Annotated in this window: 64 protein-coding genes and 1 pseudogene; 47 read left to right on the top strand and 18 right to left on the bottom strand. The window is 70.4% G+C overall.

The annotated features are described in order from the left end of the window. The first annotated feature begins 1,154 nt into the window (after nucleotides 1-1,154). From ACWDD7_RS33555 to ACWDD7_RS33535, 5 genes are all read left to right on the top strand, one after another. Nucleotides 1,155-1,859, top strand: coding sequence for a hypothetical protein (locus ACWDD7_RS33555; RefSeq protein ID WP_075694070.1), 705 nt, complete (start codon nucleotides 1,155-1,157; stop codon nucleotides 1,857-1,859). Next, nucleotides 1,856-2,302, top strand: coding sequence for a helix-turn-helix domain-containing protein (locus ACWDD7_RS33550; protein WP_450460164.1), 447 nt, complete (start codon nucleotides 1,856-1,858; stop codon nucleotides 2,300-2,302). The genes ACWDD7_RS33555 and ACWDD7_RS33550 overlap by 4 nt, the downstream gene beginning before the upstream one ends. Nucleotides 2,303-2,535: 233 nt before the next feature. Then, nucleotides 2,536-3,015: a hypothetical protein gene (locus ACWDD7_RS33545; protein WP_450460163.1), complete on the top strand. Its 480-nt coding sequence runs from the start codon at nucleotides 2,536-2,538 to the stop codon at nucleotides 3,013-3,015. Between the two features lie 110 nt (nucleotides 3,016-3,125). Continuing rightward, nucleotides 3,126-3,473, top strand: a complete 348-nt coding sequence (locus ACWDD7_RS33540) for a hypothetical protein (protein WP_450460162.1) — start codon at nucleotides 3,126-3,128, stop codon at nucleotides 3,471-3,473. 46 nt (nucleotides 3,474-3,519) lie between these two features. Continuing rightward, nucleotides 3,520-3,897, top strand: coding sequence for a hypothetical protein (locus ACWDD7_RS33535; RefSeq protein WP_450460161.1), 378 nt, complete (start codon nucleotides 3,520-3,522; stop codon nucleotides 3,895-3,897). Nucleotides 3,898-4,132: 235 nt separating this feature from the next. Here ACWDD7_RS33535 and ACWDD7_RS33530 read toward each other — a convergent pair whose 3' ends face one another. Next, on the bottom strand, nucleotides 4,133-4,390 hold the full coding sequence (locus ACWDD7_RS33530; protein ID WP_450460160.1) for a hypothetical protein: 258 nt from the start codon (nucleotides 4,388-4,390) through the stop codon (nucleotides 4,133-4,135). Next, a complete protein-coding gene (locus ACWDD7_RS33525) occupies nucleotides 4,380-4,616 on the bottom strand; it encodes a hypothetical protein (protein WP_450460159.1) in 237 nt (78 codons plus the stop codon). The genes ACWDD7_RS33530 and ACWDD7_RS33525 overlap by 11 nt, the downstream gene beginning before the upstream one ends. 213 nt (nucleotides 4,617-4,829) lie before the next feature. Here ACWDD7_RS33525 and ACWDD7_RS33520 point away from each other — a divergent pair, with 213 nt between their 5' ends. Beyond that, nucleotides 4,830-5,246 carry a hypothetical protein gene (locus ACWDD7_RS33520; protein ID WP_450460158.1) on the top strand — a complete coding sequence of 139 codons (417 nt, stop codon included), beginning with the start codon at nucleotides 4,830-4,832 and terminating at the stop codon, nucleotides 5,244-5,246. A 440-nt stretch (nucleotides 5,247-5,686) separates the two neighbouring features. Here the strand turns inward: ACWDD7_RS33520 and ACWDD7_RS33515 are convergent, their stop codons facing one another. The 3 genes from ACWDD7_RS33515 to tpg (ACWDD7_RS33505) form a co-directional block, all read right to left on the bottom strand. Continuing rightward, entirely contained in the window at nucleotides 5,687-5,953 is a 267-nt protein-coding gene (locus ACWDD7_RS33515; protein WP_450460157.1) for a hypothetical protein, read from the bottom strand. Continuing rightward, the gene (locus ACWDD7_RS33510; protein WP_450460156.1) at nucleotides 5,950-6,741 is read right to left on the bottom strand and encodes a hypothetical protein; all 792 of its coding nucleotides are present in this window, start codon (nucleotides 6,739-6,741) and stop codon (nucleotides 5,950-5,952) included. The genes ACWDD7_RS33515 and ACWDD7_RS33510 overlap by 4 nt, the downstream gene beginning before the upstream one ends. A gap of 104 nt (nucleotides 6,742-6,845) precedes the next feature. After that, on the bottom strand, nucleotides 6,846-7,439 hold the full coding sequence (tpg, locus tag ACWDD7_RS33505) for a telomere-protecting terminal protein Tpg (protein WP_450460155.1): 594 nt from the start codon (nucleotides 7,437-7,439) through the stop codon (nucleotides 6,846-6,848). A gap of 133 nt (nucleotides 7,440-7,572) precedes the next feature. Between tpg (ACWDD7_RS33505) and ACWDD7_RS33500 the strand changes: the two genes are divergently transcribed. From ACWDD7_RS33500 to ACWDD7_RS33485, 4 genes are all read left to right on the top strand, one after another. Further along, a complete protein-coding gene (locus tag ACWDD7_RS33500; protein ID WP_450460154.1) occupies nucleotides 7,573-7,881 on the top strand; it encodes a DUF6300 family protein in 309 nt (102 codons plus the stop codon). 199 nt (nucleotides 7,882-8,080) lie between these two features. Continuing rightward, on the top strand, nucleotides 8,081-8,905 hold the full coding sequence (locus ACWDD7_RS33495) for a hypothetical protein (protein WP_450460153.1): 825 nt from the start codon (nucleotides 8,081-8,083) through the stop codon (nucleotides 8,903-8,905). 231 nt (nucleotides 8,906-9,136) lie between these two features. After that, entirely contained in the window at nucleotides 9,137-9,736 is a 600-nt protein-coding gene (locus ACWDD7_RS33490) for a hypothetical protein (protein ID WP_450460152.1), read from the top strand. A gap of 79 nt (nucleotides 9,737-9,815) precedes the next feature. Further along, nucleotides 9,816-10,169, top strand: coding sequence for a hypothetical protein (locus tag ACWDD7_RS33485; RefSeq protein WP_450460151.1), 354 nt, complete (start codon nucleotides 9,816-9,818; stop codon nucleotides 10,167-10,169). Nucleotides 10,170-10,286: 117 nt separating this feature from the next. Here the strand turns inward: ACWDD7_RS33485 and tpg (ACWDD7_RS33480) are convergent, their stop codons facing one another. After that, nucleotides 10,287-10,844 (bottom strand): telomere-protecting terminal protein Tpg, encoded by a 558-nt coding sequence (tpg, locus tag ACWDD7_RS33480; protein ID WP_450460150.1) that lies wholly within the window; start codon nucleotides 10,842-10,844, stop codon nucleotides 10,287-10,289. A 3-nt stretch (nucleotides 10,845-10,847) separates the two neighbouring features. Then, nucleotides 10,848-13,049 (bottom strand): telomere-associated protein Tap, encoded by a 2,202-nt coding sequence (gene tap / locus ACWDD7_RS33475; RefSeq protein ID WP_450460149.1) that lies wholly within the window; start codon nucleotides 13,047-13,049, stop codon nucleotides 10,848-10,850. Nucleotides 13,050-13,487: 438 nt separating this feature from the next. Between tap and ACWDD7_RS33470 the strand changes: the two genes are divergently transcribed. Both ACWDD7_RS33470 and ACWDD7_RS33465 read left to right on the top strand, forming a co-directional pair. Beyond that, nucleotides 13,488-13,733, top strand: coding sequence for a hypothetical protein (locus tag ACWDD7_RS33470; protein ID WP_450460148.1), 246 nt, complete (start codon nucleotides 13,488-13,490; stop codon nucleotides 13,731-13,733). Next, entirely contained in the window at nucleotides 13,726-14,802 is a 1,077-nt protein-coding gene (locus ACWDD7_RS33465) for a response regulator (protein ID WP_450460147.1), read from the top strand. The genes ACWDD7_RS33470 and ACWDD7_RS33465 overlap by 8 nt, the downstream gene beginning before the upstream one ends. A 153-nt stretch (nucleotides 14,803-14,955) precedes the next feature. Here the strand turns inward: ACWDD7_RS33465 and ACWDD7_RS33460 are convergent, their stop codons facing one another. Next, nucleotides 14,956-15,624, bottom strand: coding sequence for a hypothetical protein (locus tag ACWDD7_RS33460; protein ID WP_450460146.1), 669 nt, complete (start codon nucleotides 15,622-15,624; stop codon nucleotides 14,956-14,958). A 362-nt stretch (nucleotides 15,625-15,986) separates the two neighbouring features. On the opposite strand from ACWDD7_RS33460, the gene ACWDD7_RS33455 reads away from it, so the two are divergent. The 3 genes from ACWDD7_RS33455 (at nucleotide 15,987) to ACWDD7_RS33445 (ending at nucleotide 19,370) form a co-directional block, all read left to right on the top strand. Continuing rightward, nucleotides 15,987-17,825, top strand: coding sequence for a hypothetical protein (locus ACWDD7_RS33455; RefSeq protein WP_450460145.1), 1,839 nt, complete (start codon nucleotides 15,987-15,989; stop codon nucleotides 17,823-17,825). A 304-nt stretch (nucleotides 17,826-18,129) separates the two neighbouring features. Beyond that, complete coding sequence (locus ACWDD7_RS33450) at nucleotides 18,130-18,921, top strand: DUF4231 domain-containing protein (RefSeq protein WP_450460144.1); 792 nt, start codon at nucleotides 18,130-18,132, stop codon at nucleotides 18,919-18,921. Next, on the top strand, nucleotides 18,918-19,370 hold the full coding sequence (locus tag ACWDD7_RS33445; protein ID WP_450460143.1) for a hypothetical protein: 453 nt from the start codon (nucleotides 18,918-18,920) through the stop codon (nucleotides 19,368-19,370). The genes ACWDD7_RS33450 and ACWDD7_RS33445 overlap by 4 nt, the downstream gene beginning before the upstream one ends. A 101-nt stretch (nucleotides 19,371-19,471) precedes the next feature. Here ACWDD7_RS33445 and ACWDD7_RS33440 read toward each other — a convergent pair whose 3' ends face one another. The 5 genes and pseudogenes from ACWDD7_RS33440 to ACWDD7_RS33420 form a co-directional block, all read right to left on the bottom strand. Continuing rightward, a complete protein-coding gene (locus ACWDD7_RS33440; RefSeq protein ID WP_450460142.1) occupies nucleotides 19,472-22,111 on the bottom strand; it encodes a trypsin-like peptidase domain-containing protein in 2,640 nt (879 codons plus the stop codon). 13 nt (nucleotides 22,112-22,124) lie between these two features. Then, on the bottom strand, nucleotides 22,125-22,454 hold the full coding sequence (locus ACWDD7_RS33435) for a trypco2 family protein (RefSeq protein ID WP_450460141.1): 330 nt from the start codon (nucleotides 22,452-22,454) through the stop codon (nucleotides 22,125-22,127). A 553-nt stretch (nucleotides 22,455-23,007) separates the two neighbouring features. After that, nucleotides 23,008-23,265: pseudogene (locus ACWDD7_RS33430) on the bottom strand (DUF721 domain-containing protein); the annotation flags it as partial. 152 nt (nucleotides 23,266-23,417) lie between these two features. After that, nucleotides 23,418-25,172, bottom strand: a complete 1,755-nt coding sequence (locus ACWDD7_RS33425) for a hypothetical protein (RefSeq protein ID WP_450460140.1) — start codon at nucleotides 25,170-25,172, stop codon at nucleotides 23,418-23,420. A gap of 867 nt (nucleotides 25,173-26,039) precedes the next feature. After that, entirely contained in the window at nucleotides 26,040-26,306 is a 267-nt protein-coding gene (locus tag ACWDD7_RS33420) for a helix-turn-helix transcriptional regulator (protein WP_450460139.1), read from the bottom strand. 93 nt (nucleotides 26,307-26,399) lie between these two features. On the opposite strand from ACWDD7_RS33420, the gene ACWDD7_RS33415 reads away from it, so the two are divergent. Further along, on the top strand, nucleotides 26,400-27,047 hold the full coding sequence (locus tag ACWDD7_RS33415; protein WP_450460138.1) for an HAD family hydrolase: 648 nt from the start codon (nucleotides 26,400-26,402) through the stop codon (nucleotides 27,045-27,047). A gap of 4 nt (nucleotides 27,048-27,051) precedes the next feature. Next, nucleotides 27,052-27,888, top strand: a complete 837-nt coding sequence (locus ACWDD7_RS33410; protein WP_450460137.1) for a DUF1932 domain-containing protein — start codon at nucleotides 27,052-27,054, stop codon at nucleotides 27,886-27,888. 7 nt (nucleotides 27,889-27,895) lie between these two features. Here the strand turns inward: ACWDD7_RS33410 and ACWDD7_RS33405 are convergent, their stop codons facing one another. The 3 genes from ACWDD7_RS33405 to ACWDD7_RS33395 form a co-directional block, all read right to left on the bottom strand. Continuing rightward, entirely contained in the window at nucleotides 27,896-28,465 is a 570-nt protein-coding gene (locus ACWDD7_RS33405; RefSeq protein WP_450460136.1) for a phosphotransferase-like protein, read from the bottom strand. Continuing rightward, nucleotides 28,462-29,499, bottom strand: coding sequence for an AAA family ATPase (locus tag ACWDD7_RS33400; protein ID WP_450460135.1), 1,038 nt, complete (start codon nucleotides 29,497-29,499; stop codon nucleotides 28,462-28,464). Before ACWDD7_RS33400 ends, ACWDD7_RS33405 begins: the two co-directional genes overlap by 4 nt. A gap of 182 nt (nucleotides 29,500-29,681) precedes the next feature. Further along, nucleotides 29,682-30,434, bottom strand: a complete 753-nt coding sequence (locus ACWDD7_RS33395) for a GntR family transcriptional regulator (protein WP_450460134.1) — start codon at nucleotides 30,432-30,434, stop codon at nucleotides 29,682-29,684. A gap of 264 nt (nucleotides 30,435-30,698) precedes the next feature. Here ACWDD7_RS33395 and ACWDD7_RS33390 point away from each other — a divergent pair, with 264 nt between their 5' ends. The 20 genes from ACWDD7_RS33390 (at nucleotide 30,699) to ACWDD7_RS33295 (ending at nucleotide 47,917) form a co-directional block, all read left to right on the top strand. Continuing rightward, nucleotides 30,699-31,046 carry a hypothetical protein gene (locus ACWDD7_RS33390; RefSeq protein WP_450460133.1) on the top strand — a complete coding sequence of 116 codons (348 nt, stop codon included), beginning with the start codon at nucleotides 30,699-30,701 and terminating at the stop codon, nucleotides 31,044-31,046. Nucleotides 31,047-31,372: 326 nt separating this feature from the next. Further along, nucleotides 31,373-31,972 carry a hypothetical protein gene (locus ACWDD7_RS33385; protein ID WP_450460132.1) on the top strand — a complete coding sequence of 200 codons (600 nt, stop codon included), beginning with the start codon at nucleotides 31,373-31,375 and terminating at the stop codon, nucleotides 31,970-31,972. Nucleotides 31,973-32,150: 178 nt separating this feature from the next. Continuing rightward, nucleotides 32,151-32,462 (top strand): WhiB family transcriptional regulator, encoded by a 312-nt coding sequence (locus tag ACWDD7_RS33380; protein WP_450460131.1) that lies wholly within the window; start codon nucleotides 32,151-32,153, stop codon nucleotides 32,460-32,462. 150 nt (nucleotides 32,463-32,612) lie between these two features. Continuing rightward, entirely contained in the window at nucleotides 32,613-32,963 is a 351-nt protein-coding gene (locus tag ACWDD7_RS33375; RefSeq protein ID WP_450460130.1) for a hypothetical protein, read from the top strand. Between the two features lie 406 nt (nucleotides 32,964-33,369). Beyond that, on the top strand, nucleotides 33,370-33,624 hold the full coding sequence (locus tag ACWDD7_RS33370; RefSeq protein WP_450460129.1) for a DUF5999 family protein: 255 nt from the start codon (nucleotides 33,370-33,372) through the stop codon (nucleotides 33,622-33,624). A 230-nt stretch (nucleotides 33,625-33,854) separates the two neighbouring features. Next, nucleotides 33,855-34,571: a hypothetical protein gene (locus ACWDD7_RS33365; protein WP_450460128.1), complete on the top strand. Its 717-nt coding sequence runs from the start codon at nucleotides 33,855-33,857 to the stop codon at nucleotides 34,569-34,571. A 244-nt stretch (nucleotides 34,572-34,815) separates the two neighbouring features. After that, nucleotides 34,816-36,855: a hypothetical protein gene (locus tag ACWDD7_RS33360; RefSeq protein ID WP_450460127.1), complete on the top strand. Its 2,040-nt coding sequence runs from the start codon at nucleotides 34,816-34,818 to the stop codon at nucleotides 36,853-36,855. A gap of 206 nt (nucleotides 36,856-37,061) precedes the next feature. Next, nucleotides 37,062-37,565, top strand: a complete 504-nt coding sequence (locus tag ACWDD7_RS33355; RefSeq protein ID WP_450460126.1) for a hypothetical protein — start codon at nucleotides 37,062-37,064, stop codon at nucleotides 37,563-37,565. Then, nucleotides 37,562-37,798 (top strand): hypothetical protein, encoded by a 237-nt coding sequence (locus tag ACWDD7_RS33350; protein WP_450460125.1) that lies wholly within the window; start codon nucleotides 37,562-37,564, stop codon nucleotides 37,796-37,798. The genes ACWDD7_RS33355 and ACWDD7_RS33350 overlap by 4 nt, the downstream gene beginning before the upstream one ends. 151 nt (nucleotides 37,799-37,949) lie before the next feature. After that, nucleotides 37,950-40,106: an ATP/GTP-binding protein gene (locus ACWDD7_RS33345; RefSeq protein ID WP_450460124.1), complete on the top strand. Its 2,157-nt coding sequence runs from the start codon at nucleotides 37,950-37,952 to the stop codon at nucleotides 40,104-40,106. Nucleotides 40,107-40,127: 21 nt separating this feature from the next. Then, complete coding sequence (locus ACWDD7_RS33340; RefSeq protein WP_450460123.1) at nucleotides 40,128-40,544, top strand: conjugal transfer protein TraB; 417 nt, start codon at nucleotides 40,128-40,130, stop codon at nucleotides 40,542-40,544. 85 nt (nucleotides 40,545-40,629) lie between these two features. Continuing rightward, nucleotides 40,630-42,744 (top strand): chromosome segregation protein ParM, encoded by a 2,115-nt coding sequence (locus tag ACWDD7_RS33335; RefSeq protein ID WP_450460122.1) that lies wholly within the window; start codon nucleotides 40,630-40,632, stop codon nucleotides 42,742-42,744. 81 nt (nucleotides 42,745-42,825) lie between these two features. Beyond that, the gene (locus ACWDD7_RS33330; protein ID WP_450460121.1) at nucleotides 42,826-43,014 is read left to right on the top strand and encodes a hypothetical protein; all 189 of its coding nucleotides are present in this window, start codon (nucleotides 42,826-42,828) and stop codon (nucleotides 43,012-43,014) included. Between the two features lie 68 nt (nucleotides 43,015-43,082). Then, nucleotides 43,083-43,628, top strand: coding sequence for a DUF6197 family protein (locus ACWDD7_RS33325; RefSeq protein ID WP_450460120.1), 546 nt, complete (start codon nucleotides 43,083-43,085; stop codon nucleotides 43,626-43,628). 118 nt (nucleotides 43,629-43,746) lie between these two features. Then, nucleotides 43,747-44,562, top strand: a complete 816-nt coding sequence (locus tag ACWDD7_RS33320) for a hypothetical protein (protein WP_450460119.1) — start codon at nucleotides 43,747-43,749, stop codon at nucleotides 44,560-44,562. 110 nt (nucleotides 44,563-44,672) lie between these two features. Then, the gene (locus ACWDD7_RS33315; protein WP_450460118.1) at nucleotides 44,673-44,912 is read left to right on the top strand and encodes a hypothetical protein; all 240 of its coding nucleotides are present in this window, start codon (nucleotides 44,673-44,675) and stop codon (nucleotides 44,910-44,912) included. A gap of 193 nt (nucleotides 44,913-45,105) precedes the next feature. After that, on the top strand, nucleotides 45,106-45,570 hold the full coding sequence (locus ACWDD7_RS33310; protein ID WP_450460117.1) for an RRQRL motif-containing zinc-binding protein: 465 nt from the start codon (nucleotides 45,106-45,108) through the stop codon (nucleotides 45,568-45,570). Nucleotides 45,571-45,688: 118 nt separating this feature from the next. Continuing rightward, a complete protein-coding gene (locus ACWDD7_RS33305; protein WP_450460116.1) occupies nucleotides 45,689-46,198 on the top strand; it encodes a hypothetical protein in 510 nt (169 codons plus the stop codon). Nucleotides 46,199-46,289: 91 nt separating this feature from the next. Beyond that, complete coding sequence (locus tag ACWDD7_RS33300; protein WP_450460115.1) at nucleotides 46,290-47,069, top strand: hypothetical protein; 780 nt, start codon at nucleotides 46,290-46,292, stop codon at nucleotides 47,067-47,069. 77 nt (nucleotides 47,070-47,146) lie between these two features. Next, nucleotides 47,147-47,917 carry a hypothetical protein gene (locus ACWDD7_RS33295; RefSeq protein ID WP_450460114.1) on the top strand — a complete coding sequence of 257 codons (771 nt, stop codon included), beginning with the start codon at nucleotides 47,147-47,149 and terminating at the stop codon, nucleotides 47,915-47,917. Nucleotides 47,918-48,147: 230 nt separating this feature from the next. Here ACWDD7_RS33295 and ACWDD7_RS33290 read toward each other — a convergent pair whose 3' ends face one another. Beyond that, complete coding sequence (locus ACWDD7_RS33290; protein ID WP_450460113.1) at nucleotides 48,148-48,477, bottom strand: deoxyxylulose-5-phosphate synthase; 330 nt, start codon at nucleotides 48,475-48,477, stop codon at nucleotides 48,148-48,150. A 120-nt stretch (nucleotides 48,478-48,597) separates the two neighbouring features. Between ACWDD7_RS33290 and ACWDD7_RS33285 the strand changes: the two genes are divergently transcribed. The 10 genes from ACWDD7_RS33285 (at nucleotide 48,598) to ACWDD7_RS33240 (ending at nucleotide 53,225) form a co-directional block, all read left to right on the top strand. Beyond that, nucleotides 48,598-48,834 carry a hypothetical protein gene (locus ACWDD7_RS33285; RefSeq protein ID WP_450460112.1) on the top strand — a complete coding sequence of 79 codons (237 nt, stop codon included), beginning with the start codon at nucleotides 48,598-48,600 and terminating at the stop codon, nucleotides 48,832-48,834. A gap of 91 nt (nucleotides 48,835-48,925) precedes the next feature. Then, a complete protein-coding gene (locus ACWDD7_RS33280; protein WP_450460111.1) occupies nucleotides 48,926-49,603 on the top strand; it encodes a GGDEF domain-containing protein in 678 nt (225 codons plus the stop codon). Then, nucleotides 49,600-50,052 carry a hypothetical protein gene (locus ACWDD7_RS33275; RefSeq protein WP_450460110.1) on the top strand — a complete coding sequence of 151 codons (453 nt, stop codon included), beginning with the start codon at nucleotides 49,600-49,602 and terminating at the stop codon, nucleotides 50,050-50,052. The genes ACWDD7_RS33280 and ACWDD7_RS33275 overlap by 4 nt, the downstream gene beginning before the upstream one ends. Next, entirely contained in the window at nucleotides 50,049-50,306 is a 258-nt protein-coding gene (locus tag ACWDD7_RS33270) for a hypothetical protein (protein WP_450460109.1), read from the top strand. Before ACWDD7_RS33275 ends, ACWDD7_RS33270 begins: the two co-directional genes overlap by 4 nt. A 25-nt stretch (nucleotides 50,307-50,331) precedes the next feature. After that, nucleotides 50,332-50,502 carry a hypothetical protein gene (locus ACWDD7_RS33265; RefSeq protein ID WP_450460108.1) on the top strand — a complete coding sequence of 57 codons (171 nt, stop codon included), beginning with the start codon at nucleotides 50,332-50,334 and terminating at the stop codon, nucleotides 50,500-50,502. 11 nt (nucleotides 50,503-50,513) lie between these two features. After that, nucleotides 50,514-51,365, top strand: a complete 852-nt coding sequence (locus tag ACWDD7_RS33260; protein WP_450460107.1) for an Lsr2 family DNA-binding protein — start codon at nucleotides 50,514-50,516, stop codon at nucleotides 51,363-51,365. Next, on the top strand, nucleotides 51,365-51,835 hold the full coding sequence (locus ACWDD7_RS33255) for a hypothetical protein (protein WP_450460106.1): 471 nt from the start codon (nucleotides 51,365-51,367) through the stop codon (nucleotides 51,833-51,835). Before ACWDD7_RS33260 ends, ACWDD7_RS33255 begins: the two co-directional genes overlap by 1 nt. After that, complete coding sequence (locus tag ACWDD7_RS33250) at nucleotides 51,835-52,014, top strand: hypothetical protein (protein WP_450460105.1); 180 nt, start codon at nucleotides 51,835-51,837, stop codon at nucleotides 52,012-52,014. Before ACWDD7_RS33255 ends, ACWDD7_RS33250 begins: the two co-directional genes overlap by 1 nt. A 90-nt stretch (nucleotides 52,015-52,104) precedes the next feature. Continuing rightward, nucleotides 52,105-52,542 (top strand): RapZ C-terminal domain-containing protein, encoded by a 438-nt coding sequence (locus ACWDD7_RS33245; protein ID WP_450460104.1) that lies wholly within the window; start codon nucleotides 52,105-52,107, stop codon nucleotides 52,540-52,542. Continuing rightward, complete coding sequence (locus ACWDD7_RS33240) at nucleotides 52,539-53,225, top strand: hypothetical protein (protein ID WP_450460103.1); 687 nt, start codon at nucleotides 52,539-52,541, stop codon at nucleotides 53,223-53,225. Before ACWDD7_RS33245 ends, ACWDD7_RS33240 begins: the two co-directional genes overlap by 4 nt. Before the next feature lie 210 nt (nucleotides 53,226-53,435). Here the strand turns inward: ACWDD7_RS33240 and ACWDD7_RS33235 are convergent, their stop codons facing one another. Then, on the bottom strand, nucleotides 53,436-53,621 hold the full coding sequence (locus ACWDD7_RS33235; protein WP_450460102.1) for a DUF1737 domain-containing protein: 186 nt from the start codon (nucleotides 53,619-53,621) through the stop codon (nucleotides 53,436-53,438). Between the last annotated feature and the right edge of the window lie 115 nt (nucleotides 53,622-53,736).

The following is a 53,736-nucleotide window of genomic DNA, read 5'->3' as shown; positions in this document are numbered from 1 at the left end:
CCACCCCCCGCCCTCCCCACCCCCCGAACACGCGCGCGGGGGCGCTGCGCGCCCCGGCCGCTCCCGCTCCGCGTGAGCGGATGCGGCTCGCTCCGCTCACCGCCAGGCGGCACGCGCTCCGCGCGCCCCGCCAACTGCAGGGCATCCGGCCCGCGTTGCGGACCGGGGCCGGCCTCCGGCCGACCCGTGGCCTCCGCTGCGCTCCAGCCACACAGGGCGCGCCCCCAACTTCCGTGCGGGCAAGGCGTGCCACGCTCCGCGCGGCCCACCCACCGGGCTCACGCCACAAGCAGCAGCAAGAGGGAGGCGTGTGACGGGTAGTCGGAACGCGGGGGCCGGTCGCCCGGACAAGACAGGGGGCGATGAAGGGTCCCCCCTTCGGGTGATGTGGGGGGTGGTACGCGTGCTTCACTTTTTGATGCTAGATAGAGTCTGGAATGGACAGAGCCCACCACTACGTCCAAAAAACTCCGCACGATATCGTTCTTGCATTTCACTGAAAGCAGCATGGATAGAGGTTGCTGAATCCACGTCCTGCGCATTCACCTTAGCCACAGAACGGAACCTCAGAAGTGGGGAACTTGAAATTCAGCGTGCGGAGGCACCGGGAGCCGGACGGCCCCCCGGGCCGGGCGGCGGACCCCCAGATGGCACCCGCCACGCCCTTGCTGGTGCTTGCCCGTCACGGTCGGCACCACCCGAGACTCAGAGCCGTTGATGCCGCCTACGGTCTGTGCGGGCCCACGGGCCCGCACGCGAAGCCGCCCCAGCCACAGAGGGCCCGGCCGGCGACCGCGGGAAGACCTCAACCACTTGATACTTACCGAGATCAAGAATCCGCAGGTCAGCGCGTTGCGGATTGCGCGATATGTACCGGGTGACGGGACATATCGCGGTCGATCTGTCTCGACTGAGGGTGCACATCGGCCGATCAATGTCAACTAGAGGCGACACGTGCCGAGCGTCTATGTCAAGTACAGGCAATATCTGGGGCGGATGCGTCTGGCGGGCCGACCGCTGGGCGGGCAGGGGGGAGATCTGTCCCCCCTGGGGGGACACAACTTGCGCGGCATGTCGTGTCGGAGCGACATCGGTTTCAAGCAGAGCTGACATACTGCTGCGCGTCCGGAGATCAACAACGTGGGAGCAGCTTCGTGTCGAGTGAGCCGCAGCGCCGCCGTCCGAGCGCCAAGGGGGCGCCGCAGCCGAAGTTGCCGCTGGACGATCCCTCCGAGGCCTGGAACCGGCCCCTTCGGCCCGTCAAGGACCTGGACGACGTCGCACGGCAGTACCCGGGCCGGAAGCTCTCGCTGGGCGAGCAGCGCAAGCCGATGGAGTTCTACGGGACGCCGGAGCAGCCGAACGCGTTCTCCATGGACAGCCTGGAGTTCTTCCTGGTCATCGCGCAGTTCTTCCGTGAGGCGTTGCCGCTGCGGCTGATCCTGTTGATGATCGCCTGCCAGAAGGCCGGCGGGCGGATCCCCCTGACGCAGGACGAGATGGCGACCGTCCTGGACGTGGCGCGCACGAAGGTGACCGAGGCGCTGGGCGAGATCATGTCGCACGGCATCGTCTTCCGGGTGAAGCGCGGGGTCTACCAGTTCAACCCGCCCTACAGCTACCGCGTAGCGGAGTTCATCCCGGGCACCGAGACCATGGAGCCCGAGTACATCAAGGTCGACCAGCACGTCACTCTCAAGGAGATCCGTGCGGACCAGAGCCTGCCCGAGTTGGTGCGCTTCCCTTCACTGGAGAAGATGAGGCAGGAGATCGAGCGGCTGCGTAAGGAACGGGCAGACGAGCGAGCTCGCCGGCGCCGGGAGCGGGCGCAGCTGAAGGAGAAGGGGGCCGAACAGTGAGCGGTCTGCATTTCGCCGCCGTCAACGCGGAAGGCATCGTTGCCGATCTCGATCTGCTGCCCGCGGCCTACCGCGTGCTGCTGAAGCTGCGCGCCCACAGCGAGCCGGGCGGTCGTATCGAGATCGACCAGGGCACCATCGCCCAGATGCTGGGCCTGAGCCGGACGGCCGTCAACGCGGCCCTGCGCGACCTGGACCTGGCGCTGCTGGTGAAGAAGCAGCGCGCTGGCGTCTACCAGCTCAACGCCATGCTCGCTGCCTACGCCTCTCCCGAGGACGCCATTGCGGCCGTCAAGGCGATGCCGAAGGACGAGCGTCTCAACTCCACCGACTTCGTGGATCGCTACCGCAGGGCTGTCGCCGCCTACCAGGACCAGCTCGCTGAGAAGCGCCGGCGCAGGGACGACGCCAAGCGCCGCCAGAACCTCAAAGCCGTCTCCTGACCCGGCCCGGCCGGGCTGGCACTACGGCGCTGCACTCCACGGTGCAGCGCCGTTCGTGTGTCTGATGTCGGTGTCGACACCAAAGATCCCTGCCAGGAGGGACAAAGGTCCCCGCGCGCAGGGACAACCTGCTGCTCGGGAGCGGGCGCAAAGAATCATGGGCGGTCCCCTTTCCCGCCCTGTATGGATTCCAATACAGTATGGGAATCCATACAGCTAGGGGAGGACCCGCCGTGTTACCCACCCTCGTCACCGCCGCCCTCGCCATCGTCGCCACGCTGCTGGGCGCGATCGTCAGCGGGCGCTTCCAGGAGCGCGCCGCCGAACGGTCCGTCCGCGCCAGCCACGGCGAGGCGATCCGCCGCGACCGCCTGGAGGCCGTCACTGCCCTCGCCTGCGCCATCAGCGACCACCGCCGGGCGATGTGGATGCGCGGCGACGCCATCCTCAAGCAGGCGGGCACCGAGCGGATCGAGGCCCTGCGCGGCGAGAGCCACATGACCCGGTCCGCCGTCACCCGCCCGCTGGTCGCGCTGCGGGTGCTCATCGAGGACCAGGCGGTGCGCGCCGCGGCTGACGAGATGATCACCCTGACCTACGCGATGCGTGACGCGTACGCCACCGGTGAGCAGCTGACCGCCGCCCGCGAGGCCGCGAAGGTCGCCCACGACCAGTTCGTCGACGCCGCCGGCTACCTCGCCCGGACCGCCTGACCGCGCCGCACCCCGGGTGCCGTCGGGGCCGTCGACTCGGAATGTCATCGCTCTCCGGCAGTCACGGTCACCACGGTCTCCCCCCATCCACGTACCAGATCGGAGTCCCCATGGAGCAGCAGTCGAAGGCCCTCGCCCGGATCAGCGGTGTCGAGACGTCAGCCGAACGGACCGCCGGCACTTCCGGCGGCGAGGACCTGGCCGTGCTCGCCCCGGCCGCGGCCGCCGCGCTCAACCTGCTCGCCGACGCCGTCCGGCGCGGCGGCGCCGACCACGACGACATCGTCCAGGCCCTCAAGGCCGCCGGTGTCCACGAGGCGTTCGCCAGCGTCTTCGACGCCGCCTCCGAGCGCGTCATGGATGCCACCGAGGACCCGTATGACCTCGACGAGCGGCTGCACGCCGACAACCTCGCCGGGGCCGCGGGTGATGTCCGGCGCGCCTTCCACTGGCTCTAGTACCCGCCCCCGCACCCATCCCCGCCCGCCCTTGGGAAGGCCACCGATGACCACCGAGCACACCGACTCCGTCCCCGACCTGACGATCCCGCTGTCCACCGCCGACGCCCAGGCCCTGGGCGACGACGTCGGGCAGATGGCCATGCGGCTCGGTGCCGTACTGCACGGCCTCGCGCAGCTGCGCGCCGGCGGGGCGAGCACCGAAGACCTTGCGACGACCATCCTGATGTCCAACGGCCTGCTGAACCGGCTGGAGGGCATCCGGGACGCCGCAGTGCGCCAACACGCCGCACAGGGCGGCTCGTACGGCGCGCTGGCGAGTTCCATGGGCGTCACCCGGGCCACCGCGCAGTACCGCCGCGACGTCCTGGTGAAGAAGGACCCGAGCGAGATGGAGAAGTGGGCCACCGGCAGCAGCAGCTGACCCTCTTGCAGCGGCGCCGTGCAGCAGACCGACGACAGGTCGCTGCACGGCGCCGCCGCGTTGCAGCATGAGGTCTGCTGCACGAGCAGGACCCGTGTGCCGCCTGGGCGCCGGCCTCGCAGTCGACCACCGTGCAGCGCCGCCCACCGCCCTCGCGCTGCACCGCCCAGCGGGATGCAGCAGCGCCCCGGACCATCAGCTGGTCCTGGGCGCTGCACGGGTGCTCTTGAGGCTCCTACGCCTCAACGTAGGCGACGATCGTGATCTGTCGAAGGGCCGTGACGTAGTAGATGACGCGGACCCCGTCGATGTCGTCGACGTAGTCGCGCAGCAGGGTGTCGGGCACCGGGGTGCCCAGCTCGGGGTTGACGCTGATCGCGACGATCGCGCGGTCTAGGCGGTGCGTCTCGCTCGCCGTGAGCTTCGCCAGCTGGCTCAGCGCGGGCTCCACCAGGACGACCTGGGAGCGGCGCGGTGCGTGCTCAGGCGACACGGGGCTGCTCACCGGCAAGGCGTTCCAGGTGGGCGTCGCGGGCGTCCTCCCACAGCACGCCCGCCTCCGGGGACGGGTAGCCGTGGGCGGCAATGTCCTCCAGCACCGAGGCGAGGACGTCGACCTTCGCGCGCTGGTCGGCCGCGTACGCGCGGACGGACGCGGCGGCGTGCTCATCGAGGGGCTGACGGTCGGGCACGGGCGCGGGGGCCGGCTGCTCGCTCATCCGGGGCTCCTGGGCTGTCATCTGGCGTGTGTCACCACGGTATCGCCGGGGCGGGGCGCTCCGGGACGGTACGGGCGAAACCCCGATGACACAGCTGAACAGTGACACAGATGGTCACGACGACCTGGGGAAACGGGGGGTCGATGACACAGATCGGACTGTTCACGGCTGGCTGTTCAGGCGCCGGGACACGGCCGGGAGCACGCTGGAAGTATGCGCACCAAGGACGTCCGAGTGGGGCAGACGTACCGCTGCGAGGTGCCGTTCGCGCTGCCGTACCGGCGGTATCGGCCGGAGACGATGGGCGACTCCTGGTGGGCCCTGACCTGGCTGCGCGGGACGTACTTCCCGCTGTCCGTCACGGACGTCGACACCGAGGCCCGGACCGCCCAGGGCCTGCGGATGGTCTCCACGACCCACGTCACGGTGGAGCTCACCGAGGACCAGGTGGAGGCCGTCGGCCTCCCGCCCGGTCACAGCTACCAGGTCACCGGCATGCTGCTCGATGCCGAGGGCGAGCCTGTGGAACTCCCCCGGGTCGGCACGCTCACCGTTCCGCTCCGCTGGCTGCACCCCATGGACACGCCCGTCTCCAGCGGCCACCACGACGCCTCACTCCGGGGCCTCTGACCTGCCGAGCGCTGGTCGGACTTCGGTGAGACAGACCCCAGGTGGGAGCGGAGCGTGATGACCCGCGCCCGCCCTCACAGCCTCACTGTCACGCGTCACGCTGTCACGCAGAACCGGCCTGGAAAGGGGTGCAGGCCCGATCCACGCCCCAAGAAACGGACATCAGCGGGCATTCTTGCGACTGCTGACACGCTCCAACCGGTGGGCCTGCCATCGCGGCTGGGGGTGCGTGACAACGCGCACCGTTACCTTCGGTGAGCGTGACAGGGTGCCGGGCGCTGGCACCTCACAGGCTCACAGGTCGCCTGCCGAAAACCCGTCCACCTGGGGTTTCGTGGGATCGACGTCACAGGCAAAAAGGGCGTACCAGTATATTCAGGCTCACAGGCTCCCAGTCATGTCACAGGTTGCCTGGGAGCCTGTGAGGTCGCCCTCGGTGATCAGGTCCGGAGCAGCGGCCAGACGTGCGGACCGGTGCACTGCCCGCAGGCGGCGCAGCCGACGCACTCCATACAGAACTGCTTCGGGACGCGCGGGCACCCGCAGATCGGGTTGTAGTCGGGGTCGTCGTCGCCCTCGAACCAGGGCTCCCCGAGCGGCGGCGTGTAGTCGACGTGGACCTGGCCGTCGGCCGTCAGCTCTTCGTACCGGGTGCCGCAGCCCGTCGACTGCACCCACGTGGCGACCACGGGGCCGTGGGCGCTCACCGGGTACTCCGGCCGCGGGCCTCGATCCACGCGGCGAGCGCGAGGACGGCGTCCGGGTCGGCCTGCGCCAGGCCCACCGCGTGGCCCACGTCGAAGCCCTCCAGCGTCCCGGCCCGCGCCATCGCCCGCAGCAGCGCGCTGTGCGCCCGCACCGACGCCGGGACGGCGTCCGGGTCCCTCGGAGGCGCCATGCCGTAGCCCTCCAGGATGCAGAACATCTCGTAGAACTCGCCGTACTCGTTCAGGTAGTCGAGAGCGTGGTAGTCCTCGGGATCGTGCAGCACGAGCGGGCCTGCGGCGCCGTAGCGCGCGCCGGTCGTCCCAAGCAGGCCGGCCTTCTCCAGGGCAATCAGCATGTGGGCGCGTTCGGGCAGCCCGTTGGAGTGCAGCCGCTCCTGCCGCTCCCGCTCCATCTCCAGGTCCCGGAGTTCGTCTTCGGCTTCGGTGGCCGCCGCGGCTTCGGCGGCGAGCTCGTCCTGGACGACTGCGTCGGCCTTCGGGTCGTACGTCCCGCCGGTGGTGGCGAGCAGCTGCGCGATGCGTTCCCACTCCGCGACTTCGGCGGGGCCGCGTTCGTCGTCGGCCAGGTCCTCGCGGTCGCGGTCGATGTGCTGCTGCAGCCGGGCGTCCTCGAGCGCGGCTGCGGCCTCGGTGGCGGTCATGCCGGTGGCGCGCCGGCGGACCCAGCTGCGGCCGATCTTCGCGCGGTCGACGGGCTGGCGGGGCGCGGCCGCGCCGGGCTCGGGAACACGGGGACGGCGGCGGGAGCGGGGGAGGGGGGTGCTCACACGGGCCTCTCAATCGTCACGGAGAAAGGAACGGGACATGGGGCCGCCGTACATAGGGAGCGGCGGTCACAGACAGGTTTATCGCAGTCGTGAATTCGGTGCTGCTAAAACCGGATGTTGAGCCATTCCACGTTCGCGAATTTCACCTCCAGGCCCGCACGGCCGCCACCGCCTTGACGGAAATAGGCGTCCGCGATGGCCTCTGCGACGGCGTCATGCAGATCGCTCTCCGTCGCACCTCCTTCCTGTGCGGCGAGGATGGCGGCCGCGTGGGAGGGGGTGACGGCGACGGTGATGTCCCGTACCCGGCCCGCGTCCGAGGTGCCCTCCGGGCCGAGGCCGAAGTACGCCCGGCAGGAGATGACCAGCCCGCCCGAGGACGCCGCGCGCTGCCTGGCCTGTGCCCTGACCTGCGGTTGCCACTCCGCCTCGGTCTCCTGCATCAGCGCCTCCTGGAGGCGCTTGTTCGGCTTGGTGGAGTCACCCGAGAGGTAGCGCTGCACAGTCTTGCGGGAAACTCCCAGGCGCTCCGCCAACCTCTTGGTGGAGCCCTTCTCCCGCGTGCGAAGGAATTTCATCTGGGCTCGCGGCGATTTCGGCGCGGGGCGGGTGAACAGGGCACGCTCCGCGCGGGCGAGGCCCTCCCTGAGCTTGGAGCGTGTCCGGGCCGCCTGCTGTGCCTTCTCCTCTTCAGTCATACGAACACCCCATCGGACCGGGCCTGTGGACAGAGGCCGGCGATCAGACGAGTTCACTTGCCCGTCGAAGGGTTGACGGCGCAGGTCAGCGCGTCTTGGGTGGAGGGTCACGTGCAGAGCAAGGGGGCTGGCCATGGAGCTGCTCAGGTTGTCCGACCGGCTGCCGCAGTGTTCGCGCTGCGGGGGCGATCTCATCATGAGCGGGGTGGCACCGCAGGACGACGAGCACGGGCGGCCGATCCACCTGGAGCTGTGCCCGGCGTGCGACGCCGGAGACGTGAACCGGCCTGCGGCGGGGCTGTTCGTGCAGTTCTTCGCCGACCGCGGCGGCCATGACGAGAGCCGCATGCAGGAAGCCGCCCACCTGCTGATGGAGTGGACGAAGGAGTGCATGGCCGCTCACGGCTGGTACTTGAAAGATTCCCCGCCCGAGCAGCCCTGAGCGCCGCCAGGCGGCCCGGTGGCTTCTCCACGCCGCGTAGGGCCGCGGTCGGCTGCCGTGCGCTGCGCGGCCGGAAACTGCCCGGTCAGGTGCCCGGCGCCGCTAGAAAGGAGGCTGACACAGTGTCGGCCGACCGGGGTGACGCCGTCTGCTGAGGCAGGGGTGGGCTCACGACGGCCTGCGAGGGAGGGAAGACCGCATGGCAGAGACCGCACTGGCCGGCGCGCTGCAGAACGCCATCGGCCACTACATGACAGCTGTCGCCGAGAAGCTGCTGGCCGAGGGGACGCCCGTCAGCTCTGTCAGTGCTTGGGGCCGGTACGACGATGACGAGGACCGGGAGAAGCACCGCAACGACGTGGAGGGCAACGTCAACCTCAACGAGAGCTTCGTTCGTCGGTTCCTTCCGGACGCTGAGGCTGGGCTGCACTGGTCTGGGACGTCTGGCTGGTGTCTGTACATCATGCCCAAGGGCCGGGTGGGCGCCGGCGGCTCCTTCTACGACGGTGCACGGTGGCTGGGCGCCGGCTTGATGCCTGAGCCCGACCGCGTGGCGGCCTTCCTCTCCTCCTTGCAGCTCGACCCGCACTCCGCGGGCAGCGGCGACCGCCCCTTCTACCGTCAGCCGCTCGAGGATCTCTCCGACCTGTGCGAACGGCTGCGGGTGCACAGGCGCGTCGACTACGGCAACCCAAGCTACGAGCTGCGCTTCGACAACGCCCGCTGCGGGGCCTACTACGACCGCACCGCCCAGGCGTTGACCTCCGGTGCCGACGACATCGTCAACGTGCCCGTACGCAGGAGCGAGCTGGAGGCGCTGCTGCACCTGCTGGAGTTCGCCGAGGGCAGCAGTCACAAGCCCGTGCGTCTGTTCGCCGACTACCTGGCCGGGGACATCGCCCAGCGCAGCGGTGTTGGCGGCAGCGTCAACGAACACCGCAGGGCGCTGGCGTACGCGATCGAGGCCAAGGAGCGTAAGGAGCAGGCGAAACGCCGGCAGCAGAAGGACAACGACGGGGAGTAGGAAAGCCGGGCCGTGACCCTTGGCAGGACGGCAACGTTGGACACGGCAGCGCGTGCATGAACATCCGACCCCCCGCGGATACGCGTGTGAGGCCCCGCACCGGCGCAGCAGCGCAGGGCGGGGCCTTGTGGGGTTCGGGCCGGGGCACCGGGGGCAACAGGCGCGTACGCGTTGTGCGTCAGGTGCGCAACGGGCCGGGCGCCGGGCCCGTTGCCCGGCCAGCCTGAGGGGATGGACAAGTTGATCGAGTTGGCCAGCACGCTCGTCTCGGGGGCGGTCATCGCCGTCCTGGCGTCGTGGCTGACCAACCGCGCCCGCAACCGCCAGGAGCAGCAGGCTGAGATCGGGGCCCTGCGGGTGCAGGCGGATGCGATGGCGGTGGTGGTGGCGGAACTGCAGGGCGCGGCCGCCGCCAACCGGCTGCTGTGGGAAGGGCCGGCCGAGCGCGGCCGGACGTTCCTGCTGACGGTGCTCGCCTTCGCCGGCGGTGCCGCCCGCGCCCGGATCGCTGGCGGAACGGACGCGCAGAGCGGCCTGGTGGGCTTCGGGCGCGCGGCTGAGCTGCTGAGCCGGGAGCGGGTGGCGAGCAAGCAGAGCGTGGCCTCCCTGCGGGAGCCGCTCACCCGGGCCGCCACTGCCGCCGCCCCGCTCATGCGCTGCTCCGACCCGGCCGTCGTCACTGCCACGGAGCAGTTGCTGAACGCCCTGGGCAACGTGGAGGACAGCGTGCGCCTGGAGGCCGCCCTGGGGGCGTTCGGCCGGGCCGTCAACGCCGCTACCGCGCCGCCGCTGTCCTGGTGGGCACGTCGCCGTGCCGCACGCACGACCTGACGCAGGAGTTCGTCGAGGGTGAGCGTGCGAGCGGGCGCTTGACCGCTGTGTGTCAGTGGTGCTCGATAGCCTCTGCAACATGGGAACTTACGATGACAAGTCGCGTGACTACGACCGTCGCGCCGGCCAGGCGCTGGTCGCCTTCTACAACCTGGCCAAGGCTGGTGGCGGGCATGCCGGGGAAGCGGTCGCGCCTGCGTACCGCGATCTGCTGGATGCGGCTGAGTCCACGTTCCGAGCGGGTGTCGAGGCGGGTGACCTGGAGCAGACCAAGGCCGGCTGGAACGAGCTCGTTGACGTGGCTGCACACATCGCGCACGCCAACGCCCGAGTTGGGACGGTGCTGCTGGCGACGGCGGTGAATCATCTGGAGGAGACTCCGGAGGAGCTCATCGCCAAGGTCATGGTGGAAGTGGAGAAGAACAGTTCCTGACCCCCCGAGGTGACAGAAACCGTCAGCCATGACTGTGGATCTGCCCTCGGAGATGTCTAAACGCCTCGTCCCCGGCAACTGCGGTGCCGGGGACGAGGCGTTTACGTGGGGCTGGAGCTACAGCTCGATCTCGATCTGCTCGATGTCGGTGAACTCCACGCCCAGGCCGTGCGCCCGGGAGTTGTTGGCACGGAAGTACATCCGGGCGAGGCCGTCGGCGGCGATCTGCTGGAGCTGTTGCTCGGTGGCGCCCTGCTCGCGGGCGGTGAACAGCTGGTCGGCGTACTCGGGCGGCAGGGCCTGGGTGATGTCGCGGATCCGGGCGTCGTCGGTGGTGCCCGGCGCCGCGGTGAACCCGAACCTCGCGCGCGTGCTGACGACCAGGCCGTCGGTGGAGGACGCCTTCTTCCTCGCCTTGGCCCGCACCTGCGGCTGCCACCGCTTCTTGACCTCACGCTCTATGCGGCCGCGCAGGTCCTGGCGGGGCCGCTTGAGCTTGCCCGAGACGTACCGCTCCACGGTGCGCTGGGAGATTCCGAGCGCCTGTGCGGTGGCCTTGGTGCCCTTGAGCTGCTTGACCAGGTACTTCATCTGCGCCTGGGCGCTTTGCGGGATGCGGCGGGTGAACGCCCCCTCCAGCGCGCGGTCCAGGCTGTCCCCGAGCGAGTCCACCACGGCCTACTCCCCTTCTCCGGCGCTCTGGTCGGTCTTGATGAGGTTGGCGATGTTGAAGACGCCGCCGCGTTCCTCGAACTGGGATTCCGCCCACAGGACGGTCTGGGTGCCCTGGTGCTTCACCATCCCGGGCGAGACCCCGAGCCGGAAACCGCCGGGCACCGGCTTGCCCTCGGGCGTGTACGGCAGGACGTCCAGCGGGGACGGGCCGGGCGAGGGGTAGACGATGGCGTCGGTGCCGATCGCGACCGGGTACAGGTCGGCGGCGGCCGCCGTCTTCATCAGCTTGCGGTGCAGGCCGACGCGCTGGGCCGCGAGCACGGCGGCCCGGATGTCGGGGCGCCACGTCTCCCGGTTCAGCGCCGGGTAGGGCTCGTAGTACGGCACCTGGCCCCGGCTGCGCTGGCGCAGCTTGCCGATCGCGCCCTTCGCGGTCGCCTTGATCGCGGTCTCCAGCAGCGCCATCGTGGGGTCGACCTGCTTGCGCCGCGCCATCGCCTCGAGGAACTCCTGGCCGGTGAGGTCGGTGGTGACACCCATGTCGGCCATCGTGGCCACGTACGCGTCGCGCAGCCGCTTGTACCAGGGGTCCAGGTAGCGGCCGGTCTGGGTGCGCACGTACGCCTCGATCGGCGCGACGTCGAAGCCGAGCTCCACCGCGTAGGCCACGGTGGGCGTGGCGTACCAGGCCGGGCCCTCGGGCCTCTCGCCCTTCGGCGTGAATGGGCTCGGGAGCCGGTCTGCGTCGACGGTGCGGCCGCCGACCTGGACGCGGGACAGGTCGACGTGGGACAGGTCGACCAGCCACGAGCCGGGCAGCGCCGGATCGAAGGCCGGGTTGCCGGTCAGGTGGGTGGGTCCGTTCAGCCCGACGGTGAGACCGTTCGCGGCGGCGGCAAACGACATGTTGAGGTCGACGACGACCAGGAACTGGTTGGCGCACTCCTCATCGGTCAGCGGCCGGCACCAGTCGTAGGGCTCCTCCATCAGCATCTCGGCAGGGGTGCGCATGTGGTGCCGGGCGAACTTGCCCTTGAGGATCGGGTGTTCGTCAGGGACCTCGCACTCCACCACGGGGTAGAGCTGGGTGAGCGCGTCGTCGTTGAAGGCCCGCTTGAACTCGCCGGTGTCCGGGTCCTTCTCCGCGCGGGTCGGCGGGCGCAGCGCGGTCATCAGCTCCAGGCCGGTCGTCGCGGTGCTGCCGCGCGGCGTCGTCACCCGGGCCGCGTACAGGCCGAGGTAGCGGGCGAGGTCGGCCGGGTGCATCGTCGGCAGCTGCGGGTCGACCTTCTTGTCCCACTCCCTCGCGTCCAGTGCGTTCCAGGGCAGGATGCACAGCTGGACGCAGCGCCGCCTCGAGCCCTCCGGGTCGCGGTAGACCCGGGCCCACGGCCCGAACCCGCGCTGGGTGAGCTGGAGTCCGGCCCGCTCGATCTGCTTGACCACCTTGTGGCCGGCCGCCAGTCGTCCCGCGCGCTGTTCCTCCTGCGACAGGGCGGCGGGCAGGCCGTAGCGCTCCAGCGCGGACGCGGTGAGGACGAGGATCGGGTCGGCGTCGCGGCCGTTGCGGTGCAGCCGGGCCTGACCGAGGCGGGCCTCGGCCAGCGTCCAGTCGACCAGCGCCGGGATGCTCTTGGCGGGCACGTCCAGGACCAGGCCGCCGACGCAGTACGCCGACACCTGCCCGTCCTCGCAGTCGATGACCGCCAGGGGGCCGTTCTCGAAGCGGGGGTCGACGGCGGCCGCCGCCGTGGTCTTCTTCGGCGCCGCCTTCTTCGCGCCCGGGCGCCGGGACGACGTGGCGGGCTTCGCGGCGAGCGCCGGGCGTGCGGCAGCAGCCGGGGCGTGGGGCGCCGGCGCTTCGGCCGCGGGGGCGGGAACGGAGGCGGGGCCGGTGAACGCCTCCGGGACCACCGCCGCCGGAGCCGGGGCGGGCGCGTCGGCGGCCGGGGCGGGGAAGCGGGCGGCGAGGCCCTCCAGCAGGCGGGCGTACGCGGCGCGCTTCGGCGGCCGCGGCTCGGTCTTGCCGGTCTCCCAGTTCCCCACCGCCTCCCGGCGGGCGTTCAGCGCCGTGGCGATCTGCGCCTGGCTCAGGCCCGCCACCTCACGCAGACGCCTGCGCTCCGCAGGGGGCGGAAGGTCATCCTGCGCGACTTGCTCCAGCAGCGCATCGACAGCGCTGAACAACTCGTTCTCAGCGGACACAGAAGCCACCTCCAATAAAGCATCGTACCCTAGATCGCGCATTGAATCGCACGCTCAATCGCACGTGAATCGCACTACGATCGGGAGTGCAACCCTGGCGAGTAAGCGGTGCACCGCCTGTCGTGACTCCTCGCAGCCGAGGGCCGAGTTGTCAGGCCCCCGCCCCCTTCCCCGCGGCCCGCGGACCTGAGCTGCTCCCCGGTGCCAGACGTTGCTGAAGATCGAGAACGTTGCAGAGCAACGCCCTGGCAACGGCCAATGCCGCCAAGCCCGTGACCTGCCGTGAAGGGTGACGGAACCTGCGCAACAGGGGGCCCGGCTGTGCCCCGCTCGCTGATCGTGGGCTGCAACGCCCTCGGCTTCGTCCATCCTGGTTGTCCCCCATCCGCAATCAGCGGATAGGCGACAAGTCCCGCTGCATCGCGGCGGGTTGGACGAATGGAGATCATGGTGGACCGTCCGCTGCTGTCACCGAGGGCAGCTCTGATATTTCTGTTCGCCCTGCTCACCGGCGCAGCGGCAAGCGGGCTGACGGCCGGCGCGGGCGAGGGCGTCGCGCACAGCGTGCTGGCAGGACTCGCCGCTACGGGTCTTGCCGTTCCGTTCTTCAACCGTCTTATCGCCGTGGAGGACAGCACTGCTCAACCCCGGACCAGCACGGTCGAGGAGGAGAGCAATGGGTGAACTGCGTCCTCTGGGAGACGACCTCAACGATGCTTCCCGGGCGTTGGCCGAAGCGCTGCGCGAGCTGTTCGAAAGCCTTCAGGTGTCCGTGCGTCGGTATGCGGCGCGGCGCCGACTCGATCCTGGCACGGTCTCGCGCTACCTGAACGGAACCCGGTTACCTCCGTGGCACGTGGTCAACGATCTCTTCACGGATGTCGCCGAACACCACGGGACCGCAGTCACCGCCGAGGCCATCGAGTTGGTGCGGAAGCTGTACGGATCTGCCGTACACGCCGCCTCGTCGCCCAAGCACGCGGTGGAGATCCTGGAGCAGCAGCTGGCCGACGCCGATCACGTGTCCCGGCGATCCAGTGTCCGCGGTGACGTCCTGGGGGATGCGCTGCTGGACCGGACGCAACGCATCGCCGACCTGGAGACACGGCTGAACCAGTTGGAGGCGGACCGCATTGCGGAGCAGAAGCGGGCGGACGAGCTCGCGGATGCATCTCCGGATGTCTACGGCCTCCTCAGGGAGCGTGACGCGCTCCAGACGGAGGTCGAGCGGCTCAGAGCAGACCTTCGGGAGGCGCAGGCTCAGCGTGCTGCGGCGGAGGGCCGCTGCGATCTACTCGAACGCCAGCTGGACGCTGTCGAGCAGTCCACGGCGGCTGCTCTGCCGCCGGGACGCCGGAGCATGCCCAAGATCCTCATCGTCGATGACCAGCCGGACAACCTGCTGGCGATGACCGCGGTGCTGGCGACCCTCGAACAGGAGCTCTTCACCGTCTCCTCCGGCCGAGAGGCCCTCAAGGCCCTGCTGGACCACGACGACTTCGCCGTCATCATCATGGATGTCCAGATGCCGGAGATGGACGGCTACGAGACCTGCGCCCACATCAAACGCCGCTCAAGGACCCGGGACATCCCCATCATCTTCCTGACCGCGATGGGCACCGGGCCCGAACACTCCGCCCGCGGCTACGCGGCCGGCGCCGTCGACTACATCAGCAAGCCCTTCGACCCATGGGCCTTGCGTGCCAAGGTCGCCGTGTTCACCTCCATCTACCTGGAGCGACAAGGGCAGTAGATCCTGGGCAAGCACAGCACTGCCTGGTCGTACAGAAAGAAGAGACGAAGCGGTGCTGTGCCTGCCGATACCGCCCGCGCAGGGCCAGCTGCCGGCGATCCGAGAACCGGTATCAGTCCACGGAGTACGCCCACTGCTCCGCTGCCAGGAATGTCAGGTGAGACGGAGTCGGCTGAGCGCGGTGGTCCAGTCTGTGACGATGGCCCGCTGCGCGGCCCGAAGGGTTAGCTTCCCGGAGCAGACGGCGGTGTGCAGCTTCGTCTCCACCGGGTCCTTCCTGTTGTTGACCCCGGAGCCCGGCTTGTGCCCGGGGTCCGGGGGCTCGACCCACAGGTTGCGGGCGTCGTTCGGGTCACCGCCGAGCTCGAGGGAGACCAGGTGGTCGTACTCGGCGTCGCCGAGACGGCCGGTGTAGCCGTAGGAGGCGGCATTCGCGCGCTTCTCCTGGCCGGTCACAGTCTCCGGGGGCCGGATGCCCTTGCTGTACCCGCCGCTGCGGCAGATCGTCGACGCCAGCGTCGCCTGCGTCACCGCCGGCGAAGTAGCGCCCGGCGTGCACGCGGGGTCCTCGAGGGGCTCGCCCTTCTCGTACCGGTAGCGGCAGCCGCCCGCGGCCGGCTGCCGCTGCACCGTGTACGTCTTCTGCGGCCCCGCCCCCACCGGAATCTCCGCCGCTCCCGTAGCAGTGGTCCCGGAAGGTCCTGCCGCCGGTGTCCCGTTCTTTCCCGGGGTGTCCGACCCGGGTTGGGGAGCGGACGAACAGCCAGCCAGTAGTAGGCCGGACAGCAGTACCGGCGGCACCGCTCGGCGGACGAAACCCATGACGACCCCTCAAGGACGAGCAGCAGCTGGCGACATGCTCCCCCAGCCGGGGGCCCCTCTACCGTTCATGGTCGGGCGCACAGGTGTGCGTAGGGTCCACCCGCTCAAGGCCGGCCAGGACGCGCTCGCCTGAATCGAGAAGTCCCGAGACATCGCCCCGGCGCAGACGAGGTCTTTGATCCCTCCGTGGGCCGCGGCGCGGCACGTTGCGCGTTCATCCGCCGCTCCGCCTCCTGGCACGTGCGGGGGCCGGCCGTACGGCACGGACATCCCTTGGCATCTGAAGAGGGGCCCCTGGGCGTCACTCATTCGGCCGATGGTCGTTTCAGATGTGGATCAACACCTGATACGGAGGAGGCCTGGTGGGTCTGTCGTTTGTGATCGAGAAGCTGGAGTTCCAGCGCGGAGACGTGTGGCAAGTCCGGTACATCAAAGGCCTGGTGGCCTTCCTCGTGGGCGGCAGCGGGACGGGCAAGTCCACCGCGCTGGAAGCACTGCTCTACCCGCTGGGCCTGACCACGGCAACGATCATGCCGGAGGTCGGTGCCTGCCAGCAGATCCGTCTGACCTTCCGCGCCGCCGGCACACGGTGGCAGGTCACCCGCAGCGGCTCCAACCCGCGTGCCCGGGTGTCGGTGAAGAATCTCGACGACGACACCGAGCCCGAGCGCTTGCTACCTGTGAAGAACGCGAAGGCCGGCGAGGTGACAGCTGGCGCCTTCATCCAGGATCTCCTGGGCCTCCCGCAGGCGGCCCGAGGTGCTACCCGCCTGGACCTGGATGACTACTACAACACCGTCCTGGCCCTGCGTCAGCACACGATCGCCTCCGCCTTCCTGGGCGGCGCCAAGGACGAGGTGCGCATCCTCGTCCTGGAGGCGATCCTCGGGCTGTGGGACGCGGACATCGCCGGCCTGGAGAAGAACGCAGCCGAGACCGCTTCCCGCTTCAACAAGGCCAAGGCAGACCTGGCGGCGTTCAAGAAACTGCGGGACAAGGGCGGCCTCGCCGACCCCGATCGAGTCCGCTCCGAGTACGAGCAGAAGCAGCGCGAGCATGTCGCGGCGGCGAGCGCATGGCAGAAGGCCGACGAGGTATTGAAGGGCGCGGTCGGAGAACACGGTCGGCTCATCGCGCTGCACAAGGCAGCCGACGCCGACCGCAGGAAGACCGCCAAGCAGGCCACCCTCGCGCACGAGAAGCTGCAGGGCGCGACCGCCGAGCATGCCCGCGCCGAAGGCGCCCTCGGCGAACTGCTCACCCCGCCGCCTGAGGACTGCACCCGCTGCGGGCAGCCCCTTCCCGAACGGGAGCCGAGCCTGTGCCGGCAGTGCGGGCAGGCGTGCCCGGACGCGGCCGATCAGCGCGAGCGGAAGATCGCCGCCGCCCGCGCGAGGGTGGAGCGCCTCCGGATGAAACTGCGGTCCCTGCAGCAGGCCTTGGACGCGGCCCTCGCGGCAGCGGAGAAGGCCGAGGACACGGCAGCGGCCGCGCTCAAGGCTCGCGACACCTATGACCAGCACGACCTTCAGCCGGCCCGCGCTGCCGCCCAGCGAGCCGAAAAAACGGCTCACGGTCTGAGCCGAGACGTCGCCCGACTCAAGGAGTGGCTGGACTCCTCCGACTACATCAACACCCAGCAGCAGGTCATCGACGCCGCCAAGGCCGACATGGAGAAGGCCAAAGTCGCCCGGGACGCCGCCCTCACCGCCCATGAGGTGCGCCGCAAAGAGGTCATCGCTCGCTGGACCGAGCTCTTCCTGGTCCGGCTCCAGCAGATCAACCCCGACGTCGAGACCGCCTACATCGACCCCACCGACTTCACCACCCGCGTCAAGGAACGTGACAACCCTGAGAAGACGTTCGCCGAAAGCTCCGTCGCCGGCAGCCCCAAGGTCGTCACCAACGTCGCAATGCTGCTATCCCTGCGCGACCTGGGCCGTATCGACCCCGCCGTCCGCGTACCCCCTTTGGTGATCATCGACTCCCCGCTCGCCGACCTCGGAGCCGTGGACCAGGCCACCGGCCTCCGCCTGATCGACACCCTCATCGACATCGCCGGCGACCCCTCCTCCGACGGATACGCCTGCCAGGTCATCGCCGCCATCAACGACCCGCTCCCCCACCCCTACACAGGAGTCCGCGAAATCCCCGTCGACACCGACAACCGGTTCTTCGACCACGCACCCCGCAGCGCCTGAACACCACGCTCACCTGCCTGCCCCGCCTGTCCGCCAGCACGGCCAGGCGGGGCTGCTGCGCTGGAACCACCCTCAGCCGCCCACCTCGGCAGTCCGTCCCGCAGAGCCCGGACATGCCAGCTGTAAATCCACTAGGTCTTTCGGTGCTGCTGTAGAACGGCCTCCGCTCGACCCTTACGAAACCTCATAAATTACTTGCGTAACTCAAGTCGCAAGAATCACACCCACCACAATGCACCATTGCAACCTCTTCGCCGCGCCGAGTACCTTCAGAGGTTCATTGACCCGGGGGGGGGGATATTTGATGCCTGATCCGCATGAGGACTACAGGGAAAAGTTTGCCGAATTCAGTCTAAGAGAATCGGAGCTGAGGGCAGCTAAGGCGCTCCAGAGACTCGGCTGGCTGATCTTGTTAGGGTCGCTGACCTTGACGGTCATGCTCGGCTACACCGTCATTGTCGGCCTATGGAAGGCAAATGATGGGGTAACCCGTTGGCTTACCTTGATTATCTTCAACGTCTTATGGATTGCGTGCGCATTTTGGCTGTACAAAAACCATCAAACCCTTGCCAAAAAGACGACTGCTTTCCGTGAGGCGTTACAGGAACGTCAGACGGCGGCCGCTCAGCTTCCTCTCGACACGACCTCGGGCCTGCGTGTCTATCGGGAGGCCTCGCTCGATGTCATCGCCTCCTATCGGGCGCAGGCGAGCCGCAACAGGCGCGTGCACAACTCGTTCCAGCTGCTCATCATCACCGGGTCGATCGTGGTATCCACCCTCACGGCGATGAATGAAGGATCCAATTCGGCCCTATCAATTGCCACCTCGTCCTTGAGTGCACTGGTCGGTATCTCCGCCGGAGTCACCGGATACTTCAAGTTCCGAGAGCGTGGCACCACCTCGCAGTCGACAGCAGACGACATCGAGAAGAATTACAACGCCAGCGGGTTCCAGCTCGGTGACTATGCAGGTTTGGAGGAGACCCCTCGGCTCATTCGCTATGCCGGGACGGTCGAAAAGATCAAAGAAGAACAGCGAAAACGCGAGATCCAACTGGAGCAGAGCACGTCACGCGACGAGCGCTCGGCGCAATGAGCGGCGGTCAAGAAAGCTCCGAGCGTTCCCGGGAGCGGGCCGTACCGCTGACGACGGTCCGCTGGTTACTGGCCCCGCGCTGGCAGTGGCGTACCCGTCGGCTGCGAGCCGCCCACGGATCCACTCTGGCCTACGAAGCTGCCTGGTGCCTGGTCGCGCTCGCCGACGACGTGGACAACCTGCCCTACGTGCGGCGCCGTACCCGCCCTGTGCCGAGCGTGCCGCCGGGCGTGATGGTCGATGTGTGGGCGCAGCTTGACCCGGTGGAACAGCAACGGCGCCGGGCCTGGCTGACTCGTCACAGCCGAACCCCGCTCCACATGCTGGGAGTCCCGGAGGAACTGATCGAGCTGGCGGGACTGCACGTCACCGAATGGGCTCTCCCGCCAGACGTGCCATCGATCTCGCTGGTGGTCCAGCAACGGCCCTGGCCGAGGAGAACCGACTGATCGGGAGAGGTGATGGATACGGCCCGACGCGTCGTTGTCCGCCTCGGGCTGCTGAGTGATGCGAACGTCCGCAACCTGGGCGATCATCCCGTGCACGGTCTTCATCCCGGCGGGTCTTCGAGAGTGGCGGGCCGTCGGGCTTGCCACTGACCGAACCAGATCCGCCAGGCATAGGTCAGGGCTGCAAGGCCGGGGGCGAAGAGGACCGGCCACACGAGCCAGGGCGGGGGCCAGCCTGGTAGCCAGTGTTGATCGAGCATGAGGCCGGACAGGGTCGTCATCCCGATCGTGAAGAGCGGAACGATCCATGAGAGTGGAATGGTGCCGAGCTGGCGGCCTCCGAATGCTCTCGCGACGGTCAGGTGCATGAACACGTTGATGGCGACGAAGAACCACAAGGCCCAGTCGTCGTTCCCGATGGTGGTGGTGAGAGCGACGCCGGAGGGGACGGCCGCGACCAGGAGCAGGTGGCAGAGCGCTAGGAAGGTTATGGCGGTCCGGGTGAGCCGGCCCACCCGTGGTTTCACCAGGACAAAGGGGGAGTCGACGTCGGGGGCATCTGCGCTGGTCTCCGGCTGTTCCGGGTCGTCGACCTCCTGGGTGAGGGGCGCGCCGATCAGGTCCTCCAGGTCGTGCCTGTCGGTGGCTGTCCGCTCCTGGGCTTCGCTGATGAGGCTGCTGGCCCACTCGTAGGTTTCGGGGTCGGCATCCGGGTGCGTGGCGCGGTCGGCGACGGCGCGTTCGAGGCCGGTGAGCCACTGGCGGGCGTGATCGATGCCGAGTTCAGCGGTGACGGTCTGGGCTGCGAGCGGCAGCAGGCGCTCGGGGTCGGCGGCGACGGCCCGTTGGGCGCCGACGGCGAGGGCGGGCTGGTCCTGGGCGGTGCGGGCGACGGTGCTGAGGGTCTGGTGGCGCTGCTCGGTGGCGAGGGAGTCGTGCTGCAGGAAGGTTTCGATGAACTCCTCGCCACTCTCGTTCTCGACTTCGGCAAGCCAGGCGGTGGCTAGCGGTTCGCCGACAGCGCCCCAGTGGGCTCCGTCGGTGGCCGGGTAGGCGGTGGTCAGGACGTCGTCGAGCGCGGCCAGCTGGCGCGCGTCGGGAGGGGCGGTGATTCCGTAGCCGCGGTGATGGGCGTCGAAGCCGGCCCGGACGGCGGCCCGGCCGTCCTGTGCGGTGCGTGCGCCGGCAAGGAACTGGGCGGTGATCAGGGTGCGGAGCAGTTCGTCGTCGGCGGTGCCTTGGGGCAGACGGGCTTCGGCGACGCGCCGTACGTACTCCACTTCATTGGCGAGCAGGACTTCCATGGGGTGGTCGTTCAGGGCGAACTCGGGGTTGGCGTGGGACAGGACATCGGCGAGCGCGGCGATGTGGTGGTAGATCACCGGTTGGTGTGCGGCGTGCTCGATGCCAGCGCCGTAGAGGCGCGGCGCGTCGGCGACGACACGGTCCGGCCAGGTGTCGTCGCCGTGTCCGGCCTGCTGGAGCAGCCGTATGCGGCGGGCGAAGGCCACCTTCGCCTCTACGTAGATGTCCTCCGGGTTGTGGCCGTTCAGCGCGTCGTCGGGCGTGAGGGTGAAGGTGTGCCCGAGCGGGCCGACGTTGCGGGTTTGCAGGTGGCGGCGCAGCGACAGCCACCAGGTGCCGTGGCCGCGGGCCAGGAGCAGGACGCGTACTGCGGAGCCGTCGTGGGAGCTGGCCAGGGCTGCCATGAGGTCGCGGATCTGCGGGACGCGGGTTTCTGCGAGGTCGACGGCCAGGAGCAGCGGGTAGCTGGCGGTGGCGAGGACCTGGTAGTCGGTGTGGCTGGGGTTGTCGGCGAGGAAGCCCCCGCTCCACGGCCTCTGGTTACCCAAGGGCGTGGTGAGGCGGTGCAGGACCTCGGTGACGAGGCGGGACTTGCCCGTGCCGCCCAGGCCGGTCACGGCGGCGACGTCGAGGCGGTCGGTGCCTTTGCACCACTGCTCGATTCGCTCGACGAGTTCGCTCACGCCGGTGAACTCGGTGACCTGGGAGCGCGGATCGAGCAGGTAGGTGGAGGACAGCTTCGGGTCGGGTGGGTTGTCCATCAACGGCCGAAGGTCGGCGGGCTCGAGGCGTGGGGACATGCCGGTGTGGGCGGCCACCGCCCCGGTGAAGCCGCTGGCGGCCAGCAGATGCGAGAGCGGCAGCACCATGAGGATCCGGTCCCACTGGCGGTCGACCAGGCGGGCAAGGCCGATCAGCATGCCGTTGCAGAAGACCCCGGCCCCGGACAGCCCCTGCCAGTTCCTCACGTCGGTCGGCACGGCGCCGTCGACTTCGAGCGCGTACAGCCTTGAGCGGGATCCGGTGTGCGGGGCGATGGTCCCCTCTACCGTCTTCAGGTCGTCGACGTACTGCTCGGAATGGGCTAAGGCCCGGCGTCGCATCGCCTTGGGGAAGCCCGTCATCGAGCACACGGGGCGGCGGTCCGGGTAGTCACAGACCAGTTCGCCCCAGCGCACGACGCTCATGCTGGCTCCGACCAAAGAGCGGTCGGCCTTCAGCAGCACCGCGTCCAGCTCGGTGCTTTCCCATACCACCGCAGCCTCGGTGAATTCGGCGCTCGCGGTGTCCCGGACGGTGACGATGCTGTCTCCTCCCGGCAGGGCCACGTGATGGGCGGTGAGTACCAGGCCGGGCGCGATCAGGCAGCCGGTCCCGTACGAGCTCTTGTGCTGGTTGCTTACTTCGACGGTCCGCAGGACCGCTCTCCCCGCCATCGAGCCGCCCCCTCTACCGCAAGCCGTCCACCGGACCGCCGCGGCCTCCGCCGGAGTCGCCGATCAGCAGATCGCTGCCTTCGCCGTCCGGCGCCACCGCCAGGGTGACCGTCATGCGGTGCGTGGCCGTCTTCGCCCGCTCACCCTTCGCGTCCGCGGAGACCACGAACGCTTTCACTCCGCCGCTGGCCGACGCGGTGTGCCGCAGCTCGATCCCCAGGTCCAGCACGATTTCCTTGACCGTGAACCGAAGGGGTGACCCGTCCCCGTCCTGCTGCGCGGCCGCCAGTCCCCCGCGCACCGCTTTGATCGCCTCGGACAGTTCGGTGGGCTCTAATTCCATGGTTTCCCCTTGATCGCTTCTGTGCAGAGAGCCAGTCTGCCGGGCAGTACCCGGCGGCGGAAGGACACGGTCGGCCTGCCCAGAGCTGGCCTATGAGGCGGTCGGCTCGGTGCGCTGGAACGGCGCGATGGGTACCAGCGGCGGCATCGGCGTTCGGAGCCCGAACGGGCCTGGGACGTTGAGCTCGCGCGCCAGCGCGCTCGGCTCGGGCCCGCCGCAGGGCGGCAGCCTCGGTAGCCACGGCCTGGCGGCGGCACTGGGCGCGGGCAGCCTCCATCGCTGTCGGCGCATCGTCCGGAACACGCTCGGTGTCGGGGAAGGCACGGTGGCTGAGCTCGCGCATCGCATTGTTCTGCCGCTCCACCGCTTCCGCGATGGCCGGGTCGACGCGGCTGACCGGGTGGGCCTGCTGATGCGCGGCGAGCGCGCGACGGTAACCCTCGCTCGCCAACTCCCGGGTCTTCATCGGGCCCAGTGGCGCGGCCGCGGACTCTGGGCCGACGTCGGCCGGCTCGGACACGGGCACCGACCCGGGCGCGAGGATCCGCAGCCCGCGTACGACCGTGCGGCCCACAGACTCGTTCGCCGCTTCGACAACCCGGGCCTGCTCCAGGCGCAGCTTCGTCGCCCAGGCCACCGACTCCGGGCACACGGTGAGCCGGCCGGAGTCGGCGTCGTACCCAACCGCGACGACGTGCCCGGCGAGCTCGGGGGCGATGGCCGCCCAGCGTTCCCGCAGCGTCGCGCCGGCGGCCGGGAGCTCCCAGGCCCGCTCGGTCACCAGCGCGCCGATCGCGGCACCGAGCCCCATCGGCTCGCGCCCGCCGCGCCGGACCACCGACGCCGTGTGCGGCTTCGCCTTCGACGTCGCCGTGCGACCGCCGTTCGTCTGCGCCGCCACCTTGGCAGCGCGCAGTGCGACGCGGGCCAGGTCGACGCCACTGAGCTGCGGGTTCTCGGTCATCAGGCGACCTCCCCGGCCAGCTCCTGGACGCGGTGGACACCGCAGACGCTGCGCGACGGCAGAGGCTTCCGACCGCACGGCGCGTCTCCGTCCCGCCCGGAACAGGTCTCCTGCTTGGCCGATGCGGTCGGCGCGGGTACGGCGGCGGTGCCCAGCACGGCGGCCTCTTCCCGGCAGAGCTTGCACAGGCCGTCCTCGAGGGCGCGGCCGATCACGACGATCCGGGCGCCGCAGTCCCCGCAGGAACCGCGCGGCGGACCCTCCACCTCGCGCTGCGCTGGGACCGGGGCCGGGTTGTGGACGGCGTCGTCCAGCATGCAGTCGACGCAGCGGCCGCCCGGCCCGGGACGGGTGGCGTGCTCGGGACACAGGCCCTGCTCGATGCGCTGGGCACGGTGCCGGGCGGCGGCCTTGTCCTGGACGATCTCGGCACACACCTCGCAGTCCTTGCCGGTCGACCACAGCACGCCGGCCTCGCAGTCCTGGTAGCCGCAGCCCCAGCGCGGCAGGGCCACCCCGAGCAGCCACCGGCCCGGGTCGCGGATCTCCGAGACCATCACCTTGGCGAACCGGGCGGTCAGCCGGTGCTGCAGGCGTTCGGCGTCGGTGCCCTCGCGCAGCTGGCGGCCCACCTCACGGGCGATCTGCCGGGCGACGAAGTCGCTGGTCACCCGCTCCAGCAGCAGGTGCACCGGCTCCAGCACGGCGTAGATGTGGGGGCTCATGGCCAACTGCGGTCCGTCGTACGACGACCGCGCAGGCCCTCCGCCCCTGCTGCTGCGCTTTTCCGTTCCAGGCTTCGAGAGGGAGGGCTGGCTGTTTCCACCCGCGCGAAGCGCGAGACCACGGTCGGCTTCCGTACGCGCAGCATCGTCAGCCGGGTTTTCCACAGCCCCAGCGCCCTCCCCTACCGGTACCTCGCCTACGGCGGATGAGAAGAACGCGCCCTCGTCATCAGGTGAGTCAGTCCTAGGTGATTCCTCATTCGCGAGGGATCCCTCACCAACCGGCGAACCCGATCCCTCACCAACGTGGGAACTGACCGACTCCTGCGAACCGCTGGTCACAGCCGCCTCAGCAGCCCCAGGAACCGCCGCGCAGCCACCCTCCGGACGGGCCTCGGGAGCGATGTCGTGCGCGATGTAGTGGTGACGTCCCTGCGCCCCCGCACGCCGCTGCACCGTCACCCAGCGCGCCGCCTCCACCTCGTCCACCACGGCCGACGCCGCCGTCACCGAGATCGGCTGCCCCGCCTTCTTGCCCGAGTGGTGGAGCAGGCCGGCCGCCAACTCCGCTTCCGTCAGCGCGATCCCCCGAGTCTGCGCGTAGGCGATCAGCGCGAACGCGCGCAGCTGCCGGGGCGTGAGGTCCTCCGCGGCCGCCACCGGCAGCCACACGAACGCCTCCGTGCGCGTCATCGCCCGCACCGTCCGCAGCGCCGACGTGCCCGTGCCGCCCGGCAGCGTCCGACGATTCGAGACCAGCTCCACCACACCATCCGGGCCCGGACGGCGCAGCTGCGTCATCCCGCGCTCCACCGACGCCACCGACATCCCCAGATACGAGGCGATCGTCGACGACTTCGCCTGGCACCCTTCCGGCCGCAGCCCGAGCGCCTTCACCTTCACGTACACCGACAACGCGACATCCGCGTACGCCGCCGACGACACCAGACGCATCGGCACCCGCACCCGCTGCCGCCGAACCGGCGCGCTGTCGTCCACAGCAGCGGCCGACGCCGCGACCGCGCTCACTGCACACCCCGCAGAGTCGCCAGAACATGATTCATCCGGCGACCATGGACCAGATCAGCTGTGGACAGAGGACGCTCAGCCCCAATACCCCCCGGCGCTCCCGCACGGCGGGCAACAACCTTGGAACCCGTCCCGTCACACGGGACGGCGTCCTCGAGGACGCCGTCGACGGAGTTGTCGAGGACTTCCGAGAGCGGGTGCACGAGCCGGGCGGCCGACGCCGCGACCATGCCAGGCGAGCCCGTCCTAAAAGCGCTGCACTCGTCTTCAGGTACGAACCGCACAAAGGCGGATGAATTGCACGGCGATTCCGTCACACGGGAAGACCGCCGGGTCTGAACCGGGGTGAAACGGACAGGGTCAAGCTGACAGGGGACACCACTCTCGTGCACTATGAGAACGACCGCCTTGATGTATCACTCGGCGTATCACCGAGTGAGTTTCAGCAGATGGGTGGGCGCGCCCCCTCCGTGAGGAGCGGGCGGACATCGAACAGGTGAGTGGGGACCTCCCTTCTTCGCAGTTCGGTGGGCGATACGTCGGCCGTTGTCAGCGACCGGGGTGTTGCTTGGTGATGCGCCGGCCCTGTCAGTGGCCGGGGTGTTGCGTGGCCCTTGTCAAAGGGGCCGACCCGCTTGTCGAAGGCGGGGTTTTGCTGGGATGTGGCTCGATGAGCCGAAGCTCGCAACCGGGTGTCAAGCCGGGACCGAGCAGCCGATCCGGGGTGTCAAGCCCGGTCGGAGCGAAGGGCCGCGCGAGGCAGTGGATTGTCAGTCCACTGTCCGGCGCGCGGCCGGTGGCGGTTACGTCACCCCGACCCCCTCGAATCCGAAGGTGGAGTCGGCGTGCCGGAAAACAGGTACGAAGTCAGTCCTCACTGGGCACATCCTTGGCGGCGGCCGGGTATTTCCCGGCCAGCCGACGGAGGAAGTGTGCGTACTTCAGGCGATTGCTTCGGTGGGGCTTGGTGAGCCCTGCCTCCCACCGCGCGACGGCGACGCGCTTGACGCCGATGGCGTGGGCGACTTCCTCCTGAGTGAGCCCGGCGGCGACTCGCAGCTGCTGCCGAACACGAGGCGAAGGGAGGGTATCGGCATCCACCAGAGCATCGATGCGACGCAGCGGATCCGACATCGCGCCCTCCATCCTAGGAAACAGCTCCTGAAAAGATACATGAAGTGATCTCCGGAACTGCACTCCGTTCGACGCCCGGTAGTGTCCGTGGCCGTGTCCCGCGTCGTGTTCTTCGATCTGGACGGCACGCTGGCCGACCGGCAGTTGGCGCTCAGCGACGCCGTGACCAGTCTGTGTCGTTCCTGCGCGCTCTCCGCAGATGCCGATCAGTGGCTGCGCACCGAGCTGGCTGACCGCGCGACCGCTGGCGACTTCGCCCGGTTGAGGGAGGCCTTCGGCTTGGAGGTGTCGGCCGCGGGCCTGTGGCAGGAGTACGTCGACCTCATGTCGTCCGCCGTCACCTGCCGCCCCGAGGTTCTCGAGGGCCTGGCCCGCCTGCGCGCGGCCGCATGGACGATCGGCGTCATCACCAACGGGGCTGGCGACATCCAGCGCGCCAAGCTCGCCGGGACCGGACTTGCCGACCTGGTCGACGGCGTCGCCGCCTCGGGCGACCTGGAGATCCGCAAGCCGGACCGGCGCCTCTTCGAACTCGGGGCCACCCGGTGCGGCGTCAGTCTCGCGGACGGCGGCTGGATGGTCGGCGACAACCCGACCGGGGACATCGGCGGCGGCCGGCGGGTCGGCCTGCGCACCATCTGGCTGCGAGGACGCCCCTGGCCCGATGGTCTCCCTGCCGCGCACCACATCGTCGACGACGTCACCGATGCCATCAACATCCTGCTCGCAGAAACGGAGTAGCACCGTGGATCTGCCAATCGTCGGCATCCTCCACCCCGGCAGCATGGGGGCCGCCGTCGCCGCCTGCGCCGCGATCAACGCGGCCGAGGTCCTGTGGTGCGAGAACGGGCGTAGCACCGCGTCCGTGAAGCGTGCCGCCCAGTTCGGGCTGACGCCCGTGGCGACGCTGGCTGAGCTGCTGGACCGCAGCGACATCGTCATCAGCCTCTGCCCGCCAGCGGCGGCCGAGGACCTGGCCCGCGCCGTCGCCGGGCACCGCTTCGCCGGGGTGTACGTAGAGGCGAACGCCATCAACCCCGAGCGCACGCAGCGGATCGCCGAGCTGCTCCCGGACGCCACCGTCGTGGACGGCGGCGTCGTCGGCTCCCCGCCGGTTGGCGGCAAGACGCCGACGCTGTACTTGTCCGGGCCTACTGGCGCGACGGCCCGCATCGAGGCGCTGTTCGCGGACACCGCCGTCCGGGCCGCGGCGCTGGGCACGGAGGTGGGGAAGGCATCCGCGTTGAAGTTGTCGTACGCCAGCTTCCAGAAGGCATCGCGGGTGCTCGTGGCGCTCGCGGTCGGCATGGCACGCGAGTACGACGTCGACCAGGAGCTCATCGAGGTCGCCTCGAGGCGCACCGACTCGTACCTGTCCGAGCCGCAGTACGTCGCCAAGACCGCAGCTCGCGCTTGGCGCTGGGGCCCCGAGCTGGAGGAAGCCGCCGACACCCTCGCGGCCGCCGGCCTCCCGCCGGAGATGCTGCGCGCGGCCGCGTCCACGCTGGCACGGTGGCACGACGCCAAGGACGACAGCGAGCTCACGCTCACCGACGCCCTGGACCGACTCGCCCAGCCGTAGCCCGCGCTCATGCCGTCGCCGCTCCTGCCCGCTGCGCCAGCATCTGGTCGATGAGCCGCGCAGCGTCCTGCGGTGCCGACGCCGTGGTGTCCACTGTCAGGTCCCAGACCATGCCAGGGTGCGCGTCCAGGTCCGCTCGGGTCGCGTCCCACGCCGCCAGGCGCGCCGCGGTGTCGCTGTCGCCGCGCCCCACCGACCGCTGCTCGGTCACCTCGCGCGGGCACCACAGCAGCACCACCGACCAGTCGGCCGGGTAGCCGTCGACCAGCGCTCGGATGCCATCGACCTGCCCAAGGTGCACCACCGGCACCCCGGCCGCGAACGCGGCGTCGACACCGGGCCGGTCGATCACGTACGTGTTGCCATATCGGGCGTTCACGTAGACGACGTCGCCTGCGGCCTCCAGCTCGCGCAGCTGCTCCACTGTGCCCATCCGGTAGCCGGCAGCCTTGCCCGTCCCCACCTTGAGCCGCGCGAACTGCGCATACCTGGAATCCAGTTCGCTGAGCGCAGCGGTGACGGTGTCCTTACCCGAGGCTGGCGGCCCGTAAAGGATCACGCCCTGCTTCTCCGTCATGCGTACATCGCCCCCATCGCCTGCCGGGCCTGGTCCGCGAGCGTCACCGCGGTCCCCAGCCGGTTGTCGACGACCAGGTGCGGCACTGCCGGGCGCAGGTCGAGGTCAATCGTGGCCATGTACTCGTCCCACCGCTGGAGCTTCCACGCGTCCCGGGCCGCTGAACGGAATCCGATGTACTCGCGCATCGACTCTTCATCGCAGCGAACCCACACCGGGAAGACGTCGACACCCATCGAGCCTGCACGGTTGGTCAGGCGCTGCATCCAGTCCGAGTCGGTCATCTCGGCGATGAACGGCGCGGTCAACACCGTGGAGATACCGCACTTGATGTTGGCCATGGCCGACTGCATTAGGCAGTCGTACTCCACGGGCCGGACCTTCTCGCGGTAGAGCTCGGTGTGCCGGTCGTTCGCGTCGCCGCCCAGCGCGACTAGGAGGCGCTCCACGAGTGGGCGGGTGAGCGGGTCCTTGTCGAGCAGCGGCCAGCCGGTGAGCTGAACGAAGAAGCGGGCGAGCTCGGTCTTCCCGCTGCCCGCGAACCCGCCGACCAGGATGAGCACGGGACGGTGAGGGTCGCCACCCGTGTGCCGGCGCTTCCACGCGTCGATGATCCGCTGCTGCAAGTCGAAGTGGTCGGCTTCGTCGGAGCCCGGCGCGATGCGGTGAATGGCTCGCTCCACCGCCAAGACGTGCGAGCCGGTGAGGCGGTCGTCCATCGGCGTGAGCTTGAAAGACGTCTCCTCACCAGGCAGGGCGGTGCGGAAGCCCAAGTCGGGCTCGGTGGCCCGGTACAGGAGGCAGTAAGCACGTCGGTAGTGGGGGCCGGGATAGACCTCGCCCTGCTCGTGCTGCCAGAGAGTCTGCGGATTCGCGGCGGGGATGCCCTTGAGTTTGGCCTGCTCAGCGACCTGGCGGAGGCGCTCACCGGCCTTCTCAAGGGTCAGCCCGTGAGCCTCGCGTTGCTCACGCAGCTTGTCCGGACGCCAGCCCGCTCGGTGCTTCCCCACCCTATGACCCTCCGTGATCGTCATGGCCGTGAGCCTAGAGCTAGGCCCTCAAATCCCATGTGTACGTGGATGTTGAAAACCCGTGTACGAGCCTGCGCACGAGCTTCGACAAGGCTTTGTGATGTTGCCTTTCGGCGCTCGCGAGTGTGATAGCCCCCACAAGACGACCAGTCATGAGGGGGTTCGAGATGGGCGAGTTGAGGCGCTCAGGCATCGAACGCGTACTCCAGCACGTAGGCCGCGCTGTCCATGGTCATCTCGTTCACTTCGACGGCCTGAAGCTCAGCGTCGAAGGCCGTGCGGCACAGCTTGATGACGGGGCGCTCCAGGGGCATGGCCAGTCCTTCGGCTTCCTGAGCGATGGGCAGCCGGCATCGGATCTCTTCGCGGAAGTGAGCGGGCGCGTGCCCGATCTCAGCGAGCCGTGCGTACGTGCCGCCCTCGCCGGTGTCCACTCGCATGATCGCTGTGCCTTCGGCCAGGCCGAGGGGCAGGTACGAGGTCGCGAGCATGACGGGCCTGTCGTCCAGCACGAAGCGTCGGGACCGAGCGCAGACGAGCTCATCCTCGTCCACGTCGAGCATCCGGGCGATGTGTGGTGGCGCGGCCACGGTGTCCACGCGGACGTCGATCGTGACCGGGCGCTCCTCGTCAGCGGACCAGATGGACTTGCCAGCACCCCACTGCTCACGTGCGAGTCGCTGGATGCCGTGACGTCGAATCGGGCGGAACTCGATGACCCGAGCGCCGGCGCCCTTCTTCGTCTCCACCAGGCCCTCGATCCGCAGGATCTTCAGCGCCTGGCGGGCGGTAAGCACGGCAACTTCGTACTGGGCGGCAAGCGCGCTCTCACCCGGCAGCCGGTCGCCGGGGCTGTACTCGCCGGACTCGATCGCCGCCTTCAGGTCGTCGGCAATCCGCTGGTACTTGGGCCGCTGTTCGCCCATGTCACTCGCCATTTGTCTCCCTACCTCGTTAGCGATCCTACGGCCGCTGGCTATCGAGGGACCGGCAAGGGCGCCCCGGTGTGTGAGGGAGCCGCCGGAAGAGCGTACCTCGTTAACGTACTCCTTGACATCGCTAACGAGTGTCGGTCTACTGAAGGTGTACCGAACCTCGCTAACGAGGTGAGGGTAGGGGCGCCGAAGAGGCGCTGCTTCGCCCTGCCCACTCGCCATCGGGACGCCTCCCGAGCTCAGCACATCCGAGAGGAGCACCACCCCATGAACGTCATCCTCCGCCCCGCCACTGAGCACTTCGACGCCGAGACGCTCGCGCTTCTGGAGGCGGTCGAGGTGCCGCTCCCTGAGTTCAGCACCGATCTGGACATCGTCTTCGGTACCCCGCTGGAACTGCACGAGCCCTATGCGACCTCCCGCGAGAAGGATCTGCCCGAGCAGGAGCTCCTGGAGCAGTTCTTCGCCCGGCGGCACGCGGCCCGCGACCTCCTCGCCGACGACCCGAGCATCCTCGTCCGGGTCCGCGAGCGCTTGGTCGACGTGCTCCTCCCTTACGCCGCGCAGTTGCGCATCACGCAGCCGGCTGCCGCCTCCTTCCCGATCGCGGCCTGACCCCCTGCACCATCGCCGGGTCTTCGGACCCGGCTCCCCCACCCGGAACCGCCCTGCGGACGGCGCCGGATGAGGGAGCCGGACCCTCGGCTCCCTGCTCCACTCGAAACACCGCAAGACCGCAGTAGTCGTCCGCCCCTCGGGGCGGCCGGGGTTGAGAGCACCATCGAACTCCCCCGGAGCCTGACGGCCGCGACGACTGTGTGCACGCCGCAGCGCTGTGCGCTGTCTGTCCTGCGGGACGCCGGCCTTGTGTCGTGCGGCCCGGAGGGCGGAGAGAGCATCGCGACCCGCGTCCCCACCGCTCTGTTCGTGAGGAGTCCCCGATGTCTGCTTCGCGCACCGCCCGTCCCCGCCGGAGCCGGACCCGCTCCCGCACCGTCAACAGCGGTCCGGCGCTGGCCCTCTCCACCCTCCGGCCTCACCAGTACGACTTGCGCCCCGCCTGTGCTTCGCTGGTCTGCCCCGACTGCAAGACGTGGGTGCCGATCACCGGCCTCCAGACCAAGCAGCCCAAGCTCGTCCCGCACGACACCGGCCGCGCGGGTAAGGACGCGGCCGTCCGCTGCCGCCTGGGCAGCAACCGCCTGATCACCGTCGACGTCACGGCCAGGAAGTGGGAGGAACGCCTGACGGACGGCAACTCGGAGACCGTGCACCGCCGCAAGACCACGGTGCGGCGCAAGCCGAAGACCGCGGTCGCCCCGGCCGTCAGCCAGATCGCCGCACAGAAGCAGGCGCCGGCGAATGACGAGCGTGGCAACGGCCAGCCCCTGTGGCTGCGGCGTAAGGAACAGTGGGCGGCGACCGAGTCCACGGTCCGCGACGCCGACAACCGCCGCGCGCAACTGCCTGCTGGTGCCGCGCCGCTGGGTGCGCCGCCGGTGCCGCTCAAGACGCTGCACCCCGCGCGCCGCGCGAGCTGATCCGCTCCGGACGAACGACCACGGCCCCGGCCTCCCCTTTGCGGGGTGGCCGGGGCCGTGGCTGCTCGTAGGAGCAGCCGAAGCAGCTCACCCCCGGCCCTTTGGCCGCCACAACATGCAAACAGCCCCGGGGTGGCTGCCCCGGGGCTGTCTCGTACGGACCTTTTGGGAGGCCCTGATGAATCGCACCTCCATCGTACGCACCAGCTACGCCCCCTCCGCCGACCTGCCGGTCAACACCAACTGGCGCGAGTACGGCGCCTGTACACGGGAGGACCCCGACCTGTTCTTCCCTATCGGCAACACCGGCCCGGCGCTCCTGCAGATCGACGAGGCGAAAGCGGTGTGCCACAGGTGCCCGGTGCTGGAGCGCTGCGCCTCCTGGGCCTTGGAGATGGGTGAGGCCCACGGAGTCTGGGGCGGCATGAGCGAGGACGACCGCCGCCGCATCAAGCGCCGCGCCGCCCGCGACCACACCAAGTCTGCCTGACGGCCTGCCACGGTCCGTCTCCCGCCCACCAGAGCAGAACAAGGGCGGGAGACGGGCCGCGGCAGGCCGACCGGCCAGCCGAAACGAAAGTGGACGGCCCCGAAACTCTGACCTCCCGGGGCCGTCCGTGATCAAGAAAGGCAGACCCTCTTGACCACGACGATGATCACACGCCCGGTTCCCCGGGCGCCACAGGGTGGCGACGACCGGTTCGCCCGGGTCCTGGACGCCGTCAACTCCCACCGCAGCCCGGCCTCGAGCCGCCGGCCGCGCCAGACGGAGCCGCACCTCGCGCTCGGTGCCCACCTCCTGGCCGTCGTCCGCGCCCAGGACGCCGCGATCCCCGCCGAGCGGCGCGCGCCGCGCACGGTCGCCGAGATGCGGGCCCGCCTGGCCGGGCTGTACGAGGAGGAGCAGGACGCCTGCGGCCTCTGCGGGCGCTGGGCGTGCATCTGCTCCCAGGGCCGCGCCCGGATGACCGGATCGGTGGTGGCCGCATGATCGCCCGGCTGGCCAGGGCCGTCGCGCCTCTGCGGCACATGTGGCAGTGCGCTCAGTGCGGGCGCTGGTCGCAGACCCAGGAGTGCCAGTTCTGCTGACTCCGCCTCTCATACGGGCGGCCCGGGCCGCGTACCAGCGCGCGGCCCGGGCTGTCCACGCGGTCGGTCCCGCTCACCCTCTCGCCCGCCGGCTGCTGGCGGCTGCTGCCACGGCGGCCGCCCGGGCCTGGGACGCAGGGCACCACGTCACCGACCTCCACAAAGACTGACCCGCAGCGCGGGAGAGAGACCGAAGTCCCTCCCGCGCCGCGCTGTTCGACCGGACCGGCCACCCGCATGACGGGCGGCGGGCCCTTCGCACGCCTCCAACCCGGGCATACAGGCCCACACACCTGCCAGGAGACCTCATGCAGCGCAGCACCCAGCTCGACACCGCGACCACCACCAGCGCCACCCGGCTCCCCGACTCCCTGCGCACGCACACGCCGAGGTGCCCGGCGGCCGAGGGCCCGGACCGGGAGGCCGCCCGCATCATCGCGTCCCACCCGGAGCAGGGCTGGAGCCTGCTGTGCAACGGCCTCCTGGTCTTCGACGACACCGGCGACCTGCTGCCCGACGGCCGGGTCGTCGCCCCGCACCGGCCGCTCGTGGCCACGGTCTGACGGCTGCCTGACCCGCCCGGACCAGCCCCCTTCACGGTGGCCGGGCCGGGCGCGGTCCAGGGGAGCCGGACAGCCGCGCTCTGCTTTGTCTGCTGGGAGGCCCCGTGCTCACCACGATCCCGTTACGCGTGCCCCTGGACGAGTCCGGGCTGCCGCGTAAGGAAGCGACCGCCACGGGCGGTCCGGCCGTGCCGCGGCCGTCGCCCGCATCTCGTCAAGGAGGATCCATCATGTTCGAGACGATCACCGTCACCGCCGATGAGCAGCGGCAGATCTTCGACCGGCTGGCTCCCCACTTTCCTGCCTACCTGCAGAAGGTGGAGCCGAGCCCCTACGGCGGGCTGCGCTTCGAGTTCGCGCCGTTCACCGGTCGTGAGCCGGAGCCGGCCGAGCCCGACTCCGTCCACCGGGACCCGCGGCTGACCTACGTGCCCGAGTCCGAGGACGCGACCGAGCACCGCCTCCGGGAGGCCGCGCGGATCATCCTCAGCGACCTGTACCACCAGGCGCGCGAGGAGTGGAAGATGGCGGCCTACGTCGCCGACCTCCGCGAGGTCGTCCAGGACGCCCCGGAGCGCTGGGGGGCGTACGAGCGGGAGGCGGAGGCGCTGGACGCGGCCTACGCCTACCTGCGTACCGCGCCGGCCGCGCAGGAGTGGCCAGCCGCCCTCTCCCGGCTGGTCGACGCGCAGGACCGGACACTGGCCGCTGCCACCGCGTTCGACGAGCGGGCGCGGGACATCGCCGCGGCTCACTACCAGCACCTGTACGCCGACCTGAGCCCGAACGAGGCCCTCGCGAAGGCCGGTTATCCCGGCGCTGCGGGCTGGCACGTCGGCGACGGGTTCGGCGGCCACTTCAGTGGCTCCCTCCGGGAGAAGGTGGCCGACCTCATCAGGCAGCAGGAGTCCCACCTCGCCAAGGTCGGCCGCCTGATCGGCGCCTGACCGGAGCGCTGCCCGAGGGTGAACGCCGCGCCACCCGCACCGGCCCCGCTCCGCTGCCTGACCCCCTCACCTCCTCCCGGAAGGAACCGACATGCGGTTCATCTACCTGCTCGGCATGGCCAGCCCGCTCATCGTCATCGCCGCGCTCCTCCTGGCCCGCTGACCCGGCCCCCTCAAGCCCTGCCGGGCCGCCGCATCCCCCGAGCGGCGGCCCAGCAGGCGTACACCAGAAAGGACCCCGCCTGTGAGCACCCGACGCCAGCCCGCCCGCAAGGCTCCCGCCAAGAAGACGACGACCAGGGCCAAGACCACCACGGCCACCAGGACGGCCGCGACGGCCGGCCCGAGCGAGACCGCCGACACGACGGTGGCCACCGAGCCCGCACCCGCGCCGGTGCAGGCGCCGGACGTCGACACCGAGGCGCTCGTGACCGCCGCCCGCGCGGAGGCCGACCAACTGCTCGCCGCCGCCCGGACCGAGGCGGAGGCCCTGATCGAGCAGGCCCGTCGGCAGACCGCCGACGCCGAGACCGCTGCACACAAGGCGCAGGAGGAAGCGGCCAGCATCCTCGCCATCGCCAAGGCCCAGGCCGACCGGATGCGCACGCTCACCGAGGAGCAGGTCGCGGCGGCCGAGGAGACCGTGCAGCGGGCCCGCACGATCGCCGACGGCGACCTGGCGGCAGCTGAACAGACCCTCGCCCGCCGCCGCCAGGCCGCGGAGAAGCTCCAGGTGGAGGCCGAGGCGGAGGCCGCCCGGATCGTGGAGGCCGCCCGCGCCCGTGCCGCGCAGATCCGCAGCGAGGCCGAGCAGGACAAGGCCCGCGTCCAGGCCGAGGCCGAGGCCACCGCCGCGCACGCCGAGCACCTGGTGGAGGAAGCCAAACAGCGCGCCGCCGCCCTGGTGGCCGCCGCCGAAGAGGACGCTGGCGCCCGCCGCGAGGCGGCTGCCGAGATGCGTCGGCAGGCGGAGAAGGACGCCGAGCAGCTGCGCACCCAGGCCCGCGAGGAGGTCGCCACGGCGGAAGAGGACGCGGCGAGGATCCTGGACCACGCCCGCGGCCAGGCCGCCGAAGTGCTCCGTGAGGCGGAGCAGGACGCCGACGACGCACGCGGCGAGGCGCAGCAGGTCCTCGAGGATGCGCAGGCCCGCGCGGAAGAGGACGTCCTGAGGGTCCGCTCGATCGCGGAGGCCAAGGCGGCCGGCGCCATCTCCGGCGCGGAGGCTGCCGCGTCCGAGCGGATCACGGCGGCCGAGAAGGAAGCGGGCCGCCTGGTCGCCGACGCGAAGCGGGAAGCCGAGCAGATCCGCGCCGAGTCCGGTGCCGAGCAGCAGGCGGTGTGGCGGGAGCTGACTGCCACTCGTGAGGAGGTCGCCGCCGCGCAGGCGCGCATCGCGAAGCAGGAGAAGACGAAGAACGTCGTCAACACCTGGGGTCCGCGGATCGCACTGGGGGCGACGATCGTCCTGACCGCTTCCGGTGAGTTCGCGCTGGCCAAGCTGAGCGGGTGGCCGTGGCAGGTCGCCTGGGCGCTGCCGCTGGCGATCGACGTGTATGTGGTGCAGGCGTTCCGCCGCCACCGCGACGTCGCGGGCGCCCTGATCCTCATGGTCGCCGCGAACGCGGTCTACCACCTTGCCGCGGCGGGCCTGGTCGGCGTCGACAAGAAGGGCGACCCGCTGTGGTGGCTCATCGTCGGCGTCGCCGCCATCGCCCCGTGGGTGATGTGGCGCATCCACCAGATCACCAAGGAGCCCGGTGAGACGGACTCCGGTGAGACCGGCACGGGCGACGGCGCCGGGCCGGATGAGACGACGCGCAACGTGCCCGCCGGTGAGACCGAGCACACCCGGTCCGCCGATCTCACCGGCTTCGGTGAGACGGTTCCCCACCCGCGCACCGCCCCGGCACTCCTCGCTGAGACGGCCGAGGGTGAGACCCGCCGGGAGCTTGAGACCGGTTCCGCTGAGACGGGCGGCCCGGTGAGCACGACTGAGATGCCGTCTCACACGAGTGAGACGCGCAGGTCAGACGGTGAGACGACCTCTTCGGGCAGCGGCGCGGCTCCGGTCCCGCTGCGCTCCGGTGAGACCGGCCGCCCCGCGCTTGCCCGGGACGCTGAGATCGAGGGACAGGTCACGTCGCTGCTCAGTCTCATGTACCGGCGCCAGGGCGCGGACACCGTCTCAGTCGACGAGGCGAAGGACATCCTCGGTGTCTCACGGGCCACCGCGGGACGCCGACTTGAGATCGCACGGTCCCGCTTCAAGAAGGTCTCCTGAGACACGCGGTCTCCCGGGCACCGCGCAGGCCGTCGCCCGGAGCAGCGGCGGCGCCGGCGGGACGCCCGCTGACACCCAGCCGCTCCATCGTCCGGCACACACCAGTGAGGGCCAGCCCGCGGGATTCGGGCTGGCCCTCGCTGCGACTGCCGGAAGCAGTCAACAGCCCCCCGAGTACAGCAGATCCGATCCCCACGGAGGACCCCGTGAGCACCGAAGACAAGCCCTTCTTCGAAGACCCGAATGCGGCGGTGCGCGAGATCGCGCAGAACCCCGCCGCCTACGCGCACTACCTCGCGGACTTCCACCGGGTCGTGCTGGACATGTCCGCCAAGCTGGAGATCCTCCAGCGCGAGACCCGCCTGCACTGCCGCAAGACCCGCGTGGAGGGCGACAAGTGGGGCCAGGCTTTCCTGCGCTCCTTCCCCGTGGAAAAGTCACTGAACGACGTTCTCAAGGACCTCAAGAGCATTAGTTCGGGGCTGGAAAGGAGTGCTCATAGGCGCCACGCCCACGATGAAAAAGTGAAGGAGGTCAAGAAGCAGCGAAAGGAAAAGGCGCTGCTCAAGGAGCGGAAGAACAACCCGCCGCTCCAGGCCGCCCCGCAGGCCGCCCCGGAAAATCCGGGACAGCAGGGTGCGCAGAGCCCGAATATGGGCTACGGTGGTCCCACGTCGATTTACAACCTGGACCGCAGGGAGTCGGCGTGAGTGCAGGTCGCCCGCTCACGAAGGCAGAGCGGAAAGCATTCAACCGTGCGGAACACGAGCGGAAAATCAAGCAGGATCTGATCGCTCAGCACGGAAACGACCTCGGCACCTTCTACTACTGGCTTCGGCTCGTGAATATCCGAGGCACGCAGGCTTACCGCGAAGGGAACACGGACTTCATCCGTGAGGTCGCGCTCGCCCTGCACAACGTCTACAGCCGTCACGGCGGCTAGCTCCCGCGTCCCGCACGAAGGGCCGCTCCCGATCCCCGGGGGCGGCCCTTCGGCGATCCCAACGCGTGCCGCGCGTGCCGCGTGCCGCGCGTGCCGCGCACGCGTGTACGCGAGGCGGGTGCCGACTGTCAAGCCCAGGAGGAGGAGTCGCGTGTCCGACGACACCGACAGCAACGTGATCAGCCTCCCCGCCCGGGGCAGTGATTCCGGCGGAATGCCGGATGCTCCCGACGGCGGGGATCTCTTCTTTTCCGAACCGCCCGACAGTGGCTCGGGCGGCGCCGTTCCGCCGGAGTCCCCGGCGGAGACGACAATGGAACTCCCGGTTATTCGCGGCCCTATTTCTCCGGAAACCGCTCTCCGGGAAACGGGAATGCCCGACGCGTCGGATTCCGGCGGCGGGGAATATGAGGAAGGTGAATACGTCCAGCCGCGTTCTCTCGCCGATCGTCTCGGCGACTGGCTGGAATACCGGCTGGAAGTGGCGCGCGAGCGGCACGCCGGGGAAGCGCCGTTCCGTGAGGCTGAGATAGCGCGTAAGGCCGCGCTTATCGAGGCCCGCACCGCCCAGGAAACAGCAATGATGGAGCAGAACGGAAAGCTTCACACCGCGCAGATGAAGGCGAAGGCCGACAAGGCGGCGGCGCGCGGCAAGGCCGACGCGGCGCGGTCCTCCGGCTCCGACATGGGCGCCGACAAGGGCGGCCGCTCGAAGGCCGGCGGCGGGGGCGGCTCACGCGGAGGCGGCGGCAACTCCGGCGGCTCAGGCCGGGGCTCGGGAACAAACGGGTCCGGCGGCACCGGGCGCGGCCCTGGGGGCGGCAACTCCCCCAAGGGCACCGGCAAGGGCCCTGAACGCCCTGCTGGCGGCCGTGGGGGCGGATCGAAGGGCAATGAGTCGTCCGGGGGGTCCAAAGGCCGCCAGAACGGCTCTGGAGGCTCCGGCGCAGGTAAGGGCGGTTCGGGTGGCTCGGGTAAGAACGGCTCCGGCAACTCGGGCCCCGGCAAGGGCGGTTCGAAGGGCGACGGCGGCAGGACGCAGAACTCGCCGGCCTCGAGCCCCCGGGCCGAACGCGCCCGCGGCCGCCAGGAGCGCGCTGCCGCCCGCCAGACCGCCCGGCAGCAGCGGCGCAGCGCCGATCAGGCCGCGAACCTCGCCGACCGAAGCAAGGACCGCGACCAGGACCGCGCCAACCAACAGGCGGAGCGGGAGGAACGCCGCAGGACAAAAGCCGAGCGGAAGGCCGCGAGGACGGCGAAGCGGGAGGCCGCTAAAGCGGCCGAAGACCGCACCACCCTCAGCGCGGCCGTGGCGGAGGAAGCGCAGCGCCGCTGGGACAAGCGCCGCGCCGCGGAGAAGGACGAGGCCGCGAAGGACGACAAGGCCAAGGAATCCAACGGCGACAAGGCCGCCAAGGACTCCGAGGCAACGACCAAGAAGACGCCCAAGGACGGCCCTGAGCCGTCTTCTGACGGCCCGAAGGACGACTGGGCGACCAAGGAGCCGGACGACGGCAAGAAGGGCGACACCGGGACGGACGACGGCCCCAGGCCCGACGACGTCAAGGACCCGCCGGGCTTCAAGGAGAAGGTCAAGGACTTCTTCACCAAGACCGACGAGAAGACCACCCCGCCCGAGGCGGAAGAGCCCTCACGGCTTCGGCCCGAAGACCTTGGCGTCACGGTGGACCGCCCCGGCGGCCCAACCCGCCCGCCGAAGTCCGAAGAGGCTGAGGAAGAGATCCCGGACGCGGTCATCGTCGATGACCCGGCCGACCCCTTCGGAGCCACCGTCACAAGCCGGGCGAGCCTCCCGCGGGCCCCGGAGCCTCACACCCAGCGTCCCGGTACCACCCGACCCCCTACACAGGAGGACCCCATGGCATCGGAGGTCAGCAGGCCCGCGTCGGCCCAGGCCGGCATGGCGGCCAAGCACCGCACCGACATCACCTTCGGCGAGTACCTGATGGAGACCGTGAACATCGCGATCGCCGCCGGCGTCGACAAGGACCGCGCTCAGGAGATGGCCGTCGCGCTCGGCAAGGTCGCGGACGTTTTGCGGGACATGGCGGCCGACCTGACCGGTGACCACAACATCGCCACCGAGGTCGTCGACCAGATCACGGACCTCGCCGACGCCGCGTCCCGCATGAAGCAGCTCGCCGAACGGTGCGCCACCGAGTGCGAGATCGCCTCCGAGGCCGCCCGACTCGCCGCCATGGCGGTCGGCCGGACATACGGCGAGGACATCCAGGCCATGGACGACGCGGGCCTGGCCCACGCCTCCGCCGCTGCTCACCACGACTAGAACTGGAAAGGCGGCTCGCTGATGAGCGACCTTACGCCTCACACCGGCGGCTTCATCGCCTCCCCGACGGACGGCGACACCCGCTACAAGGCCGTCCAGCACAAGCTCAAGACGCTGGGCCAAGCCATGGACCTCGCCAGCACCGAGCTGGAGGCGCTGCTGCGCGAGATGCGCACGAATGCCCAGCGCGCCGAGGGCCTCGCGGTGGACATCGCCAACGCGGAGCTGGACCGCAAATTCATCGAGATGACGAACCAGGTGTCCGTCGCCCTCGGCGGCGCCGCCGCCGAGGTGCAGAAGCTCCACGAGACGGCCCAGGAAGTGTCCGGTCTCGCCACCGACACGCGGCGTACGCACGCGCGGCTGTACGAGGGCCTGGACACCGTCCGCTCCGGCCGCCCGGAGCGCACCCCCAAGCCGGGCTTCTTCGCCCACTGACCCACTCCGACTCACCGAACTCCCCGATGGGCGGCCCGCCACCGACGGCGAGCCGCCCATCGCCACTCCCGAAGGAGAAACCCCTGTGTCCGTGCCGCGCAGCGTCGCCCTGGAGCGCACCCTCTACACCCTGGCCGCCCCGGTCCTCGCCGCGGCCCCGAACATCGCCCCCGACAGCCCCGTCAACACGGTCGTGCAGCTGGCGGGCGCCGCCGGCATCGGCGGCTGGGTCCTGGCCGCCAAGAGTGACGAGCCCGGCGCGGGACGCAAGATCCTGCGCTGGTCGCCGCTCGTGCTCGCCGCCGCCGTCGACGTCGCCGCCAAGAACACCCCCGGCGTGGGCCCGTGGTGCCTGGACGTGCTGCTCGCCGCCGGTTGGGCGGCGGCCGGCCTGCTGGTGCTGCCGTTCTCCCGGCACACCCGCCGCCACCACCGGCCCGCCCTCGCCGCCCCCGTCCCCGCACCGCAGCTCCAGCCCGCCGCGCCCGAGCCGTCCCCGGCACAGCCGGAGGACGGCGCCGACTCCTTCACCCGGCAGGTCCGCTGGCTGTGGGAGAACCGCGGTATGCCCGGCCGCACCATCGTGGTCAAGGCCACCCCGCACCCCGGCATGCCCAACGACCTGTCGCTGCTGCTGCGCGCCTCCGAGGCCGGCCGGGCCATCTCCGGCCTCAAGGAGGACGACATCGCCGCCGCGTTCAGCGTCGACGTCACCGACGTGACCATCAAGGAGATCGTCCGGCAGGCCGGGCGCGAGGGCGGCCCCGCCTGGCGGGAAGTCCACGTCACCCCCGACGCGAACGACCGGCGCCGCAAGACCCCCACCGCCCACGAGTGGTGGGCCGACCGGATCGCGAGCGGCCCGGTACCCGGCTCGGAGTTCGTCAAGGAGGTCCGCGACCACGCCCGCCGGGTCACCCACTACATCGCCCAGGTCCCCGACGAGGCGGGCGAGCCGCGCGTCAACAAGCACGCCCTGGCGGCCGCGCTGAAGACCAAGTACGACGAAGGCCGGCTGTTCGTCACCATTGACGGCAACCAGATCCTGGTCTCCCTATGGGACTCCAGCCCGCTGGCGCAGATCTTCCCCGCAACAAGGGAGCTGCTCACCCCGGACAAGGACGGCCGGTGGGTGACCGGCTACCTCGGCAACGGCCAGCCCGCCCGCAACCGCGTCTACACCGACCGGGGCGCAGCGCACGGGATCTTCGTCGCCCCCTCCGGTGGAGGCAAGACCCAGCTGATGGGCCTGCACGTCGCAGCCGATGCGTTGTGGGGGGCCGTGGTCATGTTGGCCACGGAGGCGCCGGATGAGAAGACGGCCGCCCTGGGCAAGCACACCGCCCGCTACGGCGTCGGCGCGCTCTACATGATTCGGCTCCTGCGGGCCATGGTCGCGCTCATGGAGATCCGGGGCGAGATGCCGTGGGAGGACGGCGAGGTCCACGAGTGGGACCCGACCCGGCCGGGCTGCCCCTACCGGATGCTGTCCGCGTACCTCGATGAGTTCCTCTCCGCCGCCCGCAACGGCGACTACGGCGCGGAGATCATGGACCTCGCGGAGCTGGTGTCGGTCAAGGGCCGCAAGTACGGCGTCGGCCTGAAGGTGGCCGGCCAGTCCATCTACGTCCAGGACGGGTTCACGCAGCTGCTGTGCGAGAACCTCCGCGACAACTGCATCCCCGTCGTGCTGAAGGTCGCGCCGAAGAAGGTCGGCGACATGTTCAAGGCCCTTGGCATCGCGCCTGAGTACATCCCCGACCCGCTCCCCCGCTCCTTCTCCCCGGAAGAGAAGGGCCGGATCGAGCGGATCATGCGCGGCGAGCCCGAGCCGCCCGCCGATTCCAACACCGGTGGCGCCGGCTGGATCGTCGAAGGCAAGCAGCCTGAAGTCCTGCGCACGCTGTTCATGGACTTCAAGGCCGGCATCGACGGCTACTTCCCCGACACCATCGCCACCCTGACCGACTACGAGATCCGCGAGCTGGAAGCGCGGGACCTGTGGTTCGACTGGACCGAGCCGCCCCGGCCCGGCGAGTTCGGCCCCGTTAAGGGCGACGCCGAAGACGGTGGCGACGACGGCGCACCCAAGAAGGGCGGCGGCAAGCGCCGCGGCGGCGGGAAGTCCGCCGCGCGCCGCGACGCGGTCACCTCGCCCCGCCAGGCGCTGGACGCCATCAAGAACCTCTCCGGCGTCTGACCCACCCCCGCACCCCAACCCCTCGCAGGGCCCGGCCGCACCCGGCCGGGCCCTGCCCACACCTGGAAGGACACACCACCCGTGGCCGTATCGATCTCCGCCGTCGTCCTGCTCGGCATCGTCGTCTTCGTCCTCATCCGGAGCGGCTACGTACGCCTCGGACCGGTCCTGGCCTGCGGCCTGTTCGGCTTCTTCCTCGCCTCCACCGGCGCCGCACCCGCCATCACCGACGCGATCAGCACCGTCACCGGCTGGGCCTCCAGCATCTGACACCGCCCCGGCCGCCGGCGTCGAAGGCCGCCACCGCCCCGCGCCTTCGACGCCCCAGGGAGCCCCCGATGCCACAGACCCGCCCCGCCATGGACCAGATCGCCGCGGCCACCCAAGCGCCCGCCCCGCCGAAGGCGCTGTCCCTCGAGGAACGCCTGACGCTCATCAACACGGAGATGACCGCGCGCCTGGACGAAGCGGCCGTCGCCTACGAGGTCAACACCGCGCACATCCCCATCGAGCCCGTGGACCTGGCCGACGTCGTCACCGGCCCCGTCGTCGCCAGCCCCGCCCCGCTGCCGGACCTGTACCCGACCCCGGTCGCGGCCCTCCTGCAGCGCGCCCACCACCGGCTGCTCACCGGCGGCTGGTGCAAGGACGTCCTGGTCGACGAGGACGGCGCCCGCTGCATGCTCGGAGCCATCCGGATCGAGGCCCGCGGCGACAGCGGCCTGCAAGCCGCCGCGGCCGCCGTGCTCCTGGACGCGATCCGCCGCACGTTCGGCGACCACGTCGACTCCGTGCCCTCCTTCAACGACGCACACGGCACGGGCCGCGTCCCGCTCCGCATGGTCGACCAGGCCGCTCACCTCGCCGACGCCCGCGGCCTCTGAACCCCTGCTCCGGACCACCTGCCTCGCGCCCGAACCCATGCGGTCGGGCGCGGGCCAGGCCGTCCGGCCTGCCAACCACCGCCCACCACACCGACCTGAGCGAGGGAGTCACCCCGCCATGCAGCCCAACGACAAGCCCACCAACGGCCAGCCCATCAACGGCCAGCACAACCCGAACTTCCTTGACCAGAGGGACGAGGAACCCGGCATGAAGCGCTTCGCCCGGCTCCGCGCCGGGTGGGACGCTTCCTGGGAGCAGGGCGGCTTCCTGCACGAGCGCTGGGAAGACGTCCGGCACGCGCGATGCGCCGGCTGGCACGGCATGGCCACCTGGATCAAGGCCGCCCTCAGCCTCGCCACAGTCTGCGCGTTCCTCATCCTGCTGGACGCTGCTGGCGACATCGTCAGCGCTGCGCTGCACCGGCTGTCCGCTACCCGCGCGGTGATCGAGCCGCCCGGAGTCGACACCACCAGCGGCCTGTGGGGCGTGATCGACCATCCGATCCGCTCCTACATCGGGCAGCACAGCGCCGGCCTCCCCGTCCCCGACACCGCCGTCTACGCCTTCTGGCAACTCGCGGGCCTGGCCGGCCTCATCGGCGGATTCGCCGGCAGCACCGGCGCCCGCATCCTCTGGACCGGGTGGGGCTTCTCCGGCGTCGCCATGGTGTGGTCCGCCACGCCCGACGGCAGCCGCACCGTCGCCGCCGGTATCGCCGCCCTCATGTGGGCGCTGGCCAGCATCGTCGCCCTGCGCGGCCTGAGCCTGCGCCCGGTCATCAACACCCCGGCCCCCGCTGCACCGCAGGTCAACGTCTACCCCGCGTTCCACCTCCCGCCGCAGCCCACGCCCGAGCACGACGACCTGGACGACGAACCCGACAACGTCCGCCCCGAGCCGTACACCACTCGTCGCTTCCGCCCCGCCCGCTGACCTGACGCCCTGCCTGGCCCTCGCCCGCCCCGCACCCGGGGCCGGGCGAGGACTGGACAGGCCGCCCGGCCACACGCACCACCCCGCCTACGAGAGAAGGAGATCCCGTCTTGGCGAAAGCCCCGACCGTCATAGGAGTGCTCACCGAGCCCCCGGCTCCGACCTGGTGGAAGGCCAACCGCCACAAGGTCTTCGGCGTCACCGGACTGCTGATCGGCTACCTGATCGGCACCCACCTGCACGGCGCCCCCGAGCAGCAGCCGGCCACGCCCCGGCCGGGCCACACCACGCCCGCGCCGACCACGCCCGGTGAGCACCCCACGCGCACGGCCCACGGCCTCGCCGCATAACCAGCCGCACCACCCGCTGCGCCCGCCGACATCAGCACGACGTCGGCGGGCGCAGCGCTGTCCACCGACGACTGGAGGAACTGCCCGTGCTCATCCCCCGCCCGCGCCGCCGGATCGGCCGGCCCCGCCCGCAGCGCCCCGGCCCCCGATACCCGCACCGCCCCGACCGGCTGCCCGGCGCCTGGAGCAGGTGATGGCGCGCCCGAGGAAGAAGCGCCGCCTCCCCGAGGCGAGCCGGGTGCCGCGCAGTGACGCGGCGCTGCCCGAGTACGACCGCAGCACGGTGCCCGAAGGGCTCGTGACCAGGCGGCAGTTACGGGAGATGGGGCTGAGCCCCGGCGACAACGAGGGCCCGGTCGCGATCCTGCGCTGCAGGCTCTGCGCGACCCGCCCGCAGTGGTCCTGCCGTCATCCCACCCGCGGCTACCTGCTCCGCGTCGACCTGGCGGTGCCCAAGCGCGTGCCGACGCTCGCTCAGGAGTGGGCCCTCGATCAGGCGATGGCGGCCAGGCAGACTTGTGGCCAGTGCAAGAGGCGGTTCTACATCTGCCTCTCCAAGAAGCTGGGCTGCTGCCTGGAGTGCTTCGACGGCACGCCCGCGGACCCCAGCAGCCTCATGACCCTCCCGGCCCCGGGCGTTCACCGGCTGGCCGCGTGAGCCAGCCCCGTCCCGACTGTCGAGGCCGGGACGGGGCCCGCACAACCGGGCGGCCGCAGCACCGGCAAAGGCCGGCCGCCCGTTCCTTCATCTCTTTCGAGCTCAGGAGAGATCCAGCATGCAGCATCGTCCCGCCGTCTTCGCCGCCCTTCTCGGCCTGACCCGCGCAGCCAGCGCCCTCGGCGATTTTTGGATCCAGTCGGATTTCTGCGCCCGCGTAAAGGGCGCCTCCGACGACCACCCGGTCACCTTCAAGGACCCGGCCACCGGAGAGGAGACGACCCACGGCACAGCCAGCGGCCGTTCGGCGTGCCTTCAGCACTGCCTGACCTACACGGCCACGCAGGCGATCGTGGCCGGGGCCGGCGCCCGCGCGCTCGGCATCCGGGTCCATCCGGCCGCCGCCGCGGCCGCGCTCGCCATCTCCTTCGGCACCCACTACGCCGCGGACCGACGCGTCCCGGGCAAGGGCCTGCTGGAGAGGATCGCGACCAAGACCGGCAAGGGCGGCTTCTACCAGCTCGCCGACTTCGGCATCAACGGGGCGTTCCACCTGGACGGTGCCTGGCACCACGGCTGGGAGACCGTCGCGGCCGTGGTCGCCACCGCCAAGGCCACCACCCGGTGACCGGCCGCACCCGCACCCGCCTGGACCGGGTGCGCGCCTCCTTCGCAATCGCCCAGCTCGCCCGCCGTCAACCCGGGAAGGACACCCACGCATGAGCATCACGATCACGAACACGTACGGCACCGCGCACCACGTCAGCGACACCAACCCGGCCCACGTCACCAGCTGCGACCGGTACCGGTTACCGCTCGTCGGCACCATCGCCCCGGGGAACCCCGGCTACGAGGACATGGTCGAGATCCTCAAGGACAACGGTCACGACACCCGCCCCGAGGGGTACGGGCTGATCTTCCTGGAGTCCGAGGAGTTCAGCGCCACGTACTTCGGGTCGATCGCACAGATCGAGCAGTGCAAGCGCGAGAACGTCGACGGCAACGCGACCTTCGACGCCTCGCAGGGCGTCCTGTACGCACAGTGGCCCCACGGCAAGGGCTGGGACGACTTCCTCCCCCGCGTCTTCTGGAACCAGGCACAGCTCGGCGCGATCGCGGACGGCCTCGGCCTCGTCACCGCCTTCGCGCACACCGAGACCCCGGGCGCCGAGGTCATCGTCTACGAGTTCGAAGGCACGTGGAGTCCTGGAGGCAAGTCGGAGCAGCTGGTCACCTATCACTGCACCGCCTGCCACATGGACACGTTCCACGACTGCGGGCACGTGCACGAGAACACCGGCGTCGGCGGACAGAACAGCACCTGCCGCCCCCGTGACGGCGAGATGCTGCGCGTCGTGAACGCCCTCGCCCGCGACATGTGGGGCACCACGGGCAACGCCCTCCCGGACACCGACGACGCGTACTGCGCCACCAAGGGCCCGTGCTCGATCATCCGCGAACTCCGCGCCGGAGTCCGCCCGCCCGTCTACCGCGCCTGATCGCCGATATGCGCACCCCGACCAACACCCGGTTATCGAGCGGCCCCGGCCGCCAACACCCCTTCATGGAGGCCCGCATGGCCCGCAAGCCCGTCACCTGGTACATCGCCACCCCCGCCGACGGCATCATCGAGATGTCCCGGCACGCCGGCACCCCGGTGAGCCTCGCCACCAACGTCAGCCAGGTCGTACGCCACCCCAACCCTTGCGCCACCCTGTGGTTCGACGAGAGCCCCTTCTCGTACTTCCGCATGGTCAAGTGCGTCGGCGAGGCCCTGGAGGACACCGGCATCTGGCCCGTCACCTGGCCCGTCCGCCTGTGGGTCGTGGAGCCGCTCGGTGAGACCGGCAACTGGAGCCAGCGCTACTACCCCTACCGCCTCCTGGCCCACCAGATCCGCGTCCTCGAGGAAACCGACCCTCACCTCGCGCTCGGAGCCGGCGGCCGTGACGTCCTGGACGTCGTCCAGCAGCAGATCCCCGAGCAGGCCGTCCGCTGGGCTGTGGACTGGGACGCCGACCCCGAGGGCATGCGCGAGAGGAAGTGGGACTGGGAGCAGTGCGGCGGCCCCACCTGCGGCAGCGGCCGATGGGCGGAATCCGTCGCCATGGCGACCTCGCACGCACGCCGTGAGTCCGCCGCCCAAACCTGGATCGAGCACCTCGCGCGCAACGCCGTCGACCAGGCCCTCGCCGACACCGACACCAGCATGATGGCGCACTGCTACGCCTACAGCCGCGCCACCGGCCACGCGGTCGCCGCCCAGCACCAGAACCGCTTCGACGCGTACGTCCTGGACGCGCTCCGCGGCATCGGCCTCGACTCCCCCGCTTCCGTCGCTGCCTGACGGGCTCTCCGTGCCGCCCCGGCCCTCCCGCACCACGGAGGCCGGGGCGGTCGCGGTAGCCCCTCAAGCACTGACACGGAGAGGAGAAGGGCGTCATGCCGCGCACCGAGTTCTATGAGGTCGACGTCCCGATACACGACACCATCAATCCGACCCGCAAGGGCGTTGTGACTGAGCGTTTCAGTTGGCCAGTGAGTGCTCGAGTTGGCCGGCTGAGCGTTCAGTAGACGTCATGGCACATCACGCCGTACGAGCGCCTTGGCAACCGGCGTACCGCTGCGCCGCGCGTATGTCATCCGTTCGCGCACGTCGCGCAGCGTTCGGGGCCGGTATCCGGGTCCGCCGCAGCAGCTCTTGTGGAAGCCCACGCCTGCGTTCAGCAGCACGGTGAGGGCCCGCCATGCCGCGACGTCTCGCCGCCGGGGCGCCGCGAAGGCCGATCCTGCGTGGATCATCGGCTCCGCACAGCGCGGACAGATCCGCTGCCTCGCCCTGTCGTGGGGCTGCTTGTACGAGACCCGGCAGGAGAGGCAGACATACGAGGTTTTCCCATTGGCCACCTGCTCAGCCTAAAGATCGCTCAGAGAGCTGGCCAGCAGTATTTCGTGCGCTGGAGACCTCGGCTGGGATAGATGAGCCCGTCCCGCTCAACTGGCCAACTGAAGTGCTCAGTCACAGGCGTGCACGTCTTCACCGGCGTCGCCGACTCCCCCGCCGCGGCCCTGCGCCGCGCCCACGAGGTGTACGACGCCGCGCTCGCCGCGCACACGGCCGGACTGGAGATCCCCGGCAAACAGCCGGACAGCTGGGGAGCGCGCGGGCTTCGGCCCGGCTGGCAGATGGAGTGGCCCGCCGCGAAGGCCGGCCTCTGGCACAACCCCGTCAGCTGGACGACCCGCAGCGACTTCGCGCTGTAGCTCCGCCCCGGGACAGGCGCTCAAGGCGTCCAAACCAGTCGCCTGCCCCGGGCCCACCCAACCCGTACGAGACGAGAGGGAGATCCTCAGTATGGACTCCGTCCTGCACCACCGCGGCCGAATCGGCTCGCGCACCCTCTTACTGACGACCGCCGCCGTGCCGCTGACCGGCTGGGCGGTGCACGCCATCACGCTGCACAAGCAGCTCGCCGCCACGAGGAAGGACCCGCTGACGGGGCTGCTGCGCCGCGATGCCTACACCGCCCGCGCCCGCCGGCTCCTGTCCCGGCACGGCGACGGCGTGGCCGTGGTCATGATCGACGCCGACCACTTCAAGCAGATCAACGACACGGCCGGACACCCGGGCGGGGACGCCGTGCTCGCCGCGTTCGGCGCCCGGATCACCGCGTGGGCGGGCCCGCGCGCCGCTGCGGGCCGCCTCGGAGGCGATGAGTTCGCGGTCGTACTGGAGTTGGCCGCCGACCGTCGCGAGCAGCGCCTCGCGCAGCTGGTCCGGATGCTGCACACGCCGGTCACCCTGGACGACGGCCGCATCATCAAGGTCGCCGCCTCGGTCGGCGCCGCGGCCCCCGACGTCCTCGGCACCCGCGACCTGACCAGCCTGCAGAGGGCGGCCGACACCGCGTTGTACGACGGCAAGCACACCGGCCGCGCGGTCCTTGCCACCGCCGCGCACACCACGCTTCCGTCCATCAACGGCCGCCGGGCCGGACGTCCGGGCACGGCAGTCTGGCGGCGAGCGGCATGAGCACCCACACCGGAACCCTTCCGCCAGCGGGCGACTGGATCCGCGGAATCAGCGTCAAGCAACCGTGGACCACCGCCATCGTCGCCGGGGCCAAGACGATCGAGAACCGCCCGCAGCCTTGGGCCTGGCGGGGCCTGGTGGTGCTGCACGCGGGCCTGCAGACCGACCGACCCGCGCTGCGCCTGCCGCACGTTGCCCGCGCGATCCGCGGCCGTGACCTGCCGACCGGCGCCGTGATCGGCGTCGCCCGGCTGACCGGCTGCCATCAGGACCCGGACGGCTCCCCGCCCTGCACCGAGTGGGCGGAGCCCGGCCTGTGGCACCTGGAGCTCACCGACGTCCAGGAGCTCGCCCTGCCGATCCCCGCACGCGGGCAGCTCGGGCCCTGGAGGCCCACCGAGGGCCTGGTCGCGCAGGTGCGTCAGCAGCTGCCCGACCTGCGTCCGTGAGCACCCGCCGTCGCCCCGCACCCGCACCGCCCGAGCAGCCCGCCGTACCGGTCCCACTCCTGGACTGGCACGACGGCAGGCACTTCGCCTGGCCCGAGCGGTGCGTGCTGTGCCGGAAGACCACTCCGCTGAGGTCCCACGCCGGAGAGGCCGTGCACAAGACGTGCGCAGAGCTCTGGAACGCGGCGCACCCCGGCGAGCCTCGGTTCGTCTCCGACCCGCCCAAGAGCGGCAAGAGCAAGGACCACGCCTGAACTTCCCCTCCAGACGGAGGCCCCCATGAGCACCGACCGCGACGTCGACCACGCCCTCGCCTACCCCGAGCCGCCCGCCTCCCCGCTGTGGCACCGCCACGGCGCGAAGGCCCGGCCGCTCACCGAGGCCCAGCAGAAGCGCAACCGCGAGCTGCTGGACATCGCCCAGCACAAGCCGCGCACCAGGGCCGCGTAGGAGGGCCGCTCGTGTTCACCGACATGAAAGAGGCCCTCGTAGCCGAGGACCTCGAACTCACCCCGCTCGGCAGCGACCAGAGCGCCGCCGCCTCCCTGGTGGTCGCCCACCACGCCCGTGACAAGGACGACCTCGCCGACCTGCTGGGCGCGCTCGGACTGCCCTGCACCGAGGACGACCTGGTGACTCTGCTCCCCCACCTCGCCACCCCCGACGCCCCGACGACTGGAGTTCCGATGCCCGTCAACGCCTTCACCGCCACCGCCGTCTCCATGCTGAACAACGGCGACAGCCCCGAGCACGTCCGCGACACCCTCGGCCTGTCGGAGGCCGAAATCGCCGACGCCCTCCAGCACGCCAAGATCGCCGAAGACGTCCAGAACACCGGACTGCCCACCCCCGACGCGGACACGGAGGGCAGCACCAGCACCCCGGAGACGGCCGCCGCAGCGCCCGACAGCACCATGGACACCGACGGGATCGAGGCCCTGCTCGCGTGGGCGGAGAACCACCCGGCCGCCTCCATCCGCAACCGGGCCGCCCGCGTCCGCAGCGGTCTCACCGAGCTGACCGAGCGCCGTACCGCCGACGCTGCGCAACGGGCGGCAGAGGAGCGGGTCGCCAAGGCCAGGGCCGAACTGGAGGCCGCCCAGGCACAGCTGCGCCAGGTGAAGTCCGGCGCCGCTGCCGTGGTAGCCGCCCCTGAGTCCAACGGCAAACGCAGCAAGGAGGAACTGGCCGCGATCCGGACCTGGGCGCGGGCCCACGGCCACCAGGTCGCCGACCGGGGCACCCCGGCCAAGACGGTCCTGGACGCGTACGACGCGGTCTTCGGCCCCAACGGCCTGGCGGAGGCGAGCTGATGGACACCAAGCCCCTCACCGTCGACGGCTTCCTCGACACCGTCCCCGCGCCCGGCGACGCTCCGGGCACCGCCCGGTTCCAGTTGATCGTCTCTCCCACCGACGACGTCGTGGACGACGTGATCTGGTCCTGCACCACCAACACGTCCTGGATCGCACACGCGCTGCTCACCGAGATCCAGCCCGGCGACCTGCTGCACGTCTCTGGCGTCCTCGCTCAGTCCGACAACCCGGCGGAGCCCGCCCGGCTGACCGTTGACGCCCTGGAGGTCCTGGCCGCCGCCCCGGCCCGGGCGCTTCAGGAGATGGTTCTCGACAGGTACGGCGGCTACGTCGTGGTGTTCGACGCCGACACCGACACCGTCCCGGTCTTCACCGCACTCGGGCAGTGGGTCGGCAGGGCGGCAACCCCCGACGCCATCGGCACGCTGATCGAGACCCACGAGCGCGTCAACGGTGGTGATGGGTGATGGCTACGCCCACCGCCCCGTCCCGCACCGTCCTGGAGCGGTTCCCCGCTGGAGGCCCCCGCGGCTCGTGGCCGGCCGAAGAGTACGCCGCCGCGCAGCGCGCCCAGGGCACCAACGCGCAGGTCGTGATGGACCTGCCCACCGACCAGTTCCTCGTGATCACCGACACCACCCAGTAGGCAGCACCCCCGGAGCGCCGCGCCCCGCCCTTCCCAGCCGGGCGCGGCGCTCCGTGTGTTCCCGCCCTCACCACCGACCAGGAGGCTTCCTTGCGCCCGATCCGTCTGACCTCGTTCGGCTACCTGCACCTGCCCACCGGCCCGGACGGCTCCCCCATTCCGCCCGCCGCCGACCGGATCGAAGACGTCCGCGACCGGCTCCGCGACCCGGCCGCCGCCCGCGACATCCTCGACCTCGACGGCCTCAACCCCCGCGTCCAGGACGTCGTCCTCAACACCCCCGGCGCCCGTGAACTGCTCGCCAACCTCGCCGACTACGCCGACCTGCCCGCCGGCCCCAGCCACATCGCCATCGGCTGTGCGGGCGGCAAGCACAGGGCCAGCGGTCTTACCGAACTCCTGGCCCGAGCACTCCGCGACCGCGGCCGCGAAGTCGTAGTCGAGCACCTGCACGTCCACCTGCCACGCGTCCTCAAGACGCCCGCCGGCCCCCGCACCGCCAATCCTGAGCAGGAGACCTCCCGATGATCCGTCGCTTCCGTCGCTGCGGCCACGGCCCCGGCGCCCTCACTCCTGAGGACCAGGCCGTCGTCGACAAGTTCCGCGCGATGCTCGCCGTCGTACGCGACCCGGAGCCCTGGGCGCCCGGCAGCGCCCGGGACATCGCCGTGCGCGTCGGCCCATTCGTCGAGCGGGCGCACACCCGGCCCGGCGACGACCACGGCCCCGACATGATCGCCGTCGCCCTGGTCCACCCCGACACCCCGCACGCCGGTGCCTACCTCCACGGCCGCCAGCTCGGCTACACCGAACGCGGCTGGCTGCGCTGCAAGACGAGCGTGATCCTCGGCTTCTGGCAACCCGGATACACGATGCTCACCCACGCCGCCGCTGGCCTGCCCCTGCCCGACGACGTCGGCATGGACCCCGCGCACTACGCCCTCTACATCGAGGCCCGCAAACGCGACGACACCCTCGACGGCTTCACCCTGCTGCGCCTCGGCCCGTACACCCAGACCTGGCACGCCCAGCAGGACTACGACCGGCTCACCGCCGCGCTGGACGGGAAGGAGACCTCCCTCGTGCCCGGCCACCGCGTCTCCGTGCGGTACGCGCCGTTCGACGTCAGCGACCACCAGCTGTTCACCGACCCGTGCGAGGCCGACGCCGTGACTCTCCTGGACGCCGCCGTTGTTGGGGTGAGCGCGTGACCGCGCCGACCCTGTACGAGACCTCGATCAGCGAGGGCGACGACGGAACCATGCACACCGTCGAACCGCGCCGAAGTGTGCGCGGGAGATGCCGGACAGGGCAGGATGGGAACAGGCCGCACGGGCCCAGGCAAGCGTCACAACTCGCCCAATCTGTGCGGCCCTTCCCATGTCAAGGGCTGATCGCGATCACCGCGACTCTCAAGGTCCCTATGACCGCGTCGGCCAGACCAGCGCCTGGGCGACGATGACGTTCTCCCCGTTGAAGGTGACGGCGGGGCCGTCGTGTAGCTCGTAGCCAAGGCCTATTGCCTCGCTCACACGGTGGCAGAACGCGGCATGGTCCGGCCCGGTCAGGACTCGGTAGACGGGCAGTCCATCAGGCGGTGTGCTCATGGGCGAAGGATTTCACGCAAGCCCCAGGTGTCCATTAGTACCTCCAGCTCAATCGCTCCCAAGGCCGTAGGCGAGGACGATGAAGTGGCTGGTGCCCTGCGGATCCGCAGGGCAC

The sequence above is a fragment of the Streptomyces sp. NPDC001056 genome (assembly GCF_053598955.1).
This window is presented reverse-complemented; position numbering and strand designations above follow the sequence as displayed.

Bases quoted from the DNA above. Each gene is read 5' to 3' on its own strand.
- ACWDD7_RS33300 (WP_450460115.1), top strand. From the start codon at position 46,290: ATGAGCATCACGATCACGAACACGTACGGCACCGCGCACCACGTCAGC.
- ACWDD7_RS33500 (WP_450460154.1), top strand. From the start codon at position 7,573: ATGGAGCTGCTCAGGTTGTCCGACCGGCTGCCGCAGTGTTCGCGCTGC.
- ACWDD7_RS33380 (WP_450460131.1), top strand. From the start codon at position 32,151: ATGAATCGCACCTCCATCGTACGCACCAGCTACGCCCCCTCCGCCGAC.
- ACWDD7_RS33420 (WP_450460139.1), bottom strand. From the start codon at position 26,306: ATGTCGGATCCGCTGCGTCGCATCGATGCTCTGGTGGATGCCGATACC.
- ACWDD7_RS33450 (WP_450460144.1), top strand. From the start codon at position 18,130: ATGCCTGATCCGCATGAGGACTACAGGGAAAAGTTTGCCGAATTCAGT.
- ACWDD7_RS33305 (WP_450460116.1), top strand. From the start codon at position 45,689: ATGCAGCATCGTCCCGCCGTCTTCGCCGCCCTTCTCGGCCTGACCCGC.
- ACWDD7_RS33275 (WP_450460110.1), top strand. From the start codon at position 49,600: ATGAGCACCCACACCGGAACCCTTCCGCCAGCGGGCGACTGGATCCGC.
- ACWDD7_RS33520 (WP_450460158.1), top strand. From the start codon at position 4,830: ATGCGCACCAAGGACGTCCGAGTGGGGCAGACGTACCGCTGCGAGGTG.
- ACWDD7_RS33525 (WP_450460159.1), bottom strand. From the start codon at position 4,616: ATGAGCGAGCAGCCGGCCCCCGCGCCCGTGCCCGACCGTCAGCCCCTC.
- ACWDD7_RS33340 (WP_450460123.1), top strand. From the start codon at position 40,128: ATGAGCGACCTTACGCCTCACACCGGCGGCTTCATCGCCTCCCCGACG.
- ACWDD7_RS33465 (WP_450460147.1), top strand. From the start codon at position 13,726: ATGGGTGAACTGCGTCCTCTGGGAGACGACCTCAACGATGCTTCCCGG.
- ACWDD7_RS33365 (WP_450460128.1), top strand. From the start codon at position 33,855: ATGTTCGAGACGATCACCGTCACCGCCGATGAGCAGCGGCAGATCTTC.
- ACWDD7_RS33440 (WP_450460142.1), bottom strand. From the start codon at position 22,111: ATGGCGGGGAGAGCGGTCCTGCGGACCGTCGAAGTAAGCAACCAGCAC.
- ACWDD7_RS33280 (WP_450460111.1), top strand. From the start codon at position 48,926: ATGGACTCCGTCCTGCACCACCGCGGCCGAATCGGCTCGCGCACCCTC.
- ACWDD7_RS33460 (WP_450460146.1), bottom strand. From the start codon at position 15,624: ATGGGTTTCGTCCGCCGAGCGGTGCCGCCGGTACTGCTGTCCGGCCTA.
- ACWDD7_RS33405 (WP_450460136.1), bottom strand. From the start codon at position 28,465: ATGACGGAGAAGCAGGGCGTGATCCTTTACGGGCCGCCAGCCTCGGGT.
- ACWDD7_RS33250 (WP_450460105.1), top strand. From the start codon at position 51,835: ATGGCTACGCCCACCGCCCCGTCCCGCACCGTCCTGGAGCGGTTCCCC.
- ACWDD7_RS33435 (WP_450460141.1), bottom strand. From the start codon at position 22,454: ATGGAATTAGAGCCCACCGAACTGTCCGAGGCGATCAAAGCGGTGCGC.
- ACWDD7_RS33325 (WP_450460120.1), top strand. From the start codon at position 43,083: ATGCCACAGACCCGCCCCGCCATGGACCAGATCGCCGCGGCCACCCAA.
- ACWDD7_RS33390 (WP_450460133.1), top strand. From the start codon at position 30,699: ATGAACGTCATCCTCCGCCCCGCCACTGAGCACTTCGACGCCGAGACG.
- ACWDD7_RS33295 (WP_450460114.1), top strand. From the start codon at position 47,147: ATGGCCCGCAAGCCCGTCACCTGGTACATCGCCACCCCCGCCGACGGC.
- ACWDD7_RS33240 (WP_450460103.1), top strand. From the start codon at position 52,539: ATGATCCGTCGCTTCCGTCGCTGCGGCCACGGCCCCGGCGCCCTCACT.
- ACWDD7_RS33370 (WP_450460129.1), top strand. From the start codon at position 33,370: ATGCAGCGCAGCACCCAGCTCGACACCGCGACCACCACCAGCGCCACC.
- ACWDD7_RS33485 (WP_450460151.1), top strand. From the start codon at position 9,816: ATGGGAACTTACGATGACAAGTCGCGTGACTACGACCGTCGCGCCGGC.
- ACWDD7_RS33445 (WP_450460143.1), top strand. From the start codon at position 18,918: ATGAGCGGCGGTCAAGAAAGCTCCGAGCGTTCCCGGGAGCGGGCCGTA.
- ACWDD7_RS33395 (WP_450460134.1), bottom strand. From the start codon at position 30,434: ATGGCGAGTGACATGGGCGAACAGCGGCCCAAGTACCAGCGGATTGCC.
- ACWDD7_RS33265 (WP_450460108.1), top strand. From the start codon at position 50,332: ATGAGCACCGACCGCGACGTCGACCACGCCCTCGCCTACCCCGAGCCG.
- ACWDD7_RS33385 (WP_450460132.1), top strand. From the start codon at position 31,373: ATGTCTGCTTCGCGCACCGCCCGTCCCCGCCGGAGCCGGACCCGCTCC.
- ACWDD7_RS33495 (WP_450460153.1), top strand. From the start codon at position 8,081: ATGGCAGAGACCGCACTGGCCGGCGCGCTGCAGAACGCCATCGGCCAC.
- ACWDD7_RS33320 (WP_450460119.1), top strand. From the start codon at position 43,747: ATGCAGCCCAACGACAAGCCCACCAACGGCCAGCCCATCAACGGCCAG.
- ACWDD7_RS33255 (WP_450460106.1), top strand. From the start codon at position 51,365: ATGGACACCAAGCCCCTCACCGTCGACGGCTTCCTCGACACCGTCCCC.
- ACWDD7_RS33490 (WP_450460152.1), top strand. From the start codon at position 9,137: ATGGACAAGTTGATCGAGTTGGCCAGCACGCTCGTCTCGGGGGCGGTC.
- ACWDD7_RS33535 (WP_450460161.1), top strand. From the start codon at position 3,520: ATGACCACCGAGCACACCGACTCCGTCCCCGACCTGACGATCCCGCTG.
- ACWDD7_RS33470 (WP_450460148.1), top strand. From the start codon at position 13,488: ATGGAGATCATGGTGGACCGTCCGCTGCTGTCACCGAGGGCAGCTCTG.
- ACWDD7_RS33400 (WP_450460135.1), bottom strand. From the start codon at position 29,499: ATGACGATCACGGAGGGTCATAGGGTGGGGAAGCACCGAGCGGGCTGG.
- ACWDD7_RS33310 (WP_450460117.1), top strand. From the start codon at position 45,106: ATGGCGCGCCCGAGGAAGAAGCGCCGCCTCCCCGAGGCGAGCCGGGTG.
- ACWDD7_RS33540 (WP_450460162.1), top strand. From the start codon at position 3,126: ATGGAGCAGCAGTCGAAGGCCCTCGCCCGGATCAGCGGTGTCGAGACG.
- ACWDD7_RS33235 (WP_450460102.1), bottom strand. From the start codon at position 53,621: ATGAGCACACCGCCTGATGGACTGCCCGTCTACCGAGTCCTGACCGGG.
- tpg (WP_450460155.1), bottom strand. From the start codon at position 7,439: ATGACTGAAGAGGAGAAGGCACAGCAGGCGGCCCGGACACGCTCCAAG.